Raw genomic sequence first — 57,671 nt, 5'->3', positions numbered from 1 at the left:
CCTGGTGGTCAAGGTGGCCCTCTGTGTCACGTAATTGCGGCTAAAGCAGTGGCGTTCAAAGAAGCACTTGAGCCAGAGTTCAAAGCATACCAAACCCAAGTGGTAAAAAATGCCCAGGCAATGGTAGAAGTACTGCAACAGCGCGGCTACAAAGTGGTTTCTGGCAAAACAGATAACCACTTATTCCTGCTTGACCTGATTGACAAAGACATCACGGGTAAAGACGCAGATGCGGCACTGGGTAATGCCAATATCACGGTAAATAAAAACTCAGTACCGAATGACCCGCGTTCACCGTTTGTTACTTCTGGTCTGCGTATTGGCTCGCCGGCTATCACCCGTCGCGGCTTTAAAGAAGCGGAATCGAAAGAGCTTGCAGGTTGGATCTGTGACGTCTTAGATAACATCAACGACCCAGCGGTTCAGGCCCAAGTGAAAGAAAAAGTAAAAGCAATTTGTGCTAAATTACCGGTTTACGCATAAAATCGCACACAAAAAAGCAGTTTTTTTGTTATGATTAAGGCCGCATTTAAGCGGCCTTTTTTGTTTGCCCGGTTCTCATTAAGGTCGCTCTAGCCAATTGCCTGTGTATTCGTGATAACAGTCGGCAAAGCTGGTCAAGGCGAGTGATGGCTAAACTCAGTCAAACACTCACTGGTATTCCAGCCTCGTTTGGTTAGCGATGAAGCCGTTACGCATTAACATGCGATGACGGCATAAACATCCTATTTAGTTTTGTAGAGCTGGGGTTAGTTAACGAGAACGCTTATGCATTGCCCATTTTGTACAGCCAAAGACACCAAAGTGATCGATTCCAGATTGATCGCATCCGGTCATCAAGTTCGCCGCCGCCGTGAGTGCATTTTATGCCATGAGCGCTTTACCACCTTTGAAGGCGCTGAACTGCTTATGCCCAGAGTGATAAAACAAGATGGTTCGCGTGAGCCTTTTAATGAAGACAAACTCCTCAATGGTATGCATCGGGCGCTAGAAAAGCGTCCCGTTAGCACCGAACAAATAGAAGAAGTGGTACATAAAATTAAGTCGCAAATTCGTGGCACTGGCGAGCGCGAAGTGTCCAGTGACTTGATTGGCGAATGCATCATGGAGTCATTAAAAAAACTCGATAAAGTGGCGTATGTGCGCTTTGCTTCTGTGTATCGCTCGTTTGAAGATATTCGTGAATTTGGCGAAGAAATTGCGAGGCTAGGAGATTGAGCCAGTCGTTTAGCCCACAAGACCAAGCCTATATGCAGCGCGCCATTGCGCTGGCAAAGCGTGGTCAGTTTACCACCAGTCCTAATCCCAATGTTGGCTGCGTGATTGTTAAAAACGATGAAATTGTTGGTGAAGGCGCGCACCTAAAGGCAGGTGAGCCACATGCCGAAGTGCATGCACTGCGAATGGCAGGCGCTCGTGCCCAAGGGGCCACCGCTTATGTAACTTTAGAGCCGTGTAGCCACTATGGTCGCACGCCACCCTGTGCTGAGGGGCTGATCAAAGCCAAAGTCGCCAAAGTCATTGCCGCGATGGTGGACCCCAACCCCGAAGTCGCTGGGCGCGGTCTGGCGATGTTACAAGACGCTGGCATTGACACCGCATCAGGGCTGTTAGAGCAGCAAGCGGTAGAGCTTAATCGTGGTTTTTTAAAGCGCATGGCAACGTCTATGCCGTTTGTGAGCTGTAAATTAGCCGCCTCCTTGGACGGTAAAACAGCGCTGAATAATGGCCAAAGTAAATGGATCACCTCTGAGCCCGCTCGCCTGGACGTACAACAACATCGCGCCCAAAGCTGCGCCATTCTCAGCGGCGCCGATACCGTGCTTGCAGACAATGCCCGATTAAACGTGCGCAGTGAATTTGCCGCGCAAGTAGAGTATCCATTAACGCAAATTCGCCAACCGCTGCGTGCCGTGATTGATTCTGATAATCGATTGACTCCGGACTTGGCTTTTTTTCAAATTGCTGCACCGATAGTTATTTTTCGCCGTACTATTGATAATTCACACGATTGGCCTCACTACGTAGAACAAATAGTTATACCTGAAGTGGCAGGAAAGCTGGATTTACAGGCGATTTTGCAAACGCTCGGTAACAAACAGTGTAATGCCTTGTGGTTAGAGGCTGGGGCCACCTTATGTGGTGCCATGCATGAGCAAAACCTGATTGATGAATACATTGTTTATTTGGCACCTAAAATCATAGGTCCAGGGCGGGGGTTGTTTAATACACCGGAACTGACTCAGATGAGTGACATCGCTGAGCTGCAATTTAATGCCGTGAGCCAAATTGGCCCAGATATAAAAATCATCGCAAGTAAAGAGAAGTAATATGTTTACAGGTATTGTTGAAGCAACAGGTAAAATTAGCGAGCTACAGTTACAAGGCGGTGATTTAATTGTCAGAATTTCTAGCTCGTCACTGGATATGCAGGATGTGCAATTAGGCGATAGCATTGCCACCAATGGTGTGTGCTTGACCGTGACAGCAAAGTTTAACGACGGTTTCCGTGCCGATGTCTCTAATGAAACACGGGCGCTAACGCTGTTTTCTGAATACCAAAAAGGTCAACTGGTGAACCTTGAAAAGGCGCTGCAGCCGACTTCGCGTTTAGGTGGTCACTTGGTCTCCGGGCACATCGATGGCGTTGCTGAAGTGGTGGCGATTAACCCTAATGCCAGAGCCACGGAGTATTGGTTACAAACCAAACCTGAGCTAATGAAATACATCCCCTATAAGGGATCTGTTGCTATCGATGGTATCAGTTTAACGGTGAATGCCGTAGAAGAGAATAAATTTAAATTGACCATAGTGCCACATACGGCACAAGAAACCACCGTAGCGGGGTTTCAGGTTGGGTCAATGGTCAACCTTGAAGTTGACCAAATTGCGCGCTACCTCGAAAGATTAATTCATGCCGAGCAAGGCGCAGCCAGCGGTTCTACTCTCACAACAAGTTTATTGGCGAAAGCTGGCTTTATAAAGTAGCCAAAGACAAAGTACAAAATGGGAAAACTATGAGTTTAAACACTGCTGAGGAAATCATTGCTGACATTAAAGCCGGTAAAATGGTAATTTTAATGGATGATGAAGACCGAGAAAATGAAGGTGATCTGATCATTGCGGCAGAACACATTACACCAGACGCAATCAATTTCATGGCGACCTACGGCCGCGGTTTAATCTGTTTGACTATGACCCAGGAGCGTTGTGAGCAATTAAACTTACCGCTAATGGTAAAGTCGAATGGCGCGCAATTTTCCACTAACTTTACTTTGTCTATCGAAGCGGCAAAGGGAGTCACTACCGGGATCTCAGCCGCTGACCGAGCGCGCACCGTTCAGGCTGCCGTTGCCAAAGGCGCAGTACCAGAAGACATTGTGCAACCAGGGCACATTTTCCCTATTATGGCGCAGCCAGGTGGAGTATTAACACGTGCAGGGCACACTGAAGCAGGCTGTGACTTAGCCAGACTTGCCGGTCTTGAACCGTCATCGGTGATCGTCGAAATTCTCAACCCCGATGGTACCATGGCACGTCGCCCGCAATTGGAAGTGTTTGCTAACGAACATGGCATTAAAATTGGCACCATTGCCGATTTAATTGAGTACCGCAACCTTAATGAAACCACCATTGAAAAAGTGGCACAGTGTAAACTGCCGACTGAATATGGTGAGTTTAATCTAGTGACTTACAAAGACACCATCGACAATCAACTGCACTACGCCATGATTAAAGGCGAAGTGAAAAGCGATGCGGCCAACCTAGTTCGAGTGCACTTGCAAAGCACCTTTAATGATATTTTGCATTCAGACCGCAGTGCTGACAGAAGTTGGACTTTGCCAAGTGCCATGCAATACATCGCCGAGCACGATGGCGTGTTGGTGATTTTAGGTAAACAAGAGCACAGCGAAGACATCGAAGCTTTGGTTAAAGCCTTTGCCGCAGAAGATGCCGGTGAAAAAGTGAATTACCGCAAGTTTCAAGGCACCTCGCGTACCGTAGGGGTGGGCTCACAAATTTTGGCGGATTTGGGGATCCAAAAAATGCGCCTAATGAGCTTACCGAAAAAGTATCACGCGCTGTCGGGCTTCCACCTCGAAGTGGTTGAATACGTAGAACCGCAATAAAAAATCACAGCCAAATTGATTGTTATTGTCTACGCTGAGATAGTAGGCGAATGTCATAATACTGTGTTATTATGCGCCTCAATTTGGCAATTGCTCAGACTGATTAGGAACATCTGATGAAAGTAATCGAAGGTAATAAATACGCACCAGGCAAAAAATTTGCCATTGTCATTTCACGCTTTAATGATTTTATTGGCAGCAGCTTGTTAGAAGGCGCCGTTGATGAATTAAAACGCACCGGCGGTGTGAGTGAAGATGATATTACGGTTGTATATGTACCTGGCGCTGTAGAGCTACCACTGGCGGCAAAACGCATTGCAATGAAAAAAGAGCATGATGCTATCATTGCCCTAGGCGTGATTATTCGCGGCGGTACACCTCACTTTGATTTAGTCGCTAACGAGTCAAACAAAGGCTTAGCCAGTGTTTCACTCGACTACGATGTTCCAGTGGCTTTTGGCGTACTGACTACTGAAAGCATTGAGCAAGCCATAGAGCGCGCGGGCACCAAAATGGGCAACAAAGGCGGCGAAGCTGCTCTTGGTGCACTGGAAATGGTGAACGTGCTTGAGCAAATTTAAGAGGAATCTCAGTGAAACCAGCAGCTAGACGCAAAGCACGTGTACTCGCTTTACAAGCTATTTATTCATGGCAGCTAAGTGGCAATCCAATTGCCGATATTGAACAGCAAATGCTTATCGAGAACGACGTCAGCAAAGTTGATGTCGAATACTTTAAAGACTTGGCTCGTGGTGTGGTCGTAAACCAAAAGCAATTGGATGAAGTCATTGCACCACACCTAGCACGCCCACTTGCTGAGCTCGATATGGTCGAGCTGGCGGTGTTACGAGTAAGCGCTTATGAGCTTAAGTTCCGCGAAGATGTACCATACAAAGTGGCCATTAACGAGGGCATTGAGCTGGCGAAGATGTTTGGTGCTGAAGAAAGTCACAAGTTCGTTAATGGCGTACTAGATAAAGCCGTTAAGTTTATACGCAGGTAAGTGTGATTAAAGGAACAGCCGGCCTAGGCCGGCTTTTTTGTGTATGAAAGAATTTGAGCTAATCAATCATTACTTTAAAGGTCGTGGCATCGTTCGTCGCGATGTTGAACTGGGGATCGGTGATGACTGTGCATTAGTCAGTGTTCCCGATGGTTATCAATTAGCGATCACCACAGACACCTTGGTGAGCGGAGTGCACTTCTTCTCCGATATCCCAGCAAAAGCCTTAGGCCACCGTGTTATTGCGGTTAACCTCAGTGACTTAGCAGCCATGGGCGCGGAGCCTGCGTGGATTTCGCTAGGCTTGACCCTGCCGAATGCGGATATGGATTGGCTCGAGGCGTTTACCGCTGGCATGCATGAAATTGCTCAGTATTATAATGTCCAAATCATTGGCGGAGATACCACCCAAGGACCACTGACCGTCACTGTGTGTGCCAAAGGTATTTTACCCGCAGGCAAAGGGCTAAAACGCAGCGGTGCTAAGGTGGGTGACTGGATTTATGTCACTGGGCCTTTAGGAGATGCAGGTTTGGCCATTGAAGCGCGCAAGCAAGGCTGGTCGCTAGCCGCTGAACACTTGGCGGCAGCACAGCACAAGTTTCACTTCCCTGCGCCACAGGTGGCTGCCGGGCAAGTACTCCGAGGCTTAGCCACTGCAGCGATTGATATCTCTGATGGTTTACTGGCCGACCTACAACACATTCTTCGCAGTTCCGATGTTGGTGCTAAAGTAGACGCCGATAAGGTTCCCATGTCTACGGCGTTAACTGAGAGCTTGGCAGAGGATCAAAGATTAGCACTGGCGCTTGGCTTTGGTGATGATTATGAGCTGCTGTTTACCGTCAATGACAATAACAAAAGTGCTGTTGAAAGTCGCTTACAACAGTATGGTGTAGAGCCGGTTTGTGTCGGCCAAATTACAGCCCAAAGTGGTGAAATTCAATTGCTCAACCAAGGCCAGCCGTACCAATTACGTGGTATGGGATTTGAGCACTTCAGCTAGGAGTCGGTTTGATTACGCAGTACAAATTTGATTTAACTAAACCCCATCAGTTTTTTGCCTTAGGGTTTGGTTTAGGGCTTGCTAGGAAGGCGCCTGGAACCGTGGGCACCATAGGCGCACTGCCATTTATTTTTCTTACTTATGGCATGCCAATTTGGTTTCAAGGCATTGTTGCTATCATCATGACATTGTTTGGTATTTGGGTTTGTGGCAAAACCGCAGATGATGTTAATGTACATGACCACCCCGCTATTGTGTGGGACGAGGTGGCTGGATTTTATATAACCATGATTGGTGCTGCCTTGAGTTGGCAGGCATTGTTAGTGGGGTTTATTTTATTCCGCTTTTTTGACATTCTAAAACCCGGTCCCATCCGCTTTTTGGATAAGCGCCTTCATGGCGGCTCGGGGATTATGCTAGATGACGTATTGGCTGGTCTTTTTTCATTGGTTTGCGTGCAAGCTTTGTTTAAAACTGGCATTTTAACTTAACTGTGCTTATGTGATGGAATCCCAATGACACGGCTCTTGTTTTTGCTTTTTGGTTTGCTGCTTTCAAGCTCGAGCTTGGCGGCCATTGACGACTATGTTGTCAAACAGTGGAATATACAAAGCGGATTACCATCGCAAAGTGTTAAAAGTGTGGTACAAGACGAGCAGGGCTACATTTGGTTAGGCACCCAGTTTGGCTTAAGTCGTTTCGACGGTCATCAATTTCAAAACTTCAACACCCAAAATACCGACTTTCTCAATAGTAACGCCATCAATAAGTTGCTGGTGGACCGCTTTGGGATGTTATGGATTGGCACCCGCCGCGGCTTATTGCGCCTAGACCCACAAACCATGGTGGCGCAGCGGTTTGACTTACAAGGTCCGGTGCGTGACATTTTGGCTGATGAAGACGGTGGTATTTGGGTTGCCGCCAATGGTCTTTATTATGTCTCTGCGAAAAAGTTAACCCTTGCTGCAAATAACATCGAGCAATCCAACCTCAGCGTCACTCAGATTAATCAAATCGTCGGCTCCGTCACCAAAATGGCACTGGTGCCTGATGGCATTTGGCTGGTCAATGAGCGGCACTTGCTGAAAATCAGCGAGTCCAGCAACCGTAGTGGTGATGGCGTTAGACTGGAATTGGCCAGCAAAGTCTCTCTTCCTGAACAGCTGGCCCAAACCATAGTGCATGACTTGGCTTGGGTGGATGGGAAGTTATTTCTAGCTTCTGAGTTAGGTGCCTACTTTCTCGACTTTGACGAGGTGCTAAGGCGCTATCAAGAAGTAGGCAATAATGCCGTGTATAAGTTCCTCAATGACAAAGAGGGTGGACTCTGGGTATCCACCTATGGCCGTTTATTATATCGTCAGAGTAATGGTATTTGGCAGTCCGTTGAGCCCATACAGCTGGATCAAAGTATTTGGTTTGCTGATATCTTTATGGACGATGACAGCAATATATGGCTAGCAAGTTTGAACGAAGGGCTATGGTTAGCCCATGCCGGTAAAGTGGAACGCCATCATATTGGCCAGCGCAGCAGTCAAGCCATTTCAGCCATTACGCAAAGCCCAGATGGCGACATTTGGGTTGCCAGCCGAGAAGGGCTTGGGATCATCGGCCCCAGAGAGGGCTATAAGCCAGTGCTCAGCAGTTTACAGCTCAACCGCTCGGTGATCCACGATTTAGAATTTGTTGATGAGCGCTTAATTATCGGCACAGATCGCGGCGCTTTGTTGTATGAAGAGGGATCGCTGCAACCGATTAGCGATCGTGAGCTACGACAAAACCCGGTGTTCTCGTTAAGCCCATCAAACCGTGGCGGCATGTGGTTTGGTACTGGACGAGGACTGTATCGTCTTGATTATAATGGCATCACGCCGTTTGCTTACAATGCCTTTTTAGGCAGTCAATTTGTCACCTTTGTGCAAGATTTTCCCCGTTACGGCTTTATTGGCACCAATAAAGGGGCGTATCGCTATAACGACAAAGGCATTGAAAAAATTGGTGCGCAGATTTCTTTAGACTCGGCTTACGTCACCAGTATTTTGCATCTAGATACCGTGACCACCTTAGTAGGATCGCTTAATGACGGCTTATTCTACCGTACCAAGGCCGGCGACTGGTATCAGCTCGATGCTTCCAACGGCTTACCTTATGGCTCCATTTTTTCTCTGCATTTTGATAAAAATAACCAACTGATCTGGGTCAGTACAATGAAAGGTGTGTATCGCATGCCAGTGAAGCAGTTCAGCAATAAGATAGAAAGCCTCAAAGTTGAGCAAGTGATCAGTCCATTTGATCGCCAGCTCGACGGTCGACCCAGTCAATGCTGTTCAGGCCTTGGCCATGATGCGGTGGTAGAAACCGATGAAGCGATTTTTTATCCCAGCTTACAAGGGGTGGTGGAAATCCCTAAAAACGTACAGCTGTTCGGCGGCGGGGATTTACAGCCGCGCTTTGAGTCTTTGGTCACAGACGAGCGCACATTAAGCTCAAACGCGCTCACTTCTGAGGTTGAACTCGATACCTCAGAGCGTGACTTAACCATTAATTATACCGCGATTGATTTTTACGCCCCTCACAGCATTGAGTTTCGCTATCGCTTAGAAGGGCATGACAGTCAATGGCGCGATGCCCAGTCTCGTCGCGAGGCGATTTATACCAACTTGCCGCCGGGCAACTTTCGCTTTCTGCTAGAAGTAAAGCGTCAAGGGCAAGACTGGGAGCAAGCGAAAACCTTGGCTCTGGATATTCTGATGCCGCGGCGCTTTGACGAAACCGTGTACTTCAGGCTGTTTATTACCTGTGCTTTTGTGTTTATGTTCTACCTGATCTTCTGGGTCTTCAGAGCGCAAGAAAGACGCAAGCAGGCCGCCTTAGAAGACTTAGTTGCTGAACGTACCACCGAGTTACGTAAGGCCAATGAAAAGCTTAACCAGGTCAATACCCAGCTAAAACTGGTGAGCCACTCTGATGAGCTCACTGGGCTGCGGAGCCGCCGTTTCTTATTCGACCAATTGCCCAAAGACGTTGAGCACTATCAGCGCAACGCGCAATCCTTACAGGCACAAAACAAGAGCCTAGTATTGATGATCATGAATATCGACAATTTCAGTAAGATCAATGATTCTTACGGGCCCATTGGCGGCGATAGCTGCTTGCAACAGCTTGCCACGTTACTGAATACTCGCACCCAAGGCTCGGATTACGTGGTGCGCTGGAGTGGCGATGAGTTCTTATTGTTGCTCAGGGATTTCAGTCGCGATCACATTGAAGAATACGTAAGCGACTTGTGTAAGGCCATTGCAGAGACAGATTATTTATTGCCCAATGGTAAGTCCACCAAACTTACAGTATCCATGGGCTGGTCTTATTATCCGCTGCCGCTATTAGGTGGCAAGGTAATTGGCTGGGAGTCATCGGTGAATTTAGCGGATATTGCTTTGCACCAAGTGAAACAGCGCGGAGGCGATGGCGCCGCCACCATCATTTTTGATGATCAACTGGATGCCTTTGAATTTGAACAAAGTGCCAATATTGAGGAACAACTGGAGTTGCTCCAGAGTAATGGCTTAGCCGACGTTAAAGTCTGGATGCGCTAGTAGTATTAATACCACTGCGGTTTACTTAAGCGAATGAATAAAAAAGGCTTCTCAGTAGAAGCCTTTTTAGTATTTGGAGCTAGCGACAACAACCGCCTTATTATTGCATCCAGCGGTTGATCTGCTCGCGGATCCCGTCGCTGTTTAAGCCGAGCTCGGCATGAATTTCACCTTGAGTGCCATGCTTAATAAACTCATCTGGTAATCCCAGTAGCTTCACAGGCTTGCTATAGCCTTGGGCGGCAAAGTATTCAATCACCGCCGAGCCAGCGCCGCCAGCAATGGCATTATCTTCTATGGTAACAAAACGCTCATGACTGCCCACAAGCTCATCGAGCAATGCGGTATCAAGTGGTTTAACAAAGCGCATATCGACCAAGGTGGCGTTCAGTTCAGTTGCCACTTCAGTGGCATTGTCCAGTAAGGTACCAAAGTTTAGAATGGCTAGTTTTTCACCTTCGCGGACTACTTTGGCTTTGCCTATTTCTAGCGCCGTCATGGTCTGACTGACTTCGGCACTGCCTGCGCTACCACGAGGATAACGTACAGCAGCTGGTTGCTGTAATAAATGACCAGTGTAAAGCATCTGACGACACTCATTTAAATCACTCGGGGCCATTATCACCAAATTAGGAATACAGCGTAGGAAGCTTAAATCGTAAGCACCTTGGTGAGTTTCACCATCAGCACCCACCACACCGGCGCGGTCAATAGCAAACAATACCGGTAAGTTCTGTAATGCCACGTCATGAATAAGCTGGTCGTATGCCCGTTGTAAAAACGTCGAGTAAATGGCCACAACGGCATTCAGGCCTTCACAGGCAAAGCCTGCACCCAGGGTCACGGCATGTTGCTCGGCAATGGCAACATCAAAATATTGCTGTGGATACTCTTTTGAGAAGCGCACTAGTCCCGAGCCTTCGCGCATGGCCGGGGTTATGGCCATCAGCTTGCTGTCTTCGGCGGCCATGTCACAGAGCCAGTCGCCAAACACTTTTGAGAAGGTCGGGGCACTAGGCTTGGATTTCGGTAGGCTGTGCACGCTAGGATCAAACTTAGGCACGCCGTGATAGCCAATAGGATCGGCCTCAGCAGGTTTGTAACCTTTGCCTTTTTGCGTCTTGATGTGCAGCAGTTGCGGGCCTTTCAAGCTGCGCATGTTACGCAGCGTGTCGACCAACATGCCAACATCATGGCCGTCGATTGGGCCAATATAGTTAAAGCCCAGCTCTTCGAAGAAAGTCCCCGGTATGATCATACCTTTCAGGTGTTCTTCCATTCTTCCAGCCAGCTCTTTCACCGGCGGTACCCCTGAAAGAAGCTTTTTGCTGCCTTCACGAATATTGGTGTAAAAGCTACCAGAAAGAATTTTTGCAAACTGGTTATTCAACGCCCCGACGTTTTCAGAAATTGACATTTCATTGTCGTTGAGGATCACCAGCATATCTGGATTGACGTCGCCAGCGTGATTCATGGCTTCAAATGCCATGCCCGCGGTCATGGCACCATCGCCAATCACCGCCACCGTTTTTCTGCCTAGGCCTTCTTTTTCAGCGGCAATGGCCATAGCCAATGCGGCAGAAATAGACGTACTTGAGTGACCGACACTAAAGGTATCGTATTCACTTTCGCCACGATAAGGGAACGGGTGGAGGCCATCTTTTTGGCGAATGCTGTGCATTTGGTCACGGCGACCCGTGAGTATTTTGTGGGGGTAGGCTTGATGGCCAACGTCCCAAACTAACCTGTCGGTTGGGGTCGAGTAGACGTAGTGCAATGCCACTGTAAGCTCAACGGTGCCTAAACCCGAAGCAAGATGGCCACTGCTTTGTGACACTGAATCGAGTAAGTAGGCACGTAACTCATCACTAAGCGCCATTAACTTGTGTTGTGGTAGTTGACGAAGCTGACTCGGTTCGTCAATTAACGCCAATAAAGGATACTTGCTGCTATCAAGTTTCATGGTAATTATCAGAGTCCTAAGCGAGCCTGTGCAAGCAAAATGGTATAAATTGGCACGACTCACTGCAAAGTTATTAAAATTCTTCAGCAACTGGTCATATTATTACGTTCACCAGTTTTTACAAAGCAATTGTGTCTTTTTTCTTACGCCTGAGTGCTTAATGATCTCTGGCAATAATATAATTGGCTAACGCCGCCAGGGTTTGCGTATTTCCTGGTACATCCTCTAAGGCTTGCAAGGCGGTATCTATCAACTGCTCTGCTTTCAGTTGTGCTTGTGGTAGTCCAAGTAATGCTGGGTAGGTCGCTTTGTTGTGACCTAGGTCCGAGCCTTGTGGTTTGCCCAGTGTAGCCGTATCGCCCTCAACATCAAGAATGTCATCTCTAACCTGAAAGGCCAGACCAATGGCGTTACCATAGGTACGCATGGCGCTACGCACTTGATCAGTGATGGTATCGCTGCGGCCGCACAGCAAGCCCAGTTCAATAGCGCTGTTCAGTAAGGCACCGGTTTTTAAGCGGTGAATACGCTCAAGTTCGTTGATGGTGATGGCTTTATCTGTGGCGGCGATATCAAGCGCTTGCCCACCCACCATACCTTGCAACCCTGAGGCTTTAGCCAACACTTGGATCATCTGCAGCTGCTGTTGCTGGCTGACTGCAAAGCAGTGATTGCTTAGCAACTCAAACGCTAAGGTTTGTAAGGCGTCGCCTGCTAAAATGGCCGTTGCTTCATCATACATAACATGACAAGTCGGGCGCCCGCGCCTGAGATCGTCGTCGTCCATGGCTGGCAAGTCATCGTGAACCAAAGAGTAACTGTGAATACATTCAATGGCTGCCGCAGCACAGTTAAGGTCTTCAGCATCAGCGCCAAACAGCTCACCAGTACTGAATACTAAAAATGGCCGTAAGCGTTTGCCGCCATTTTCGATGCTGTATCGAGTTGCTGCCTTGATGGTGTCATCGGTGTCGAGCTGTTGTGCAAAGTAATCGACAATGGTGCTTTCTACTCGAGATTTGGCACGTTCTAATTGTGTGTGTAGTTCGTTGGACATTATGCTTCGTTATCAAATGGCTTTAACTGCGCTTGTTCGCCTTCGCCCATTAAAATGGCAACCTGTTGTTCAGCTTGTTGGAGCTTTTGATTGGAGGCGTTGGCCAGCTTAATGCCGCGCTCAAACTGTTTTAATGCTTGGTCAAGCGCTAAACTGCCATTTTCCATATCTGCAACAATTTGCTCAAGTTCTTGCATGGCTTCTTCAAAGCTTAAGTTTTCTGGTTTTTTAACCGCCATAAGTAACATTGACCTGTAATATGAAAGTGCAGCAATTTTAGGGGGATTGGGCGCAGAGGTCAAAAAAACCCGCGACTTTTTGATCCCAGTGCGTATCGTCATCACAAGATCTGCTATAAACTCGCATTTTAAACACTTTTTAATATAATAGTGTTAAGTTGTAGCAAAACTTGCCGATAAACCGAATAATAATAACTGCGTGATTTATCACAAATAACTTCCCTCGGAGGACATGTGGATTTAGCAACGGTAATAGGGATCCTGGGTGCCATAGGTTTGATTATTATGTCTATGGTACTAAGTAGTGATGGCCAGGTCGCGATGTTCTATAACACGCCTTCCGTCGTTATCGTATTTGGTGGCTCGATCTTCATCGTGTTATCCAACTTTACCTTAGGTCAGTTCTTTGGCATCGGTAAAGTGGCCGCAAAGGCCTTTATGTTCAAAATTGAAACCCCAGAAGAATTGATCGAAAAAGCCGTTGAACTTGCTGACTCTGCTCGTAAAGGGGGCTTTTTGGCGCTGGAAGAAGCGGAAATTCCCAACCAGTTTATGCGTAAGGGCGTAGACATGCTGGTGGATGGTCACGATGCCGACGTGGTACGTGCTACCTTACAAAAAGACATTGCATTAACGACCAATCGCCATGAAATGGGGGCGGGATTATTTAAATCACTGGCAGATATTGCTCCGGCAATGGGGATGATTGGTACCCTTATCGGGTTAGTGGCAATGCTATCCAACATGGATGACCCTAAAGCCATTGGTCCGGCGATGGCCGTGGCACTATTAACCACTTTGTATGGTGCCTTCTTAGCCAACGTGGTTGCCATCCCAATTCAAACCAAGTTGGAATTGCGTAAAGACGAAGAAGAGCGCAACCAACGTCTCATTCTGGATGCGGTTTTAGGCATTCAAGATGGTCAAAACCCGAAAGTCATTGAAGGTATTCTGAAAAATTATTTACCTGAGTCTAAGCGTGGTGTCGAGGCCGAGGAGTAACTATGTCAGATGAAAAAGAATGTAAATGTCCACCGCCTGGGCTGCCGGCCTGGATGGGGACGTTTGCCGATCTGATGTCGTTGTTAATGTGCTTTTTCGTATTGCTATTGGCTTTTTCAGAAATGGACGTGCTTAAGTTTAAGCAGATTGCAGGATCCATGAAGTTTGCCTTCGGGGTACAAAACAAAATTGAAGTAAAAGACATTCCCAAGGGCACCAGTGTCATTGCGATGGAATTCACGCCGGGTAAACCTGAACCCACTCCCATTGAAACCATTCAACAGCAAACCGTGGAGATGACCCAGCAAATGCTCGAGTTTCAAGCGGGCGATGAGTCATCAGCTGGCGGTCGTCAAGAGCAGCGTGGTAATAAACGCGGCGGCGAGTCCTCCAGTACTGCCCAGCAACAGGCCTCTACACAGGCTGTTGCTTCTGCCGATCAAGAGCAAGTTAACGAGTTGGTGAAAAAGATAGCGCAGCAGTTAGAAAAGCAAATTATGGACGGCGCTATTGAACTGGAGTCACTGGGGCAACAAATCATTATCCGCATTCAAGAGAACGGCTCTTTTCCCGCCGGTAGCGCGTTTTTACAGCCCAAATTTGAGCCTGTGATTGAAGATATTGCCGAGTTACTTAAAGACGTACCTGGCGAAATCACCGTATCAGGCCACACCGATGATTTTCGCGTTACCAATGAGCTTTATTCCAATAACTGGGACTTATCTGCCACTCGAGCGGTGGCGGTAGCCAGCGTAATGGAGGGAGTTCCGGGTTTTGATAAAAACCGCATGGTGGTAGTAGGGCACGCCGACACTCGGCCGTTGGTTCCTAATGAAACCAACGCTGACAGGCGCCGCAACCGCCGTGTAGAGATTTCTATTCTGCAAGGCAAGCCGAAAGAGTCTGATCCCATTGAAGTAAGAGAAAATTAATTACATTTTATTGCCAAATGAAAGCGGATTAGCTATTGTTTTGCTTAGTGAAATTTTAAGGAGAAAACCCAGTGATTTTAACTCAAAAGCCGCAGAACTTCCGCTTACCAGGTGGCAATGGTCAAGGCGGCGACGATGACAAAGAAAATAACTAATCACACTTCAGCAATATGTTAGATTATTGGGAGCCGATACGGCTCTTTTTTGTGCAATATAGCATTCCTATTTCACTGCTGGCAGTGGTGTGTTGTGCGCTGCTTGGTGATATAAAAGCTTTGCGCTATGCTGCATTGATTGCAATATTCTATATTGTGGGCAACTTTACCGATGGTATCATTAGAGACTTTGATGATGATAAAGTCTACCGCTACTTCTTTTGGGCATTAAACGACATCATCTTTATGGCGATTATTGCTTATTGGGCAGTAAAAGATAAAGTCTATATGTGGCAAAGTGTGTTGGCACAAATCATCATTATTCCTGCGCCTTTGCTGCAGTTCTTTCGGCTAGTAGACCGACATTTGATGGACATGTCCTATTCTACTTACCTGTATCCAACTATTATTCCCATCGTCAATGTTGCCACCTTGTGCCTGGCGTTTGTGCCGGTAATAAGCTTTTGGCAGCTAAGAAAGCAGCGCTTGGCGACGCAAGACCTAAAGCAAGAAGGGGAGACTAGCTGCTAAGCAGCTAGTCCTGAGTGGCGTTTAGCCAAGACTTGGGATCAATCCCGCCATTTGCATAAATTGCGAAGAGATAATCATTACCCCAAACAGAGCGGCTAACCCCAGCCCCAGGTTACCCCCTTTCACTCGATAGCCTTCAGCGCCTCGTATTTTTCGTTGCTTCCAGACCATGGCAACGGGCAGAAAAACCGCTAACACAACCAGTGCAATGGCGGCGTAACCCAGTGCCATAATAAACCCTTTAGGATAAAACAAGGCAAAGCCCAGCGGTGGCAAAAAGGTAATTAGCGCGGTTTTAATGCGATCTTTACTGGTGTTTTGCTTTTTCAAAGTATCGGCAAAAAAGTCGAACAGTCCTAAACTCACACCTAAGAACGAAGTCGCCAGCGCTAAGTCAGCAAACACCGTCACAAACACTTGAACATTGTCGTTGTGAGCAATGGCAGAAATACTGCTTACGAAACCAGGTAACCCTTTGCTGGCCATTAGGCTTTCTTGACCCATTACGCCTTGGCTTAATAATTGCCAAAAGACATAAATGATGAGTGGCAGCGAGGCGCCAAACATCATCACTCTGCGCAATTGACGAATATCGACGCCCACGTATTTTACGATAGACGGGATTGAACCATGAAAGCCAAACGAAGTAAAAATGACAGGAATGGCGGCGATCACTAAACCTTGCTCTACCGGCATGTCGACTAAGTGCTGACCATGGACGTAGGGCGTTAAGATAAAAAATAAACTGGCTAATACCACTACTTTAATGGTGAATAGCAACTGATTCAGCTTATCGACCGTGCTGGTGCCTAAGGTGACAATGGTGGCAATCACTAAGGCCAATAGAATTGAGCCGGCTTGAGGTGAGACCTCACTGCCAACTAAATTGATCAGTTTGGTTTGTAGCTGAGAGCCACCGCCAGCGATATAGGCGGCACACAGGGCATAAAATAAAAAGATCATGGAGAAGTTAGCAATATACTGTCCTGGTTTACCCAATAAGTTTTTTGCCAGTGTATTTAAGGTGGCGTTCTGATCGGCATACTGATGCACTTCCAACATGAGTAATGCAGTATAGGTCATTAGTAGCCAAGTGGCGGCCAGTAAAATGATGGCAGTAGAAAACCCCAGCCCTGCAGATGCGATGGGCAGAGCTAGCATGCCCGCACCGATGGTCGTCCCTGCGACAATCAGCATGCTGCCCAGCGTTTTATTTTTAAGCACGTTTTGCCCCTGATTATTATTTTCTGGAGTGGCAAGATATAACGAATGACGCACAATTGAAATAGTTTTGCCATGACAGGCAAGTTTACAGCGGGGCAAATTAAGTAAATGAAAGATGACAGCTGCCCAGATTTAAGGGCTGTGGCTGCATAGCTAAGTTTACGCCAACGAATGGCCACAAAAAAGCCGCGATGAGCGGCTTTTTTAACACCACGGTTGTGGTAGTGGTTATTTTACTTCTTTGCCTGCGGCTTGTTGGTCAGCGTGGTAGCTTGAGCGCACAAATGGACCGCAAGCGGCATGGGTGAAACCAATGTCATCGGCATAGTCTTTCAATGCGTCAAATTCTGCCGGTGGCACGTAGCGCTTTACTGGCAGGTGGTGTTTTGAAGGCTGGAGATATTGACCCACAGTCAACATATCAACCTTGTACTCACGAAGGTCACGCAGCACTTCTTCAATTTCACTCATTTCTTCACCGAGTCCCACCATCAAGCCAGACTTGGTTTTCACTTCTGGGTGCATCTCCTTAAAGCGGCGTAGTAACTCTAACGACCACTTATAATCCGCTCCCGGGCGCGCCAGTTTATACAAGCGTGGTGCGGTTTCGAGATTGTGGTTAAAGACATCGGGTGGTGTTTCGCTAAGAATTTCCAGCGCCCGGTCCATGCGGCCACGAAAATCTGGTACCAGAATTTCAATGGTGATCCCAGGGTTGTGTTTACGGATCTCGCGAATACAATCGGCAAAGTGCTGGGCTCCGCCATCACGCAAGTCGTCGCGGTCAACTGAAGTGATAACCACGTAGTTAAGTTTCATGTCTTTAATGGTCAGTGCCAGCTTTTCCGGCTCTGCAGCATCCGGTTTTAGCGGACGACCATGAGCAACATCACAGAACGGGCAACGGCGGGTACAAATGGCCCCTAAAATCATAAAGGTAGCCGTACCGTGATTAAAGCATTCTGAGAGGTTAGGGCAAGACGCCTCTTCACAAACAGAGTGCAAGCCGTGTTTACGCATTGCTTGTTTGATGCCATCGATGCGCTCGCTCGACTTTGGTAAGCGGATCTTAAGCCAATCTGGCTTTCTGAGCATTTCATCGCGTTCTGTTGGCATCACTTTTACTGGGATCAATGCCATTTTTTCAGCATCGCGGAGCTTTACCCCAGGCTCCATTTTGACTGCTTTACTCATTCGTTTTCAAACCCTTCAGTGTATTCAACATGCTCGGCGTTTATACGTTCTAGCATGTGTTTGACCAAGCCAGCGCCGGCCTCTGTGACGCTCGGTGGTCCATTTAAGTCGCTGCATTGCACCATGTTCATTCCGGCATAACCACAGGGGTTAATACGCAGAAATGGGCTCAAATCCATATTGACGTTAAGCGCCAAGCCATGGAAAGAACATCCCCTGCGCACTCGCAGGCCAAGCGACGCTATTTTGCTATCATCAACATATACCCCAGGGGCATCGGCCTTGGCGTACGCGTTAATGCCATACTCGCCAAGGGCACCGATAATACATTCTTCAAGCCAAGTCACTAACTCACGTACGCCAATTTTGAGACGTCGTAAATTGAATAACACATACATCATTTGCTGACCAGGACCATGATAGGTGACTTGGCCGCCGCGATCGACTTTGACTACAGGGATATCCCCAGGAGCCAAAATATGCTCGGCCTTGCCGGCTTGTCCCTGAGTGAATACTGGCTGGTGTTCAACTAGCCATATTTCATCCGCCGTGTTGTCATCACGGTTGTCAGTGAAATGCTGCATTTTTTGCCAAATGGGCTCGTAACTACGAAGTCCTAATTGGCGTACAATCAACTTACCCGATGCCATCGCAACCTCTCGCAATTATAGGACGTAGCGTACGTCGTCTAGGCTGCCGATCTCAGTGTATATTTGTTCAATATGCTCTTTGCTAGTGACGGTAGCAACTAGCGTGACTGACTCATAATTGCCCTTACTGCTTGGCTTTACTTTAGGGGCATAATCGCCAGGTGCTAATTCTTGAAACTTGGCGACAAGTTGATCCGTTAAATTGACGTTTGCCAGGCCCATAATTTTGAACGTAAATGGGCAAGGAAACTCTAAGTACTCATCAAACTTAGTATTTTTAACCGGTTTTACCACAGTGGTGTCCTCAAAACTGACTACTTGCTGATACGAGTCATAGCACGCTTTGGCTCAATACCAGATAATTGCTGCATTCTATCATTTTTGACGCAAAAAAAAACGCCCGTACTGGGCGTTCCATCCTTACCTAAAGTAAGGTTATTGCGCTATCTGTAAACGAAGATAGTCGTAGATCTTAGAGAAGAAGCCGCCTTCTTGAATTTCTTCCAGCGTAACCAGCGGATATTGTGCAATGTCTTCGCCTTCTAGCTGTAAAAACAGGGTGCCCACTTTGGTGCCTTTCGCCAGTGGCGCTTGCAGCGTTTTATCCAGTTCAAAGTTGGCCTTTAGGTTTTTACTTTGCCCACGCGGGATAGTGATCGGGGTGTCTTCCATAATTCCCAATGAAACCGTTTCTTTGTTGCCCATCCAAACGCGTTGATCTGCAAAGGCATCGCCAGCTTGATAAGGTGTGATGGTTTCAAAAAAGCGGAAGCCATAGTTCAGTAGCTTTTTGCTTTCTACCTTACGGGCACGCTCACTGTCTGTGCCCATTACCACTGCAATCAGACGCATGTCGTTTTTAACTGCAGAAGTCACTAGGCTGTAGCCGGCTTCTGAGGTGTGGCCAGTTTTAATGCCGTCGACGTCGAGGCTAGCATCCCACAGTAGCGAGTTACGGTTATATTGCTTAATGCCGTTAAAGGTAAACGATTTTTCTTTGTAAATCGCGTACTCTTCAGGCACGTCACGGATAAGCGCAGCACCAAGGGTGGCCATATCTCGTGGTGTCGTGTAGTGCTCATTGGTATCTAGACCATGGCTGTTAACAAAGTGGCTGTTGGTCATGCCCAGTTTTTCTGCGTGGGCGTTCATCAGATCGGCAAACGCGCCTTCGCTGCCGGCAATGTGCTCGGCCATGGCAACACAGGCATCATTACCAGACTGAATGATAATGCCACGGTTCAAGTCTTCAACACTGACTTGCTTACCGACCTCGATAAACATTTTTGAAGACTCAGGGAAGTTTTTCGCCCAAGCATTTTCACTGATGGTCACTTGATCGCTGGGACTGATATTACCCGCTTCTATCTCCACACCAATCACATAACTGGTCATCATCTTGGTTAAGCTGGCTGGAGCAAGCTTAGTGTCTGGATTACCTTCGGCAATGACTTTCCCAGTGGTGTAGTCGACTAGAAAGTAGCCTTTGGCGCTCACTTGTGGCGGTGAAGGAATAATCTGTGCGCTGGCACTCATGATTGAGAAAGTGCACACCAGTCCGAGGACTTTTTTTACGATTTTTGGTTTGATAGAAGTCATCATGCTCGCTTTTTAGTTTATCGGCAATTCTTGCCTGCTTGTCATTGCAACCTTCGTTGCCCCTAGGCAGTTAATCCATCGGGAGTTCAGGCTAATAGGTTTATTCTAAAGTTCCTGCTCACTGTAAAGCAAGAAAGCACGTTTAAATTGACCTTTTTTTAAGGTGTTGAGTAATTTTTGTGCTTGATTATCGTCTGCAATCGGGCCTACGCGCAACTTATACAGGTTATCTTCGTAGGCGATTGGGGTGGCAAGACCGAGCTCTTGCTGTAATTGGTTTGCCACCAGCTTTATGTTCTCGAGTTTGCTTGCGGCTGCCACTTGCACGTAGGTCAAGCGCGGCGTTTCGCGCGATAGCGTAATGGCTTCTACCTTAACCCGAGCTGTACCTTGGTGGTGGTAGCCAAGGCGGTAGGCCGCGGCGTAAGACAAATCAATCAGACGGTCATCATGGAACGGACCACGGTCATTAACGCGGACAATGGCACTGCGGCCGTTGTCTAAATTCGTCACTTTGACAAAACTCGGCAGCGGCAGGGTCTTATGGGCTGCGGTCATGTCAAACATATTAAAAATTTCACCATTAGAAGTGTGATAGCCGTGGAATTTACGGCCATACCACGAGGCAATCCCTTCTTGGACATAACCATGTTCATCGGAAATGGGGGTGTAGCGCTTGCCAAGCACGACGTAGGGACGGTTAGCACTGGCGCTTTTTTTCTCGTTAGTGACCACGGCATCTTGCATCTCTAACTCGGTTGGTGTGCGCAGCGGCGCTTTGTCATGGCGCATATGATAACGGCTGGAGCAAGCCGACAATAACGTCATGGTCAGTAACGCTAGCAATAGCGGCATGCTGTGTGGTGTTAAGCTTTTCATTATTTTAACAACATCCTCTTATCTGTTGCGATGGCCATAATAATGCCAAAACCCGCCATTAAGGTCACCATGGATGTGCCACCATAGCTAATTAATGGTAAGGGCACGCCAACCACAGGAAGTAACCCTGATACCATACCGATGTTAACAAAAACATAGACAAAAAAGGTAAGGGTTAATGCCCCCGCCAACAGTTTACTGAAGGCATCCTGCGCTTGTACGGCAATATACAGGCCGCGACCAATGATAAACAAATATAAACTCAATAAGATGGTCACCCCTAATAAGCCAAACTCTTCGCTTAACACCGAGAAGATAAAATCGGTATGACGCTCAGGTAAAAACTCCAATTGTGATTGCGTGCCATGGAGCCAGCCTTTGCCTTCAACCCCACCTGAGCCAATGGCGATTTTGGACTGAATAATATGATAGCCGGAGCCCAGCGGGTCACTTTCTGGGTCTAGGAAGGTTAATACCCGCTGCTTTTGGTAGGCATGCATGCCATAGTGCCAAAAAGCATAGCCGCCAGGAATAGCCAGTAATAACCCTGAACCAATCAGTCGCCAACTGAGCCCTGCCAGAAACAGCACAAAAATTCCCGAGCTGGCAATCAGGATAGAAGTACCTAAGTCGGGCTGCTCTTTAATTAAAATGGTGGGCACTAACACAATGGCAAAGCCCACGATTAAGTTCCAAATACTGGGAGGTAAGTGAGAGCGGCCAATAAACCAAGCCACCGTCATCGGCACCGCCAGCTTCATTATCTCTGATGGTTGAAAGCGGGTGATGCCTAAATCTAACCAGCGCTGAGCGCCTTTACTGCTGACACCCACAAATAATACCGCCACCAGCATGCCGAGGCCCACTAAATAAACGGGAATGGCAACACGCTTTAAGGTGCTGGGGGAGAACTGCGCCATAAATAGCATGGCGAGCAAGGCGCCGAACATGCGCGTAGCATGACGCATCATCATACCCATGTCTTGGCCACTGGCACTGTAAACGACCGCTAAGCTTCCCATCATCATGGCTAACAGCGCAGCGAACAAAGGTAAGTCGATATGCACCTTTTCAAACCAAGAGCGGGGTTTAGTCAGTGGCGTCATTGGCTTCCTCCTGGCTAAGTGGGTTCATGGCAAAGTAATAGTCCATGACCTTTCTGGCAATGGGGGCTGCAACGGTACTGCCACCACCTTGGTTTTCCACCACCACGGCCACCACAATTTGCGGATCGTCAAACGGCGCATAGCCCACGTAGATGGCGTTATCCCGCAGTCGTTCATCCAGCTTCTCGGCATCGTACTCTTCACCTTGGGCAATGCTGACCACCTGCGCAGTACCGGTTTTACCGGCCGGGAAATAGTCGGCGCCTTTGAAAGCGGTTTTAGCGGTACCTATCTTGGCGGTATTGCGCATGGCTTTCAGTGCAATGTCCCAATTATGAGGATCTTTTAGTGTCACCGGAGGTTTTTCTTCAGTGAAAAGTTGCTCTACTTCGCTATCTTGCTTAGATACTTGCACTAGGTGAGGCTGTTTATGAGCACCACGATTAACCAAAATACTCACCGAGTTGGCAATTTGCATTGGCGTTGCCGTCCAGTAACCTTGGCCAATGCCCACAGAGATAGTATCTCCAGGATACCAGGCTTCTTTATAGCGGCCGCGCTTCCAGTCAACCGACGGCATAATAGCGGAGGTTTCTTCATGAATATCAATGCCGGAAAGATCGCCAAAGCCAAATTGCTGCATAAAGTTACTAATTTTGGTAATACCGAGCTTATAAGCGGTTTCATAAAAGAAGGTATCGCATGATTGCTCTATTGCCTTGTACACGTCAACATGGCCATGACCCCATGAGCGCCAATCACGCCATTTGTGCTTCACGTTAGGGATTTGAAAAAAGCCAGGATCCCAAATTTCGGTGTCTTCTTGGACGATGTCTTCTTCCAATGCCAGAATGGCCAAGTGCGGTTTGACCGTTGACGCTGGGGCGTAGCGGCCTTGTGTGGCACGGTTGATAAGTGGCCTGTCGGGGTTGAGTAGGGCGCGGTAATCTTTACCACTGATGCCATGAACAAATAAATTGGGGTCGTAGCTGGGATTGGAGTAGAGGGCTAGAATGCCGCCGTCTTTGGGATCCATGGCGATGATGGCGCCACGCATATCTTGCAAGGCATCTTGGGCTATTTGTTGTAAGCCGATGTCTAAGGTCAGCACCAAGTCTTTTCCTGGTTGCGGCGCTTCCATACTGAGAGTGCGAATGATGCGGCCGCGGTTATTCACTTCAACCCGACGTGAACCGACTTGGCCATGGAGCTGTTGCTCGTAAAACTTTTCGATCCCCAGTTTACCAATATCATGGGTGGCACGGTAATTGGTAGCGCGGCCTTCCATTTCCAACTCAAACAACTCTTTTTTGTTGAGCTTAGCCACGTAACCCAGTGCATGAGTTAGGGTATCGCCGTAAGGGTAATAGCGCGATAGTCGGGCTTCGACACTGAAGCCTGGCAAACGATGTTGGTTAACAGAAAGAATGGCGACTTCTTGTTCGTTAAGCCGACCTTTTAATACCTGACTTTTAAAGCGTCGTTGTTGTTTTATCTCTTTTTTAAACTCTTGTATGCGCTCATCAGGTAAATCAATCAGGGCTTTCACTTGTTGTAAAGACGTCGCTAAGTCATCGACCTCTTCGGGTACCACCTCAAGGTTGTAAACTGGGCGGTTTTCAGCCAGCAAAATACCATTGCGATCATAGATTAGCCCGCGGTTAGGGGCCACAGGAATAACTTTAATGCGATTGTCATTGGAGCGTGTGCGGTAGGTTTCGTGCTCTACCACCTGAAGGTTATAGACATTATGAAACAGGATACCGATCACGATAACCACAAAAACAAAGCCGACAAATGCCCTTCTTGCAAACAGGTTTGCCTCAGCTGAATGATCCCTTATCGTCGGCCTTTTTTTGAGCATTATTATTCCCTATGATACGGGTGATTGTTATTCAGACTCCAGCCGCGATACAGGCTTTCGGCAACGATAATACGAACTAACGGGTGGGGGAGTGTCAAGGTTGACAGTGACCACTTTTGCTCTGCAGCAGCAATGCACTCAGGTGCTAAGCCTTCAGGCCCACCGATCAGCAAACTGACATCACGGCCATCGAGCTGCCACTTTTCCATATTACGCGCTAACTGGTGGGTGTCCCATGGCTTACCGGTGACTTCTAAAGTCACAATACGATTACCTTTCGGGATGGCGGCAAGGGTTTTCTCACCTTCTTGTTGCAAAATACGCTTTATATCGGCGTTTTTACCGCGTTTCCCTGCGGGTATTTCCAGCAGTTCAAGCGGCATATCTTTGGGAAAGCGGCGTTGGTATTCGCTAAAACCGGTTTCAACCCACTTTGGCATTTTGGTGCCAACGGCGATGAGTTGTATTTTCACACTAGCCCCAAAGCTTTTCTAGGTCATAAAAGTCACGGGTTTGGTCTTGCATCACATGGACAACCACGTCGCCTAGGTCTACTAATACCCACTCACCAATGTCTTGGCCTTCTTGACCAATAGGCGGCTCACCAGCATCACGGGCTTCTTTGGCAACGTGATCGGCAATGGATTGCACGTGGCGTTTAGAATTACCACTGCAAATAACTAAATAATCGGTTATTGATGACACATCACGAACGTCAAGTTTGACAATATCACGCGCTTTCATGTCGTCGACTTTGTCTAGCGCGAAATCTAATAATTGTTGTGAATCCAAGTTGCTATCTCTTTATTACAAATAATCGGTGATTTTAACATGGTTTTGCCGTATTTGTAGCGCCAAAACCGAGCTTGCCCATTTATAGAGCGTTGCTATTGTTCGCTATAAAGCTGTTGTTGAACAATATATTCTATGACTGAGTGATGCAGCCATGGTTCCAAAGCGGTGGTATTTTGCTGTTTAATCGCGGCGCGAATATCACTTGAGGCCACGTCTTTTTGCGCACCCGATAAGAAATAACAGCCGCCAGCGAGTTGCTGATGGAGTTGGCTTTTATCTTTCATCTGAGCCTGTTGTAGGTATTGTTGCACCTCAGTATCTGGCTGCAAGGTTTCCCCTGGGCGTTGATAGACCAGAATATGGCAAAGCTGTACGATTTCCTGCCACTGATACCACTTATGCAAACTGTTAAACGAGTCCATGCCCATTAAAAATACTATCCCAGAGTTGGGGTTTTCCTGCCGCAGCTCCTGCAAAGTCAAGAGTGTGTAAGAGGGCCCGTGGCGCTCTAGTTCACGGGTATCAATACAGAGCTTTGGCTCATTTTGCAGCAGCTTTTCAAGCATGATGAGGCGGTCTTCGTCAGTAACACTGGGGCGTTGCTTATGCACTGGAATGGCGCAAGGCAAGAAACGCAGCTCAGTAAGACCAAGCTCTGCTACACAATGCTTGGCCATATTCAGGTGACCTAAATGCGGGGGATCAAAAGTACCGCCAAACAGTGCAATCATACGACCTCTTTGCAACTGATGGGTAAGTCAATGGCTAATGGCTTGGCAAAGCACAGCGCAATATGCGTCAATGCTTGGTAAGGAGCGGTGACACGGGCTTCTTTGTAAGCACTGTCAAAATCCGCCATCAGTGATAACAGCTGTTTTAATTGCTCTGTGGTCAAGCGGTCTAATGCCTGTTGCGTGGGCCCTTGTTGGTTTTTCCAGACATTGTGTTTTTTAAAGGCTTCTGGCAGCGGCGTACCTGATTGCCACAGTGATTTTACCCCTAACAACACTCGCGCTTGGTTTTGTAAAGTCCAAAGAATACTGGCAGGCTCAACATTGTCGTGGGCAAGTTTGTTCATCACCTTAACAATGTGCTTGATATTGCCACTGAGTAAACCACTGTTGAGGTCGAAAATATCGAACTTCGCTTGGTTCAACAGGCCGCTTACCAGCTGCTGTTCATCGATGGCTTGTTTGCCAAACAACAAAGAGAGCTTTTCTAGCTCTTGATAACAGGCCAGCAAGTTTCCTTCCGTTGCTTGCAATAAAGCGCGTTTCGCCGTGGCACTCAATGATAGCGTTAAGCGTTTACATTGCTCATCAAGCCAGCGCTCTAAATGACGGCCACTGAGGGCATAGCAAGGTACAAATAAGCCTGGTTTCTCGAGTGCCTTAAACCAAGCGGTTCGTTGCACATCTTGGCCCGCTCCTAGCCCTTTAAAAATAATCACCACATCTGGATTGATTTGCTGTGCCAATGACTTCAAGACATTGACCCCAGCGCTGGGGACCTTTTGCTCATTGAAGTCAAACTCGATTAAGGTGCGAGCGCTGAACAGTGACATACTATTGTATTGGGCACTCAGTTCTTGCCAATCGAAGCCTGGCAGCTGAGCAAACTTGATGACCTCATCAAACCCTTGTTGCCTAGCCGTTTGACGGATGGCACTGACACACTGACCTTGCTGAAAGGGTTCTTCGCCAAACACCAAATAAAATGGCGCTAAGCCCTTTTGTAGTTGAAGTGGTAATTGATTGGCATAACAGCGCATTACAGTTGTGATAACTCCCTGATGATGCGTTGACTGGCGCGATGGCGCATTTCCGAGAGGATCAGCTCCAACTCTTTGGCTTTGGCCAAGGCGTTATCTGGGTCATCTTGGTAGTTTCGATACAGTTCAAACATTTGCTCAACCGGTGCTTGGTCGGGGCGAGTGAGGCGATATCTTACCCGGTAAGCCAACTCGTATTGCGCCACTTGGCCGTTTTTAAACAAGCTCAAGGTTTGTCGCTCTAATGAGTCATTGTACAGGTATAACTCGGCTGCCGACTGCGGGTTGGCAGGTTGCAACGAGACTTGAGCGCGTTTTAAATCCGCCTGCAGTTGCTCAAACAAAGCCGAGCGGCGATCGTCGCCACTGAGGGTCAATTGCTTTAAATCGGCGGGCAAATATGACGCTTGCTTAAGGTGAAAGCCACAGCTTGCCACTAACAAGCAAGCTAGCACAATGGCTAGCTTGCTGATGCCAAATAGGCCGCGCATCTTAGTTTGCAACCACATTAAGCAGCTTACCTGGAACATAAATGATCTTACGAATGGTCTTGTCATCGGTAAACTTAGTGACGTTCTCTTCGCTAAAGGCAATGGCTTCTACTTGCTCTTGGCTGGCGTCTGCAGCCACTGTGATTTTTGCACGCAGCTTGCTGTTAACCTGAACCACAATGAGCTTTTCGTCTTCAACCAATGCGCTTTCATCTACTTTTGGCCAAGCAGCATCGAGCACATCACCTGAGTTACCCAGCTCAGTCCACAATTCGTGTGACAGGTGTGGCGTGATAGGAGCCAGCATAATGATCATGGCTTCCAGCGCTTCGTTGGCTAGAGCAACATCTTGCTCGTCGGCGATCTGCGCTTTAATGAGCTTATTCGAGAGCTCCATGATAGCCGCAATCGCGGTATTGAAAGTTTGGCGGCGTTCAATATCGTCGCTTACTTTGGCGATGGTCTTGTGAATTTCGCGGCGCAATGCTTTTTGCGTTGAGTTAAGTTTGGCAACATTAAGCTCAGCTTTGCCTACGGCTTTAACGTCAACGGCGTATTTCCAAATACGGCGTAGGAAGCGATGTGCACCTTCTACTCCAGAATCTGACCACTCTAGGGTTTGCTCTGGCGGAGCGGTGAACATCATAAATAAACGCACGGTGTCGGCACCGTATTGCTTGATCACCGTTTGCGGGTCGATACCGTTGTTTTTCGACTTCGACATTTTACTCATGCCAGCCGAGAACACCGGTTCGCCATCGTCTTTATGCCAAGCTTTGATAATGCGACCTTTGTCGTCGGTTTCGGTTTCGACATCGGTAGGGGCAATCCAAACGTCGCCACCTTTTTCGTCTTTGCGGTAGTAGGTGTCGGCTAACACCATACCTTGACACAATAAACGTTCAAACGGCTCATCGGAGTTAACCAAGCCAAAGTCACGTAACAGCTTATGGAAGAAGCGTGCATACAGTAGGTGCAGGATGGCGTGTTCAATGCCACCAATGTATTGGTTTACCGGTAGCCAGTAGTTTGCCGCACCTGGCTCAAGCATGCCTTCGTCGTAGCGAGGGCTACAGTAACGGGCATAATACCAAGAGGATTCCATAAAGGTGTCGAAGGTATCGGTTTCGTGGAATACGGTCTCACCATTGACGCTGGCTTTGGCCCATTCAGGGTCGGCTTTAATCGGCGAGGTAACCCCATCCATTACCACATCTTCTGGCAAGCGCACCGGCAGCATCTCTGGTGTTGCAGCCAGCTCCGAGCCGTCTTCTTTGTTGAGCATTGGAATAGGCGAGCCCCAATAACGCTGACGGCTAACACCCCAGTCGCGAAGACGGAAGTTCACTGTGCGTTTACCAACGCCCATCTGCTCTAGCTTGCTTGCAATGGCTTCAAATGCAGCGGCAAAATCAAGACCGTCAAACTCACCCGAGTTGATTAAGGTGCCTTTTTCGGTAAAGGCTTCTTTTGATAAATCGGCTTCCACCTCAGCACCACTGCTAGGTTGAATAACTTGCTTGATTTCTAGACCGTAAGCAGTAGCAAATTCATAGTCACGTTGGTCGTGACCCGGAACGGCCATTACCGCACCTGAGCCATAATCCATTAGGACGAAATTCGCGACCCAAATAGGTACTTCTTCACCGGTAAGTGGGTGAATCGCAGAAAAACCAGTGGCGATGCCTTTTTTGTCCATGGTGGCCATGTCGGCTTCGGCTACTTTGGTGTTTTTACACTCTTCCACAAAGCGCGATACCGCTTCGCTATTTTGAGCGGCTTCTTGGGCAATAGGGTGGCCTGCAGCAACGGCAACATAAGTCACGCCCATAAAGGTATCTGGACGAGTGGTATACACGGTGAAGCTGTCGTTGTTGTCGGCACGCTTAAAGTCAATTTCTACGCCTTCTGAGCGGCCAATCCAGTTGCGCTGCATGGTTTTAACTTGCTCAGGCCAGTGCTCAAGCTTATCTAAATCATCTAATAGCTCTTGAGCGTAATCGGTGATTTTGATGAACCACTGAGGAATTTCTTTTTGCTCGACAATGGCACCTGAGCGCCAGCCGCGGCCGTCGATAACCTGCTCGTTCGCCAACACGGTTTGATCCACTGGATCCCAGTTCACCGTTGACATCTTTTTATACACTAAGCCTTTTTCATAAAGCTTAGTGAAGAACCACTGTTCCCACTTGTAATACTCTGGGTGACAGGTGGCGATTTCACGGTCCCAGTCATAACCAAAACCCAGTTGCTTGAGTTGGTCTCGCATGTAGTCAATGTTTTCGTAGGTCCACTTCGCCGGTGCGGTGTTGTTTTTAATCGCGGCATTTTCTGCTGGTAGACCAAAAGCATCCCAGCCCATTGGCTGCATCACATTTTTGCCCTGCAGGCGCTGGAAACGAGAAACCACATCACCAATGGTGTAGTTACGCACGTGACCCATGTGAAGACGTCCACTTGGGTATGGGAACATTGAGAGGCAGTAGTACTTCTCTTTACTCTCGTCTTCAACAACTTTGAAGGTGTTATTTTCTTCCCAGTACGACTGTACTTTGGCTTCGATATCTTGCGGGTTATATTGCTCTTGCATTTAAGTGTCCAAACATCTGGCAAAATTAGTAGAAAATTGTCCGATAGCATACCCGAAATACGGCGCTAATCACAGCACCTAAGCGCCATATTTTTTCAGCTGTGAACCTCATACCAAGGTATTTATCTAGGCCGACTCTTTTTATATGGTTTGAGTCAAAATTTTTACATATTTTAAAACTAGACTAGCATTTAATTAGGAACGCTTTTTATGGTTATGTTGGTAGTACGCAGGGTACACCGCGACGGTCCATGCTGACATTGGTTTTGCTCAACTCAAAATCATGGCGTTGAAATGAGCAACGTTGATTGTTTATAGCATGTAGCCTGACTAAACCTGTTTCACACCCCTTATTTTTGAGGAAAGGCTTTATGAAGACACTATTTGCATTGCTGGCAATCACCTTATCTTGGATAGCAAGTGCTGACACCGTTCATCTAACCTCGTTATCTTGGCCACCGTATTCTGACAAAACCCTGAATGAACAAGGTGCGTCAGTGGCCGTTGCTAAAGCGGCATTTGCTGCTGAAGGTCACACCTTAGAAGTTGATTTTTTTCCTTGGTCAAGGGCGGTAAAATCCGCTTCTTCAGCAGGGTCTAAATACGTTGGTTATTTCCCCGAATACTTTTATGACACTCAAGAATTCATCTTCTCAGATCCGATGGGCTCTGGTCCTTTGGGTTTAGTGCAAAACAAGGCTGCTCCAGTGAGCTTTAATTCGGTAAGTGATTTGCAAGGGATGAAAATTGGGGTGGTGCAAGATTACGTCAACACCGAGGAGCTAGATGCCATGATAGCCAGTGGTGCAATTAAAGGCGAGGCGGTGCCTTCGGATGTACTTAATGTCAAAAAAGTAGGGGCTAAGCGGATCCCAGCTGCGGTTATCGATGCCAATGTGTTGAATTACTTATTGCAAACCGATGCTTCTTTAGGGCGCTTTAAAGATCAAGTTGAGATGAATGCGAAGTTGTTACAAGAAAAAAAGTTATACATTGCTTTTCGTAACGATGCAGAAGGCAAAAAATGGCAGCAAATTTACAACTCAGGGCTGAAGAAAATCGATGTTCAGAGCATTATGAACCAATATTTAAATTAAGGAGTATTCGCCTTGACCCAATCGATACTTTTTCGGCTTGTATTGATGACCCTGATTGCCATGGGGTCTGTGTTGTTGATGTTTGGTGCGTATGATTACGTTACGCAAAGTTCGGTACTCAAACAAAAGCTTGATACAGAGGTGCGGTTAGCGCAGGAGCGAATGTCTCTTGCATTACCTACGGCAGTTTGGAATTTTCAGGAGCAGCAAGCTAAAAAATTCATCGAAGCGGAGGCCAAGTCTGAAAACATTGCCAAAATTATGGTAACGGATTTAGAAGGTGGCACTTTTGCTCAGACCAAAGGTGAAGAAACGCAAAGCGTTTTCAAAAGTAAGTTGGTGTTTGACGATGGTAGCAGTCAAAGCGAGGTCGGTTGGCTGGTCATTCACGTTGACGCCAATCCTATAGACAGTGCGTTACTCGAACTTGCCTTTGGTTCGATAATAAAAGTGGTGTTGCTAGGTGGGATCCTCGTGGCGGTTTTATCATTTATTTTCCAGCGTTTAGTGGCATCGCCACTGAACGAAGTGGCAGATAAGATGGCTACTATTGCTGGTGGTGAGGGAGATCTCACGCAAAAAATAACAGTAAAAAGAGACGACGAAATTGGCCGGCTTGCTTCTTCATTTAATGAGTTTGAGAATAAAATTGCCGAGTTAATAAACCACGTCAAAAAGTCGGTTGATGACTCGTTTGTGGTGTCGGAAAACATTAATCATGTTAGCTCTGAAGGGGTTGTGTTTTTGACCTCGCAGCAGACGGAGACAGATCAAATTGCTACCGCGATCACCGAAATGGCCTCTTCCGCGGTTGAAATAGAAAACAACTCTAAACACACCTTAGAGTCTGCCGAAACCGCTAACACAGAAGCTGACAAAGTGAGTCAGGCATTTCAGCAATCTATACATGCGATTGAAGAATTAGTTGAACAACTCGATGACGCGGCAACAGTGATAAGTTCGCTGGAAACCAGTGTGCAGGGGATTGTATCGGTGCTCGATGTGATCCAATCGATTGCAGAGCAAACCAACTTACTTGCGCTTAATGCTGCAATTGAGGCGGCCAGAGCAGGTGAGCAAGGGCGAGGTTTTGCTGTGGTAGCAGACGAAGTGCGTTCTCTTGCCAGTAGGACTCAAGCCAGCACCGCGGAGATCCATGACACCATTAATCAGCTGCAACAAGGTTCAGAATCAGCGGTTGCGGTGATGGAAAAAAGTAAAGATAAAGGAGCGGAAAGCATGTCTGCTGCTAATCTTGCCAGTGAATCTTTGGCAAGCATTACCGGCTCAATTGAATCTATTACTCATATGTCTAGCCATATTTCTTCAGCCGTTTCGGAGCAGAGCACCGTAGCAGAAGCGCTGAGTAAAAACATTAATGAAGCTGTCACCGCTGGGCAGGGTGGTATGGCGAAAATTCAGCAAGTACAAACTCACTCTGATGAAATGAAAGCCTTGGCTTCAAAGTTGCAGGCGTTAGTGAAAGTCTTTAAAACCTAATGGCTTTTGCACCAAGTCAGTGAGGGGGAAACTCGTTTTATTATCTGCTGTGGTACTTTTTAACCACGTTCAGCTTCACCTGTAATGATGAAAAATAACTGATTTGTTCTACACTTACAGAGTGTGCCAAGTGTTAGGAGTGGCAAGATGTCAAGTTATCAAAAGTGGTTAAATCAATTTAGTGACTGGCTAAAAGATGTCAAAGAACATGAGCTCGATGAGCTGTCGAAGCGACTTTGGCAGGCGCAAAGTGAGTTTAAGGAGTACACCAAGCAAACCTATGAAGACTACAGTTACTACTTAAAACGCGATCTTGAACACCTATTGGAAAATAAAAGCTTTTACGATGAGGTGGCATGGGCTGAGTTAAAGGCCAACATTTTATTCGAAATTTCGCAGTTGGAAGACCGCACTCAGCTGGAATGGTCAGCCTTATTAAAAGACTTTGAGCATCAGGGCATATACAAACAAGGGGAATGGATAGCCTTAGGGCAATTAGTGTGTAAGAATTGTGGCCATAAAGTAGATGTTTATTACGCCATTGAGATCCCTGCTTGCGCTGAATGCGGGCATGGGGAGTACACCAGAAAAGCGCTGGCGCCTTAATTATTGTTAGCTGCCTAAGGGGCAGCTAAGCACTGGGCTGGCGTTCGTCACATTACAAGAAGTTAGAATGACCAAATCCAAACTGTTGTCTGAAAAATCATTAGCAGCTGAGCAACTTGCGCCATCTGTTTCTTTGAGTCATATTGAAACCTGTATTAAAAACCCCTATCCAGAGCCGTTACCTTTTATTGGTCAGCAACGCGCTCAAACCGCATTAGACTTTGCTTTGGGAATGGACTTACCGGGTTACAACGTCTACGTCATGGGTGAGGCGGCGTTAGGCCGTTTTACCATGGTAAAAGATAAGCTAGAGGCACACAGCAAAACCAAGCCAACACCGCGAGAGTGGCTTTACGTTAACAATTATGATGACCACCGCGAGCCCATTGCTCTGTTTATGCAAGCCGGTGAGAGCAAACAGCTGGAAGAAGATATTGACGCTTTTATCGATGAAATCATCGATACTTTTCCGGCGGCGTTTGACAACCCAGGTTACCAACGCAAGAAGAAGTCGTTAGACAAAGAGTTTGAGCAAAAATACGATGCCGCCATCACCGCCGTTGAGCAACAAGCCAATAATTTAAGTGTGGCTTTAATTGAAGATACTGGAACGGTGGGCTTTGCGCCTGTGGTGGATGGTAACCAGCTAAGCGATGCCGAGTTTTCGGCATTGGATGAGCATGTGCAAGCGCACTTTCTCAGTGCTATAGACTCTTTAGAAGATGCCTTGATTGAATCGCTAATTGAGCTGCCACGATGGAAACGAGAATCCTCAGAAAAACTGAGAAACCTGAAAAAAACCACCATTGAAATGGCCACGAAACCGCTGCTGAAGGCTTTAGAGCATAAGTATGCCGCGCACATTGGGGTGTTGCGTTACTTAAAAGATCTGAAAGTAGAGATTGTTGATGCGGTGTTAGACTGGCTAGACGATGACAGCAATAGCGAAGATGGCAAAGACGATTTTGATGCCAAAGCCATGCTGACTGATTTCTTTGCACCCAACATACTGGTTGAGTTTAAAGAAGACGATCCTGCTCCTGTGGTGTATGAGCCCAACCCCACCTTTGGAAATATTTTTGGCACCGTTGAGTACGCTACTTCCCAAGGTAACCTAATCACCAGTTACCGTTCCATTCAGGCCGGGGCACTACATCGTGCCAATGGCGGATACCTGATCATGGATGCAGAAAAAATGATGGCAAGCCCACAGGTTTGGGATGGCTTAAAACTGTCACTGAAGACCCATCAAATCAAAAACGACTTGCCTTATCAAGACAGCTCGGTGGGCAGCAGCTTCACGTTAAAGCCGCAATTGATCCCGCTGGATGTTAAAATCATTTTGCTCGGCTCACGGGACTTGTATTACACCATCGGTGAATACGATGAAGAGTTTGCGGAGTTATTCCGAGTGCTGGCTGACTTCGATTACTTCTTACCCAGCTCCGACAAAATGCAGTACCAGTTTATTACTAAGGTGATGGAGTACTGTCAGCAGACCCTCAAAATTGAGCTGTCGGCACAAGCCTTAGCGCGACTGTTGAAGTTTAGCTATCGCCAAGCGGAGCATCATAGCAAGCTATCGGCTCGTTTTGCCGACGCCTTAGAGCTGGTGGCCGAAGCCAGTTTTTATGCCAAACAAGACAATGAAAGTAAAATTACCGACAGTCATATTGATGAGGCCATTGCCGGTAAAGAGTATCGTACCGGGCAGCTCAGTGAAAACATGCTCAGTGACATTAAAGAAGGTCACACACTGATTGCAACGTCTGGCACCGCCATTGGTAAGGTGAATGGCCTAACCGTGCTGCATATTGGCGACACAGCGTTTGGTACCCCTGCACGGATCACCTCCACAGTTTACGCTGGTGCCGATGGGGTCATTGATGTCGAGCGGGAAGTCGAGCTGGGTAAGTCGATCCACTCTAAAGGCGTGATGTTGTTAACCGGCTACTTAGGCAATAAGTATGCGCAACACTTTAGCCTAACCTTAAGCGCCAATATTGCCATTGAACAAAACTATGGCTTTATTGATGGTGACAGTGCGTCTTTGGCGGAGTTGTGTGCTTTGCTGTCTGCGGTGACTCAGTTACCGGTGGATCAGTCCATTGCCTTGACCGGTTCGATAAACCAGCATGGTGAAGTACAAGCCATTGGTGGGGTAAACGAAAAAATAGAAGGCTTTTTCAAGCTATGTAAAATGCGCGGCTTAACCGGCTCGCAAGGGGTGATCATTCCCGAATCCAACCGGGTTAATCTAGTCTTGGCTGATGAAGTCATTGCCGCGGTGGAAAAAGGCATGTTCCATGTGTATGCCGTCGCCAGTGTTGATGAAGCGCTGAGTATTTTAATGCAAAAACCCGCCGGTGAACTCAGTGATGACGGCTACCCAGAGGGCAGTATTAATGCCGTGGCCATGGCCAAATTAGAACGTATCGCTAAGGTGGTGAATGGCGATGACGAAAAAGGAGAAGAATAACATGACCACAACCAATATTATTTTAATCGTGGTGGCATTAGTGCTTGCGCTGGTGTTTTTCCGCGGTGGCCAAAAACAAAAGCAAGTGGCGCAATACAATCGTGTGCAAGCGGCCGACTTCTTAAAAGAAAACGAAAAGCGCGAAGAAGTACATAAAACCGACTCGGGCTTACAATATGAAGTGATCACTGAAACCGAGGAGGGCGCCTCGCCAAAGCCCAACAGTCGAGTCAAAGTACATTATCATGGCACCTTATTAGACGGTACCGTATTCGACAGCTCGGTAAACCGCGGTGAACCCATCAGCTTTGGTCTAAATCAAGTTATTCCGGGATGGACCGAAGGGCTACAACTGATGACAGAAGGCGATAAATATCGTTTTTGGATCGGCCCAGATTTGGGCTATGGCGACCGTGGCGCAGGGCAAATTGAGCCCGGTTCGTTGTTAGTTTTCGAGGTTGAGCTGCTCAATGTAGAGTAGCGCTGCTGCTCTTGGTTATATCTGCGGCTCATACTCGGTGAGCCGCTAGCTTCCCCTTTTAATCCTATGATGTTTTTCTCTTAAAGCGCTAAGTAACCGCTGACATTGCCATCAGGCGTGATAAAATGATCGACTTTTTACTGGTTTAGGGTGATCCATGAAAGTAGGTTTTGATTACGGCAGCTCGAATTGTGCGGTGGGTGTCATCGATAATATCATCGATAATAACACCACGACCATGCTGGAGTTGGAGCAAGGCAAACCCTATCTGCCTTCAACCATGTATGCCATGCATAATAGTCTGATCCCCGCGTTTGTTAGTCAATCGGGCGCAGCAGACGCTGATTATAAGCAATCTCGCCATGGCTTACTTAATGTGGCACAACAAGCCAAGCGTGACTTAGACCTTGAGGCAGATGAAACGGGATTGTTTTTTGGCCAAGCGGCCATTGCAGAATACATTGAGTTTCCCGAGGAAGGTTTTTACGTAAAGTCGCCTAAGTCTTTTTTTGGTGCGGTAGGGTTAAAGCCGCAGCAAATCGCCTTTTTTGAAGACATTGCCGCGGCGATGATGATTGAGATTAAGCGCCGAGCCGAAGCACAATTACAGCACACCATCACCGATACGGTGATTGGCCGTCCAGTGAACTTTCAAGCCATCGGCGGCGAAGAGAGCAACCGTCAAGCGCTGGCTATTTTAACCAATGCAGCAAAACGCGCCGGGTTTAACGGTGTGGAGTTTTTATACGAGCCACTGGCGGCAGGCATCGAGTATGAAAGTCACTTACAGCAAGACAAATTGGTGTTGGTGGTGGACATTGGCGGCGGTACCAGTGATTGCTCAATGGTTAGAATGGGCCCCAGCTATCGCACTAAGGTTGACCGTGGCGCAGACTTTCTTGCCCACACCGGAAAGCGTGTGGGTGGTAATGATTTGGATATTGCCTTGGCATATCAGCAGCTGATGCCATTGTGCGGCCGCGGTAGCCTAATGAGCTCAGGCCTGCCTATGCCGGATCAACTGTATTGGCAGGCATGTCGTATCAATGATATCCAATCGCAAACGGACTTTTACAACTTTAAAGTTGAGCGTGAATTACACAGCCTGCTGCGCGATGTGGCAGAGCCGGATAAGTTGCGGCGATTACTCACCATCCAACAACACAGACTGACCCATCAAGTGGTACGTCAAGGTGAGCAGGCCAAAATAGCGTTATCGGAGCAAGAAGACTTTACCGCAAAGCTAGACTTTATTGAGTCACAGCTAGCGCAACCTATTAATCAGCGCGACCTGAGCGAGGCCGTTATGGCAAATTTAACGCAAATGAGTGAGTTGGCCCAGCAAGCCATCAAGGACGCCGGCTGCAAACCAGATGTGATTTACCTCACCGGTGGCAGTGCTCAGTCACCGCTATTAAAAGCGACGCTGGCAAGTCAAATAGGTGACATAGCCATGGTCAATGGCGATAACTTTGGCAGTGTTACCGCTGGGCTGACAAAGTGGGCTGAGAAAATCTTCGCCTAGTCGAGGCGGTCTGCTAAATAGCCTTCATAATCCGGCAAATGGCGTTCAATAGGCTGGTGTATTTTGTCACATGCCATTAGTAGATCGGCGGTTGCTTCGTTACAGGCTACGGGGATATTCCACACTGCGGCCAAGCGCAGTAACGCTTTTACATCGGGGTCGTGAGGCTGAGAAGCCAAAGGGTCCCAAAAGAAGATCAACACATGGATATCTTGCTCTGCTATCTTGGCACCAATTTGTTGATCTCCTCCCATCGGGCCACTGTAAAGCTTAGTGACCTCAAGACCGCTGTGTTTTTCGATTAAACTGCCAGTGGTGCCTGTGGCATAGAGAGTATGTTGCTTGAGGCTCGCCAAATGCGTTTGGCACCACTCCAGTAGTGCAGGTTTCATGCCGTCATGGGCAACCAGAGCGATGTGCTTTTTAGCCGGCAAAGGCTGGGAACGTTTTTTCATATTGATTCCTCAGAGAATGAGTGGGTGTCTAATAAACGCTAAACCCAACAGTAAATAGGTGGGTGTCTGGTAAGTTCAACACCACGGCAATAATTAAAAAAAGCCCAGCAGCAAATTCACCGCCAAGGCAATAAAAATGACACCCGAAAACCTATCCATCCACACTGGCGCGGCGGGGTGAGTGCGAAAGTAGCTGGCAATTTTATCACCGCCATAGATGTACATGCAGTCAATGGGAAAAGCCAAAATGGGATACAGTAAACCAAACAAAGCCAGTTGCACCGTGGTTGAAGTACTGAGGCTGCTGTCAACGAACTGTGGAATAAAGGCAATAAAAAACAGCGCCACCTTGGGGTTCAGCACTTCCGTCATCATGCCCTGTAGCAAAACACTTTTGGGCTTTTTAGTACTGAGGTGGGGTTTTTCTTCTGAACTAAGTTGGCTGCGGTGTAAAGTTTCCTTAATGGTACTGACACCCAAATAAGCAAGGTAGGCTGCGCCTAAATACTGCACTGTGGTGTAAGCCGTTTCCGATGCCTTTAATAACGCCGACAACCCCACCACAGCAAAAATGGTGTGGATCACGCCTCCTAAGGCGAACCCTAGAGCACTTTGCATGCCTGCAGCGCGGCCGTTAGCAAAGGTTTGTGCCATTAAAAACGCATTGGAAGGTCCCGGTGCAACGGCAATGACGGCGCTGGCAATGAGAAAGGAGATTAGGTACTCGGGGTTAAGCATACTCAATTAGGCTGTGATTATTATATTTTATACCAGCCTACCGAAAAGCACTGAGCTTGGAAACCAGTTATATCAACTTGTGTTGGTGTGATGGTATCTGCGAATATCACTTCGCTGACATTGAAGCAACAAAAGCCAGCATTTGAGCTGGCTTTTGTTGCTTTTGCTTTAGTATCACAAGGGGGTTATTCGTCGTCTTCCACTAGGGTCATCAACGAGGTATTACCACCCGATGCTGTGGTGTCGATACTGATGGTTTTTTCCGTAATTAAACGGTTGATCAAGGTATCGTAGTACTCAGCACTGATCACCGGCAGAATAGCGCCTTTGCGTTCAGCCAACTGCTGTGAGAAGTAGCCAAGACGTGAAGAGCGCGCCGCGACCACAGCACCTGCTAGGTGAGGGTGTGCCAAAATAGCTTGCAGCTGGTTTTGCTTAGCAACTTGGAATACCCCTTCGGCAACGCCAGTTGAGATAAATTTATCTCTAAACGCCAACGCTTCTTCGTAGAACAAGTCCGACGCTACGGTGATAACCGTATTACCAGCCGCCAGAGCGGTGATGATTGAAATCGCCCAGAAATTGAATGATGTACTCTTATCGGCATACACCACCACACAACCACGTGGCTCAATGTGCAAGGTGTTAGACTCGCCCGTAGGACCCGGCAGGGTAGTGTAGGTGCGCATGCGCTTTTCGAGACGGTTCAGCTGAGCACGGGCATCGGACAAGGTTAAGGCCAAGTCATCTGCCAGCTCATCGATAATATCTACGGTTGCCACTTTAGCCAGTAGCTGACGCACTGCAGACACTCTGTCGTTCAGTGCGGTGCGACGCCAAATTTTCTCATCGCGCATGGAGTTTTGCATCAATTGCTCAACCTGCTCAACAGCGCCTGGGAAATGGTGTATTTGCAGCTCATCAGGCGTTAGGTCGGTCATTTGCACGTTATCTGGCGACGCCTTTTCTTTCACTAAGCGTACCAGGTAGTTCGGGCCACCGGCTTTTGGACCAGTACCAGATAGACCACGGCCACCAAAAGGTTGCACGCCCACAATCGCGCCAATCATATTGCGGTTAACGTAGACGTTACCAGCACGAGACATTTGCGCGACATACTCACAGCGCTCTTCAATACGTGAGTGGATCCCCATGGTGAGGCCGTAGCCAGTGCCATTAATTTGGTCAATCACGTTGTCGAGGTCTTCAGCTTTATAGCGCACGATGTGAACGATTGGGCCGAATACTTCGCGCTTAAGTACCGATAAATCTGCAATCTCATACAAGCGCGGGGCAAAGAAATAGGCGCCGTTTTCGTTGTTATCTGGGATCTTAGATTCAAATAACAATTTACCGTTACTCTTCATGTAATCAACGTGCTTGGTCAAGGTATTTAATGCTTTTTCATCAATAACAGGGCCAATATCTGTTGACAGTAATGCCGGATCGCCAACATGCAGCTCTTTTAATGCGCCTTGTAGCATCTCAATAATGCCATCGGCGACATCATCTTGAATGAACAACACGCGCAAAGCAGAGCAGCGCTGACCAGCACTTTGGAAACCAGATGAAATGACGTCGTCTACCACTTGCTCTGGCAATGCCGTAGAGTCGACAATCATACAGTTTTGACCACCGGTTTCGGCAATCAATGGTACTTGGATATCATTACGCTGAGCCAGAATTTGCGAAATCAGTGTGCCGGTTTCGGTCGAGCCGGTGAACATAACGGCTTGAATACGTTCATCAGGTACTACGTGCTTACCAACGTCGCTGCCGCGGGCAATAATCGGCTGTACTACGTCTTCTGGTAGTCCTACCGTACGCATTAACTCGATGCAACGCAGCGCAATCATGCTGGTTTGTTCAGCGGGTTTGGCAACTACAGTGTTACCGGTAACAATGGCCGCAGCCACCTGACCTAAGAATATCGCCAGTGGGAAGTTCCAAGGGCTAATACATAGGACAACACCGCGTGGTTCAAAGCGCTCATCTTTGGAAAGCTCTTCGGCGCGGGCAGCATAGTAACGACAAAAATCAACTGCTTCACGTACTTCATCAATACTGTCTTGCGTGACTTTACCGGCTTCTTTAATACAGATAGCCACCAGTTCGTCGTGATGACGCTCTAAGATATCGGCAATACGACGCAGTAAGTGCGCGCGTTCTTCAACCGGCGTTTGTGACCATTCAGTGAAGGCTTCATCGGCTTTGGTTAAGGCGCTTTTCATGTAGTCTTCGCCATGCAAAGGAACGGCACCGACAATTTCTTTATGATTGGCTGGGTTACGCACTGCAAGGTGACCGTCTGGTACTTTTGACTCATCAATTAAATGGTCGTTGAACCAGTTATCGAGGTTTTCTTTAAACGGCGTTAGTTCATTGATGTCGGTGAGGTCTTTACCTTTGGAGTTGGGACGCTCATCGCCATAAAGCTCGATAGGCAGCTTAATTTGCGTGTTATAACGATTGCGCAGCCCTTGCAAAGTCTCTACCGGATCCGGTAAGAGTGCTTCAACTGGCTTGCTGGTATCGACAATGGCGTTAACAAAAGAAGAGTTGGCGCCGTTTTCCAGTAGACGTCGTACTAAGTAGGCCAGTAAGTCTTCGTGCTCACCCACAGGGGCATACACGCGGCACTGGATCCCTTCTTTTTCAACGATCTGGTCGAAGAGGGACTCACCCATACCGTGTAAGCGTTGGAATTCAAAGCCTTTGTTGTCGCCTTTAGCGACTTCTAAAATGGTTGCGGCGGTGTAAGCGTTGTGCGTTGCAAATTGCGGGAAAAGCACATCGCGCGCTTCTAATAATTTGATGGCACAGGCTTTGTAAGAAACGTCAGTGGTTGCTTTACGGGTAAATACTGGGAAGTGATCTAAACCGCCTTGTTGCGTGGTTTTGATCTCGGTGTCCCAATAAGCGCCTTTTACTAAGCGCACCATTAGCTTACGGCCAACGCGACGGGCCAATTCAGCAACCCACTCAACAACAAAGATAGCGCGTTTTTGGTAGGCTTGAACTGCCAGACCAAAACCATTCCAGCCATCAAGCTCTGGGTCTGAGAACACTTGTTCTATTACGTCTAAAGAAATGTCTAGACGGTCTGCCTCTTCGGCATCAACGGTAAAACCGATATCGTACTCTTTTGCCACTAAGGCCAGTGATTTTAGCTTAGGTGCCAGCTCATTGAGTACGCGATCGCGATGAGTGAATTCAAAGCGTGGGTGGATAGCAGAAAGCTTTACTGAGATCCCTGGGCTTTTCAGTGGACCGCGACCATTAGCGGCTTTACCGATGGCGTGGATGGCTTCAAGGTAACTGTCGTAATAGCCTTCGGCATCACGCATGGTGCGAGCGGCTTCGCCTAGCATATCGTAAGAATAGACATAGCCTTTTTGTTCTTTCTCGGCAGCACGCTCGATGGCTTCTTGAATGGTTTCACCCATTACAAACTGCTTACCCATGATTTTCATCGCGTAGTTCACCGACTTACGGATCACAGGTTCACCTAAGCGTCCGATGGTGCGTTTTAGCACACCGAACTGTTGTTCTTTATTTCTATCAGAATAGTTGACCATTTTACCGGTAACTAGCAGGCCCCAACTAGACGCGTTTACGAACAATGAGTCGCTACTTCCTAAGTGCGAACTCCAGTCGCCGTTGGCTAGTTTGTCTCTGATAAGACTTTCTTGCGTTTTTTTGTCTGGCACGCGCAGTAGCGCTTCGGCCAAACACATAAGCACAACACCTTCTTCAGTCGAAAGTGAAAATTCATTTAATAACGCGTCAACTCCGTTTTGACCATCTTGGTCTTTACGGATATTCAACACCATTTGACGTGCACGTTCCCATGCTCGGCTTCGAGCTGTAACGCCTACCTCAGCCAAAGGTAAAATATGATCAATTACTGCATTCTCATCAATACGGTAAAAATCACGGATCTTTTGTCGGATAGGACAGTCAGTTGTCAAATCGCCGTTATAAAGCATAAGCAACCCTCAAAAAATTAGAGTCAAAAATACATGTAATTCGCGCCTGTTTGTAACGCCATCAACATCAATTTGGCTGTATAACCACATCTAAACTGATGCAAAATCAAGTGATTCCATAACCACCACAAACAGGGAGCCTCAATTACGACAAAATGATGCAGTCACATTGCTAACCATAACACACCTCAGGGCGCGTTCAACTTTTAGCCAGAATGCACAAATTAGAGCCTAGGTGTTAAACCATAAAAAGTGCTGAAAATACGGTTTAACCCTTTTTGTTAATTTCCGTGGCATTCTAGCGAAAAGACAGCAGAATATGCTGTTTTATTTTTTCGGAATACGGTAAATTTGCGGGTAATTAAAAACCCTCACAGAATTTTATGCTGATATGACAACCTCCATTAAAACGCGAGTATTAGACCGCATAGATATGGCCATTTTAGACGCTTTACAGCGCAATGCGCGGATCTCTAATGTTAACCTTGCAAAGGCGGTGAACTTGAGTCCGAGCCCTTGTTTGGACCGGGTTAAGAAGTTGGAAGCGGATGGGTATATTGAAGGCTATACGGCACGATTAAATGCTGCAAAGCTGGGCCAGCATTTGGTGGCGCATGTGGAAATCACGCTAAAAAGCTCCACCGAGGAAGTGTTCGATATATTCAAGCAGCATATCTTGGAAATTCCCAATATTGTTTCGTGCGATATGGTTGCCGGTGGTTTTGACTATTTAGTTAAAATCCGGGTACAAGATATGCGGCAATACCGTGAAGTGTTGGGGAGCATTATTGAGATCCCTGGGGTGGCGACCAACCACACTTATATGGTGATTGAGCATGTTAAAGAGGACATGGGGGTTGAAGTATTAAATTATCAGTAATCCAACAAGGAAGAAAAAATGCAAAAAGTGGCATTAATCACCGGCGCTAGCCGTGGAATTGGCGCCGCTACGGCTAAGCTGTTGGGTCGTCGCGGTTTTGTTGTTGCGGTTAATTACAAACAAAATGCTGTGGCGGCAAACAAAGTTGTCGATGATATTCAAGCTGCAGGCGGTAATGCCCTAGCAATTCAAACCGACATTACTGACGAAGCAGCCGTAGTGACAATGTTTCGCACAATAGAGGAAAAGTTAGGATGTGTGACCCACTTGGTTAATAACGCCGGTGTGTTAGACACCCAATCACGGGTGGAGCAGATGAGCGCCGAGCGAATTAATAAAATGCTGTGTAACAATGTTACGCCATACTTTATTTGTGCACGAGAAGCACTGAAACATATGCGACGCAGCGGCAATACCGCACAATGTGCTGTGGTTAATGTGTCATCTGCAGCATCATACCTAGGCGGTGCCAACGAGTATGTTGACTATGCCGCAGCAAAAGGCGCAATTGATAGTTTTACTAAAGGTCTTGCGCTTGAGTTAGCGCCAGAGCAAATCAGGGTGAATGGTGTTAGGCCTGGCTGCATTTACACCGATATTCATGCTGATGGTGGTGAAGCTGATAGGGTGGATAGAGTTGCCCATTTACTGCCATTGCAGCGCGGCGGTCAGCCTGACGAGGTTGCTACAGCCATTGCTTGGTTACTCAGCGGTGAAGCGAGCTTCGCCACAGGGAGTTTTATTGATTTGGCTGGGGGCAAGTAACTTATAAAAGTAGCTGGTGGCGTGAAAACAGCCTGAATTATCAATACTATAATCTGGGATTTGACCTACCAGACGATAACCTATTTGATTATAAAATACTTCGGCGCTTGAACCTGTTTGGGTGTCGAGTACTAATAAAGATACCTGCCGCTTGCGACATTCATCCTCGAGCTTTTGCATTAACATGGTTGCGATGCCATGACGTTGAAAGCAAGGAGAGATCAGTAGTTTTTCCACTTCTGCCCGATGCAGGCCGTTGTGTTTATGGTTCATTGATAACTGCACACACCCAATAATTGCCTCAGCCAACTTAGCTAATAGTAATATTTTATGTGACTGTGATACTTGTTCGATAACATGCTGCCAATAGCTGGTTATTTCTCGCCGGCTTGTGGTGTTAAGAAAGCCAATCGATGCTCCTTGCTCTAGCACTTCCTCAGTAAGTGTACAAAGCTGATTAGACAAAGCGATACAATCAACTTGCTGTAAAGTGAGATCAGGAGATCGAATGGCTTGGTAGCAGACCTCTGAACTAAGCATAGTACTGTGTTAACTCCTTGTTTATTTGCGCTAGGCTCTGCTCAAGCTTTACTTTTTCATGCATTAAGCGCTGCCATCGGTTTTGCTGCCCTTTAGCTGACTGCCTTAATGCCTCGTACAAGCTGCGTTTAGAAACATGGTAAGTGTTTGCGGCTTGCGAGGGAGTTAACATGCCATTATTAACCGCGTGCAATGCGGTGTCGATTTTTGATAAAGCCATTATGCTTGCTCCTTAGCGCTATTGCGTTTAGTTGAAGTGTCATGAACCGGCCAAACACTGACATCTAAATGCCACAATAAATACATGGTTTGATAGAGCGTATACATGGTGCGTCTCCATTGCTGTGAATAATATCGAGGAGGTATAAGGAAAAACTGTGCCAAGAATTTAAGTCTATAAATTTCAATCGCTTATAAAAATTAAGTCTGTTCTAATGCTTTAGCATGCACAGTTTTAGGGAGATGCACCGAGAAATTGCACCGATATGATCAGGTAATACAGTTAATACAGTTGACACCCACCTATGCAAAAACAGATCACCCATGTTGAGTGAAAGGTAAAATTCAAATGACACCCACCGTAAAAAACTACTTTTTTAAGAAGAGGTGTCACGAGACTGTTACTTTTTAGAGGGTTACAGAGGTGGCATAAAGCCAATAGTAAATGATTAACGTAACTGCCAATCAATAAGTATCAGCTATCTAAACCTACATGCGAGGTTGTGTGCATAGGCTTGTTACTATTTTAAATGCTTTTAGGCCGAGCAAGCTAACATAAGCTGAGAGTTACTTATGTTGGGTCGCCGCTTCTTATTTAGTGTTACGCAGTAGTTAGTAATTGCTTGAGGCCGCCCAACAGCTCCATGAAAAGCTCTAGAAAACTGTGTAGTGAGTTTTATCCAGTTTGCTGGTTCGATATCTAACCTAGCCAGAATTGGTTGAGATTCATTAATAAAGCCTGGCTTGTCTTGGCGTAGGCTCTTACCAGTAAATTCAACAAGCTCAATATAATAATTAAGTGTAAATGGTAGACCTTTAAGAATGTGGTTGCTTTGACTCCCTGTAAATCGCAGCAAGCTTCTGGGTTGCTTGCCTAATCTCGCATGGTCAATACGATTTTTTATACTTGTATAGTCTGAAGTTTCGGGTGATTCAGCTTGCTTTGCCCGAATAGGGTTTAAATCAACATAAGCTAAACAGGCAACAAGGGCGGCTTCATCTAATAACGCCTGAGACTTAAACCTGCCCTCCCAAAATCGCCCGGTACAGTCATCTTCTTTATTCGCTCGCCGGGCAATATCTTCATTTAAAGAGCGCATAAACCAACTGATGCTCGCAAGTCGGTTTCTATACTCGTTAATTGTCCTATCAAGTATCAATTGCTCAGATTCATTTAGTGCTTCGTTATTAATGTATTTCTGGGTGAGCCAATTACCTTTAAAAAGCTTATGCCAACGAATTACGATTGCTCTGGCCGCTAGACGTTTTGCTCTTTTATCATCAACATGTAATACGAGGTGAGTGTGGTTGCTCATCACTGCATAACCACAAATGTCGATACAAAAAACTTTGGCAAGTGTAGCTAGCTTTTGCTCAACCCAGTCTCGGCGGTGCTCATAGGATTTACCTGTTAGGGAGTCTTTGCCACATAAAAAAGCTCGTCTTACGCAGCGGGAAACGCAGTGATAATACTTGGTATCGGCTAAACTAATTTGTCTTTTTCGGGCAGTAGCCATAATTACTATCCTCAGTCCTTGAGTACAACCTTAATGTAGACAAGGATTGTTCAAATAGCAAACTATTAAAACTTTACATTGGGTGTCAGTTAAAGCTTGGTGTGGTGGGTGTCATCCGAAGCTGATCATCCGAAGTTGGTTATATGGTATGTGATTGCCTGAATATAAATGAGCTACATCTTGGTTGTCGCAAAACTAAACGTTTAATAAAACACTCTAAAGTTGAAGTGTTACTCTTCTGAACCATTTTTAACTTTCCGTGATAGAGCTCATTGAAATTCAACTTTGAGCAGTAAATATTGAATGTCTAGGCTTGATGTGCTGTGTTATTTTTTATAAATCACCAATGTGTCTTTTATAGGTAAAAGCTGAGCAGTGAAGAGGTTTTCGTAGGTATTTAGCATTGCGTTTTTTGTGGTTTTTAACCACTCTACTTACAGGGCTAATCTCAGTCGGTTTATTTTGGTTGATCCACTTATCATCTTTAAAGAGTAAAGCGCCTTATTCACTAAAAAGCCAACCCTAAGAGTTGGCTTTTATTAGTCGAAGCGGTTACTTCTTCTTTTTCGCTTTTTTCTTAGCTTTGATTTTTGCCGGATCTTTTTTCTTTTTCGGCGCTTTAGCTTCTTTATGTTTTGGCTCTAAGCCTTTAATAACTCGGCGCTTTAACTTTTGATCTGTATAACGCTCGACTTTACCTAAAATTTCGGCATCGTGGGCTTCAACTAGCGATATCGCAGTACCTTTTTTACCAGCACGCCCTGTACGGCCAATACGGTGGACATAAATATCTGCTGTACGAGGCATATCGAAGTTTACAACATGACTGATATCAGCGACGTCGATACCTCGAGCAGCAACATCTGTAGCAACTAAAATTTTAGTTTTACCACTGTGGAAGCTGGCCATTGCTGTCATTCTTTTGTCTTGTGGCATTTCCCCACGCAGCCAAGTTGTTTTTATACCTTTAGCAAAAAGTTCTCCAACCAGAGTTTCTAGGCGTTCGCGAGTCTTCACAAACACCACGGCTTTGGTGACTTCTTCGTCATCAAGAATATTAGCTAGTAAATTAACTTTGTGCTGATAGTCGTCAGCCAAATGAATCCATTGATGGATTTTGCCTTTTTCTTTGCGAGATGGGGTTGCCTCGATTAATGCCGGGTCTTGCAAAATGCGCTCTGCAAATCTCTCAACACTTTCTCCTTCAAGTGTGGCAGAAAACAGAAAGCATTGACGTCGATTTACCGCTTCAGAGCAGATACGGAGCATCTCTTTTCTAAAGCCCATGTCTAGCATGCGGTCGGCCTCGTCTAAAATGAGTAGCTCAACGTTTTCAGCGTGGAAGTTTTCGGTTTCTAGGTATTCCATTAACCGGCCTGGGGTAGCAATCAAGATGTCATTGTTTTTTTCAAATATCTCTTTGTGGCTACCGTAGTTAATCCCGCCAGTCACTACGCCAATTTTTAAATTCACTCCCGCAGCCAGTGCTTGGCATTGTTCATGAACTTGATAGGCTAATTCGCGAGTGGGTGTCATTATTAATACTCGGGCAAAACCAGGATCCTTGCGCGGAAAGTCAAGCAAATACTGAATCGCGGGGATCAAAAATGCAGCGGTTTTACCTGTTCCGGTAGGGGCGCTGGCGAGAATATCTCTTCCTATCAACGCTTCTGGAATGGCCATCTGTTGAATGCTTGTTGGGGTTTCAAAGCCCATTTTTTTAATCGCATTAATCAGCTTGCCGTCTAAATCAAATTCAGTAAATTGCATAGTGCATCACAAATAAAGGACAATAGCGGAATTATACGTTGCAATTGCATTTTCTCAAAGGTGTTGAATGTCTCAGTTTGCATTTAAGCAATTTATTATTGGTCAAAACCATGCTGCCATGAAAGTATCTACCGACGGTATTTTATTGGGTGCGTGGGCACCATTGGATGGCACTGGCAAAATTATTGATGTTGGCAGTGGCACAGGGTTATTAGCTTTAATGCTAAAACAGCGGGCTCCTCAAAGTGAAGTGCACGCTGTTGAGTTAGACAATGATGCTATTTTCGATGCTAAGCAGAACATAGCTCAGAGCCCATGGCCTGATATTCAACTTCATCACTGTGCTATTCAAAAGTTTGATTCGCACGGTAATTTTGATTTAATGATTTCAAACCCTCCTTATTTCAATGACAGTTTAAAAGCTCAAACGCCGCAACGTAGCCGTGCAAGACATACCGATTCACTAAGCTTTTTGGAGCTTTTACAGGCATTTAAGCGTTTAACTAATCCAAATGGTCACTTAGCTATCATTTTACCTTTATACGAAAGTGAACACATATGCGAAGTAGCAAGTAAAGTGGGTGTCTTTGTTATCAAGCGCTGCGAAGTAAAAGCCACGCCTAAGAAAGCGGTATCGCGGTGCCTCCTATATTTCTCAAAAGTACGAGGAGAGTGTGAAAGCACTGACCTGACTATTTACGATCAGCAAAATCAATATAGTGATGATTACGTGGCGCTTTGTCGTGAGTTTTACTTAAAAATGTAGCTTCAGCTTAAAGTCTTATTGGTATCCGCATAAGGTATGGTTTGGTTTTTCATATGGGTGTCTTTTATGTAAAGACAGCTTATTTTACTTTTACTAAAGGTAGGCTTTGTAAAAAAGTGGGTGTCTTTGCTAATATTTTTTAGGTGGGTGTCTTCGCTAATTGGAGGGCATACTGGTCATAAAAGCAGGGCAGCAGCAAAGTGCTGCCTGTTTTGAATACAAGGAATCAGTCTAGTTCACTGTACTCGGTCATCACTTGTTCTATCCAGGTGGCAATCCGTTCATCGCTCATGTCGTACTGACTGTCTTCATCCAGTGCCAGTCCCACAAACTGAGACTTATCTTCAGTGAGTGCTTTAGACGCTTCAAATTCATAGTCGTCGGAGTTTGGCCAGTAGCCCAAAAACTGCACGCCTTGTGGGGCTATTTTATCGTGTAACATGCCTAATGCATCTTGAAACCATTCGCCATAACCTTGCTGGTCGCCCATGCCATAAAGGGCAATTACCTTACCACTGAGGTTAACTTGGTCAATATCGTCCCAATGCGACTCCCAATCTTCTTGCAACTCACCAAAGTCCCAAGTCGAAATACCAAAGATCAAAAAATCAAACTGCTCAGCCTTGGCGAGCGGTTCGTCTTTGATATTGAATAAGGTGACGCTGTCTTTACCGATGATTTCTTGAATCTTTTCTGCGGCCATCTCGGTGTAGCACGTTGTGGAGCCGTAAAATAAGCCAATTTGCATTGTATTTATCACTTTCAATTTGACTGGTATTATATAAAGCGCAAGTCTACAACATGACGCCATTAAATTATACAGGTACCGCGGTGAGCGAACAGCATCAAACTTCTACCCCTCAAAACAGCAGCGAGTGCATCGAAATCTTTTTAGATGCTTTATTTTTAGAGCAGGGGCTTAGCGAAAACACCATTGCTGCGTATCGTAACGATCTTGAAAAGTTTCGCCGCTTTATGCAAGAGGTGCAAAAAACGGATGATTTGCTCGCTGTAAGTAGCCAAGATATCGAGTTCTATTTGGCGTTTCGTATCGACTCCGGTTTAAAATCACGTAGCAATGCCCGAGCGATCAGTGCCTTAAAGCGATTTTATTTATATTGGCAGCGGGCGCAGCAAATTCCCTATAGCCCCCTCGAAACTATTGCGCAGCCTAAAACAACGCAGTCATTACCAAAAACCTTATCGGAGCAAGAAGTCGAGGCTTTGCTAAACGCGCCTGATTGCGACGACCCTATGGGGTTAAGAGACAAAGCCATGCTTGAGTTACTGTACGCCACCGGACTTCGTGTTACAGAGCTGGTGGGGTTAAGAATGGAACAAATCAATCTGCGTCAAGCGGTGGTGCTGGTGCGCGGTAAAGGTGGTAAAGAGCGCATGGTTCCCATGGGAGAAGAAGCGTTGTACTGGATTGAACAATTCCTTAAAAAAGGACGTAGTTTAATGGTTAAACACGCCACAGATTTTGTCTTTCCATCCAAACGCGGTGTGGGCATGACACGACAAACCTTTTGGCATCGGATAAAACACTATGCTATTTTGGCAGACGTAAAGTCGCCATTATCGCCACATACAATGCGTCATGCTTTTGCAACACATTTATTGAATCATGGCGCTGATCTTAGGGTCGTGCAAATGATGCTTGGCCACAGCGATTTGTCGACCACTCAGATTTATACGCATGTTGCCAGCGAGCGCCTTAAAAGCTTGCACCAGCAGCATCACCCAAGAGCATAAAATATTGTGCTGGGAATTATTTATGGTTACTCCGGTCTTAGTGAGTAATCGAGAGTAAAAGATTTAAAGAGAGCAGAATGAAGAAATTGATCCTTGCCGCGTCAATGGCACTTAGCTTTGGCGCTTTCGCTGAGTCATCAGAGGCCCCAGTGACACCGATGACACAACCTGATCCAATCACAACTCAGTTCCAAGGCTTAGGGCTAAAAGTCAAAGAGCTTTCAGACAGCCCGCTTGCGGGATTAAAAACGGTGATTACCGATAAAGGCGTTTTTTATGCCAGCAGCGATGGCAAATACTTAATTCAGGGTACTATGATCGACCTTGATAACCGTCGTAATATCACCGAAGAAGCGCTGGGCAAGGTTCGAAAACAAGGCATTGCTGAGTACCAAGACTCTATGATTGTGTATAAAGCCGAAAATGAAAAGCACCAGATCACGGTATTTACCGATATTACCTGCGGCTATTGCCGTAAATTACACCGCGAACTGGAAGATTACTTGGCTGCTGGGATAACAGTAAACTATCTTGCTTTCCCACGCGGAGGTTTACGTGGCAACGGCTATGAAGATCTAAGAAATGTGTGGTGCGCTGATGACGCGCAAACCGCATTAACAGAGGCTAAAGCCGGCGCTGAAGTGAAAGAAGTAGAAAACTGCAGTGCGCCAATTGCTGAGCATTATGAGCTTGGTCAAAGCTTTGGTATTTCAGGTACACCAGCCATTATCCTAGAAGACGGTGCGATGATACCAGGTTACCAACCTGCGGCTGCCATTGTCCAAATGCTGGACTCAAAAAACAATCAGTCTTAGTGCTTAACCGTTGTTGCTTGGTGGCGTTTATTGTTTAAAGCCATTAAGATAGCAACAATGAGAATTAGCATATCCACGTCGTTATCGTGGATTGAAAAAAAGGCCTGTATGGCCTTTTTTGTTTGTGAAGAGCCCATGCATACTGAAATTAAACCCAGAGTTCGAGTCGACGATAGTCATTTACCCGATTCACTTCACCCTGTTATCAAGCAGCTTTACGCCGCCAGAGGGGTCAAATCGGCTACTGAGCTAGACAACAGTGCTGCGACTTTACATGATTTTAAGCTGTTTAAAGACATTGAACTAGCAGCTGAAATTCTCGCAGCGGCCCTTGACCAACAACAGCAAATATTAATTGTTGGCGACTTTGATGCCGATGGCGCCACAAGCACCGCAGTGTTAATGGAAGGGTTGCCACAATTTGGTTTCCAGCAAGTTGATTACTTAGTTCCCGACCGCTTTAGCCTAGGCTATGGCTTGAGTCCTGCACTTGCCCAGCACATTGTGTCACTGGCACCCGATTTAGTGATTACGGTCGACAATGGTATATCTTGTATTGCGGGCATTGACATTGTGAAGCAAGCTGGAATTAAAGTTATTGTTACCGATCACCATTTGCAAGGAGAGCAGCTGCCAAACGCCGATGCCATTGTGAACCCTAATCGCTTTGACTGCCGTTTTCCCTCTAAAGCCATTGCCGGTGTCGGCGTTGCCTTTTATTTGCTCATTGCGCTGCGCCACCATCTACGCGGCCTTGACTACTTTGCTAAGCAACAAGTAGCAATGCCTAATTTAGCGTCATTACTGGATATTGTAGCCTTAGGGACAGTTGCAGATGTGGTTGCCTTAGATGCCAATAATCGCACCTTAGTGCACCAAGGGTTAGCGCGGATCCGCAGCGGCAAGACTCGCCCTGGCATACAAGCATTGATTGAAGTGGCTAACCGCAATAATGTTCGTCTTAATGCCAGTGATTTTGGTTTTGCATTGGCCCCTAGGCTTAATGCTGCCGGCCGTTTAGATGATATGAGTTTAGGCATTGCTTGCTTGTTAGCAAAAGACACCCACCAAGCCAGGCGCATTGCTGCAGAGCTCGACAGCTTGAACGTGGAGCGGCGTGAGATTGAGCAAAGCATGCAGCAAGAAGCACAAGCTGTGCTTGAGCGGATCGTGCTGCAAAATCAAGAAGTGCCCGATGCGTTATGCCTTTATCAAGATGATTGGCACCAAGGCGTAATTGGCATACTGGCAGGGCGGCTGAAAGAAAAGTATCACCGACCTACCATTATTTTTGCGCAAGGTGATAATGGCGAAATTAAAGGCTCATGTCGCTCAATTGAAGGGCTACATATGCGTGATTTATTAGAGCAAATTAACACCCTACACCCAGACCTAATTATCAAATTTGGCGGTCACGCTATGGCTGCAGGGCTTACCATTCCAGAGTCAGAGTTTAGCCGCTTTAAACAGATCTTTTCCGAGCAGGTGAGCAGTACACTGTCGGAAGAAGCCAAACAAAGTATTTTGCTCACCGATGGTGAGTTGCCTTCAGAGTGTTTTTCAATGGATTTTGCCTATGAATTACAGCAAGCCGGCCCTTGGGGACAGCATTTTAGCGAGCCGGTATTTCAAGGTGTTTTCGAATTGGTGCAGCAGCGTATTGTTGGTGAAAAACATTTAAAGTTGGTGCTAAAGCATTCTTCTGGTCGTTTGGTCGATGCTATTGCTTTTAATGTCGATGTCAGGGCTTGGCCTAATCACCAAGCAAACCATGCGCTTGTCGCTTATCAGCTCGATATTAATGAATTTCGCGGCAAATATACCTTACAACTTATTGTTCGTGAGCTTCAGGCGCAAACGTAAATTTAGACTGGCATAGGGGCTAAAAAAGCCAGAAAATTCCGCCTTAAAGGGATGCTATACGCGGCGATTATTTGATACTATTGTGCGCTTATATTAAAGCTGTGGCGCTGACAATTAGGTCAACACAAGCCATATCCTCGCATACGGGGAGTGGTAAATGCACAGTAATCAATTTTAGTTCTGGAGTAATGGTACATGTTTGAAGTGAATCCTGTGATTAACCAAATCAAGGAAATTCGCGAGCGCACAGAGCTGCTTAGGGGGTATCTTTGACTATGCTCTAAAGCAAGAGCGTTTAGAAGAAGTCAATGCCGAGTTAGAAGACCCCGCGGTTTGGAATGAGCCAGAAAAAGCACAAGCTTTAGGTAAAGAAAAGTCCAACCTAGAAGTCATTGTGGAAACCATCGACAACCTTGTAGCCGGTGCCGATGATGTTGAAGGGTTAGTTGAGCTTGCGGTTGAGGCCGAAGACGAAGAAACCTTTCAAGAAGCAGAGGCTGAGGTGGATGGCCTAGTTGCGCAACTAGAGAAGCTTGAATTCCGCCGCATGTTCTCAGGCGATCAAGACGCCAATGATGCCTATATTGACCTGCAGTCTGGCTCCGGCGGAACGGAAGCTCAAGACTGGTGTAATATGCTGCTGCGCATGTATTTACGTTGGGCTGAAGCTAAAGGCTTCAAAGCCGAGATTGTTGAAGCGACCGACGGAGACGTGGCTGGCATTAAAGGGGCTACCGTAAAAATTAGCGGTGAATACGCCTACGGCTGGCTGCGCACTGAAACTGGCGTACACCGCTTAGTACGAAAGAGTCCATTTGATTCTGGCGGCCGTCGTCATACTTCATTTGCTTCTGTATTCGTTTACCCAGAAATAGACGATAATATTGAAATTGACATTAACCCAGCTGATTTACGCATAGACGTATACCGTGCATCAGGGGCTGGTGGTCAGCACGTAAACCGGACTGAGTCAGCGGTGCGTATTACCCACTTGCCAACTAATACCGTGGTGCAGTGTCAAAACGATCGTTCGCAGCACAAAAACAAAGATCAAGCAATGAAGCAGTTAAAAGCAAAATTGTTTGAACTTGAGCTGCAAAAGCAAAATGCTGAAAAACAAGCACAAGAAGATGCCAAATCTGACATTGGCTGGGGCAGCCAAATTCGTTCATATGTACTGGATGACTCGCGTATTAAAGATTTACGCACCGGTGTTGAAAATCGAAATACCCAAGCCGTATTAGATGGCAACTTAGACAAATTTATCGAAGCAAGCCTGAAATCAGGCCTTTAATCCACAAGCTAAACTAAGAGCTAAACAATGACAGATCACAATCAAGACGAAAATAAACTTATTGCTGAGCGTCGTGGCAAGCTAGATGCGATCCGTGAGAATTGCCCTGCCAATGGCCACCCGAACTCATTCCGCCGTGAAGATTACACAGCCGATCTACAAGCTAAGTTTGGTGATAAATCGAAAGAAGAGTTGGTGGAGCTAGACCATCAAGTTTCTGTTGCTGGCCGTTTGCTTGCTAAGCGTGGTCCTTTCTTAGTATTGCAAGATATGAAAGGGCGCATTCAGGCCTATGCTTCGAAAGACGTACAAAAAGACCTTAAAGCGAAATACGGCCAGTTAGACATTGGCGATATTATTGGTGTTAAAGGACCATTACATAAATCAGGTAAAGGTGATTTGTATGTTCACATGAATGAATACGAGTTACTGACCAAAGCTTTGCGTCCGTTACCTGAGAAGTTCCATGGCCTGACTGACCAAGAAGCTAAGTACCGTCAGCGCTATGTTGATTTAATTACCAACATGGACACCCGTGAAACCTTCCGTATTCGCTCTCAAGTCATTAATGGTATTCGTAACTTCTTGGCTGAGCGTGACTTTATGGAAGTAGAAACGCCAATGCTACAGGTAATTCCTGGTGGTGCTACGGCACGTCCTTTCGTTACTCACCACAATGCCCTAGACATCGATATGTATCTGCGTATCGCTCCTGAGCTTTACTTAAAGCGTTTAGTGGTTGGTGGCTTTGATCGCGTGTTTGAAATTAACCGTAACTTCCGTAACGAAGGCCTTTCAACTCGTCATAATCCTGAATTCACTATGATTGAATTCTACCAAGCGTACGCGGATTACAATGACTTGATGAACCTAACCGAAGACATGTTACGTACCGTTGCACAAGATGTGCTTGGTACCACTACGGTTGTTAATACCGTTAAAGATGCCGAAGGTGAAGTACTAGAAGCCATCGAGTACGATTTTGGTAGCCCGTTCCAGCGCTTATCAATGGCGGATGCTATTTTAAAATATGGCCCAGACGCCGAAGCACAAGCTGAAATCTTCAAAGATCCAGAAAACCACTTTGAAGCACTAAAAGCTTACGCCAAGAAAGTACACGTTAAGACGCCAGAAAACTGTGTTTGGGGCCCTGGTAAGTTCCTATGCGAAATCTTCGAGGAAGTGGCTGAGCACAAGCTTATCCAGCCAACCTTTATTACCGAGTATCCTTGGGAAGTGTCGCCACTGGCACGTCGTAATGATGAAAACCCATTTATTACTGACCGCTTTGAATTCTTCGTTGGTGGCCGTGAATTAGCGAACGGTTTCTCAGAGCTCAACGATGCCGAAGACCAAGCTGCACGTTTTGCTCGTCAGGTAGAAGAAAAAGACGCCGGTGATGACGAAGCAATGCATTACGACGCTGATTATATTCGCGCATTGGAGCATGGTTTACCACCGACAGCAGGCGAGGGGATTGGTATTGATCGTTTGGTGATGTTATTCACTGACTCTCCAACAATTAAAGACGTGATCCTGTTCCCACATATGCGTCCAGAGTTACAATCTGAGCAGTAACCCTGTTAGCAAATAAAGACAAAAAAAGCGCCTTTAAGGCGCTTTTTTTGTCTTTTGTGACCCATCCTAGAGAGCGATGACACTTTTCCAGCTTGATTAAGAAAAACTTACCTAGACACCAGAAAACTTACCTAGACACTCACTACAAAGGTTTAAGAACTAAGTTTACCGCAGTCGAGCACCGAATAAATTTTACATGACACCCACTCTAAGAATACAACTTAGTGAACTTAGTAAGACACCCACGCCAAGGTTTCAGAACTGAGTCTATCTAGATAGGTCTCTTAGTCAGCTTTAAGTGACACCCACTCTAAGAATACAACTTAGTGAACTTAGTAAGACACCCTCGATAAGGCTTCAGAACTGAGTCTATCTAGTTAGGTCTCTTAATCAGCTTTAAAAGACACCCATTCTTAGCGTGAGCATGGTTAAAACCAAAACACCATGCAAAGCATAGAGTCAGCTTTAAGTGACACCCACTCTAAGAATACAACTTAGTGAACTTAGTAAGACACCCTCGATAAGGCTTCAGAACTGAGTCTATCTAGTTAGGTCTCTTAATCAGCTTTAAAAGACACCCATTCTTAGCGTGAGCATGGTTAAAACCAAAACACCATGCAAAGCATAGTAAGCTCTCTTGCTTTGAAGCGGTTTTCACATGCGGCAGGTTTATCATTATGGGGTTATTTGAGTGGCGCTCAAAAGCCAAAAGTAGTGGGGGAGTTAATGATATTTTTCCGCTAAGCTGTTACAAAATAGCTATAAATTATGGGGAATGTTGAGATTCTAGGCAGACTGCACAATCTATCACCATTCGGTGCGTTTTAACAAGAAAAGTGTTTGACATATTTTTTATAGGCTATATTATACGCCCCACAAGACGGAGAGGTGGCCGAGTGGCTGAAGGCGCTCCCCTGCTAAGGGAGTATAGGGTTTGTAGCCCTATCGAGGGTTCGAATCCCTCCCCCTCCGCCATTTTATTATGGTTATCTTGTAACGGACGCATAGCTCAGCTGGATAGAGTACCTGGCTACGAACCAGGCGGTCGGAGGTTCGAATCCTCCTGCGTCCGCCACTTTTCCCCAAGTGGTAAAACAAGGGTAACGGATACAGGCGGTAAGAGGTTCACTCTTTACAATTCATGTCCTGCATCCACCACTTTACTTCAAGTGTAAAAAGAAGCAGTTGAAAAACTGAAAATTTATACCGGACGCATAGCTCAGCTGGATAGAGTACCTGGCTACGAACCAGGCGGTCGGAGG

52 protein-coding genes and 2 tRNA genes (1 of these 54 running past the window's edge) are annotated in these 57,671 nt (G+C 46.6%); 29 read left to right on the top strand and 25 right to left on the bottom strand.

What is annotated here, in order from left to right:
- The 10 genes from glyA to ACNKW2_RS03760 form a co-directional block, all read left to right on the top strand.
- On the top strand, nt 1-483 hold the 3' portion of the coding sequence (gene glyA / locus ACNKW2_RS03805; protein WP_336569114.1) for a serine hydroxymethyltransferase. 774 nt of this gene lie to the left of the window's left edge; only the last 483 of its 1,257 coding nucleotides appear in the window; its start codon lies beyond the left edge, outside the window; it ends in the stop codon at nt 481-483.
- 285 nt (nt 484-768) lie between these two features.
- On the top strand, nt 769-1,218 hold the full coding sequence (gene nrdR, locus ACNKW2_RS03800) for a transcriptional regulator NrdR (protein ID WP_336569115.1): 450 nt from the start codon (nt 769-771) through the stop codon (nt 1,216-1,218).
- Nucleotides 1,215-2,330, top strand: coding sequence for a bifunctional diaminohydroxyphosphoribosylaminopyrimidine deaminase/5-amino-6-(5-phosphoribosylamino)uracil reductase RibD (gene ribD, locus ACNKW2_RS03795; protein ID WP_419147349.1), 1,116 nt, complete (start codon nt 1,215-1,217; stop codon nt 2,328-2,330). The genes nrdR and ribD overlap by 4 nt, the downstream gene beginning before the upstream one ends.
- A 1-nt stretch (nt 2,331) precedes the next feature.
- Nucleotides 2,332-2,988, top strand: coding sequence for a riboflavin synthase (locus ACNKW2_RS03790; protein ID WP_419147348.1), 657 nt, complete (start codon nt 2,332-2,334; stop codon nt 2,986-2,988).
- 29 nt (nt 2,989-3,017) lie between these two features.
- Nucleotides 3,018-4,130, top strand: coding sequence for a bifunctional 3,4-dihydroxy-2-butanone-4-phosphate synthase/GTP cyclohydrolase II (gene ribBA, locus ACNKW2_RS03785; RefSeq protein ID WP_336569118.1), 1,113 nt, complete (start codon nt 3,018-3,020; stop codon nt 4,128-4,130).
- Between the two features lie 116 nt (nt 4,131-4,246).
- On the top strand, nt 4,247-4,711 hold the full coding sequence (gene ribH / locus ACNKW2_RS03780) for a 6,7-dimethyl-8-ribityllumazine synthase (RefSeq protein WP_336569119.1): 465 nt from the start codon (nt 4,247-4,249) through the stop codon (nt 4,709-4,711).
- Nucleotides 4,712-4,722: 11 nt separating this feature from the next.
- Nucleotides 4,723-5,133: a transcription antitermination factor NusB gene (nusB, locus tag ACNKW2_RS03775; protein WP_336569120.1), complete on the top strand. Its 411-nt coding sequence runs from the start codon at nt 4,723-4,725 to the stop codon at nt 5,131-5,133.
- Between the two features lie 43 nt (nt 5,134-5,176).
- Nucleotides 5,177-6,139 (top strand): thiamine-phosphate kinase, encoded by a 963-nt coding sequence (gene thiL / locus ACNKW2_RS03770; RefSeq protein WP_419147347.1) that lies wholly within the window; start codon nt 5,177-5,179, stop codon nt 6,137-6,139.
- 8 nt (nt 6,140-6,147) lie between these two features.
- Nucleotides 6,148-6,630 carry a phosphatidylglycerophosphatase A family protein gene (locus ACNKW2_RS03765; protein ID WP_419147346.1) on the top strand — a complete coding sequence of 161 codons (483 nt, stop codon included), beginning with the start codon at nt 6,148-6,150 and terminating at the stop codon, nt 6,628-6,630.
- Nucleotides 6,631-6,654: 24 nt separating this feature from the next.
- The gene (locus tag ACNKW2_RS03760) at nt 6,655-9,735 is read left to right on the top strand and encodes a two-component regulator propeller domain-containing protein (RefSeq protein WP_419147345.1); all 3,081 of its coding nucleotides are present in this window, start codon (nt 6,655-6,657) and stop codon (nt 9,733-9,735) included.
- 100 nt (nt 9,736-9,835) lie between these two features.
- Here ACNKW2_RS03760 and dxs read toward each other — a convergent pair whose 3' ends face one another.
- The 3 genes from dxs to xseB form a co-directional block, all read right to left on the bottom strand.
- Complete coding sequence (dxs, locus tag ACNKW2_RS03755) at nt 9,836-11,698, bottom strand: 1-deoxy-D-xylulose-5-phosphate synthase (protein ID WP_419147344.1); 1,863 nt, start codon at nt 11,696-11,698, stop codon at nt 9,836-9,838.
- 157 nt (nt 11,699-11,855) lie between these two features.
- Nucleotides 11,856-12,755 carry a (2E,6E)-farnesyl diphosphate synthase gene (gene ispA, locus ACNKW2_RS03750; RefSeq protein WP_419147343.1) on the bottom strand — a complete coding sequence of 300 codons (900 nt, stop codon included), beginning with the start codon at nt 12,753-12,755 and terminating at the stop codon, nt 11,856-11,858.
- A complete protein-coding gene (xseB, locus tag ACNKW2_RS03745; protein WP_336569127.1) occupies nt 12,755-12,994 on the bottom strand; it encodes an exodeoxyribonuclease VII small subunit in 240 nt (79 codons plus the stop codon). Before xseB ends, ispA begins: the two co-directional genes overlap by 1 nt.
- A 234-nt stretch (nt 12,995-13,228) precedes the next feature.
- On the opposite strand from xseB, the gene pomA reads away from it, so the two are divergent.
- From pomA to ACNKW2_RS03730, 3 genes are all read left to right on the top strand, one after another.
- Nucleotides 13,229-13,996: a flagellar motor protein PomA gene (pomA, locus tag ACNKW2_RS03740; protein ID WP_336569128.1), complete on the top strand. Its 768-nt coding sequence runs from the start codon at nt 13,229-13,231 to the stop codon at nt 13,994-13,996.
- Nucleotides 13,997-13,998: 2 nt separating this feature from the next.
- Nucleotides 13,999-14,928, top strand: coding sequence for a flagellar motor protein MotB (locus ACNKW2_RS03735; protein WP_336569129.1), 930 nt, complete (start codon nt 13,999-14,001; stop codon nt 14,926-14,928).
- 206 nt (nt 14,929-15,134) lie between these two features.
- Nucleotides 15,135-15,614 carry a hypothetical protein gene (locus ACNKW2_RS03730; protein WP_419147342.1) on the top strand — a complete coding sequence of 160 codons (480 nt, stop codon included), beginning with the start codon at nt 15,135-15,137 and terminating at the stop codon, nt 15,612-15,614.
- A gap of 21 nt (nt 15,615-15,635) precedes the next feature.
- Here the strand turns inward: ACNKW2_RS03730 and ACNKW2_RS03725 are convergent, their stop codons facing one another.
- The 14 genes from ACNKW2_RS03725 to leuS all read right to left on the bottom strand — a co-directional run bounded on the left by ACNKW2_RS03725 (nt 15,636) and on the right by leuS (nt 29,777).
- Complete coding sequence (locus tag ACNKW2_RS03725; RefSeq protein ID WP_419147341.1) at nt 15,636-16,838, bottom strand: aromatic amino acid transport family protein; 1,203 nt, start codon at nt 16,836-16,838, stop codon at nt 15,636-15,638.
- A 228-nt stretch (nt 16,839-17,066) separates the two neighbouring features.
- The gene (lipA, locus tag ACNKW2_RS03720) at nt 17,067-18,032 is read right to left on the bottom strand and encodes a lipoyl synthase (protein ID WP_336569132.1); all 966 of its coding nucleotides are present in this window, start codon (nt 18,030-18,032) and stop codon (nt 17,067-17,069) included.
- On the bottom strand, nt 18,029-18,682 hold the full coding sequence (lipB, locus tag ACNKW2_RS03715) for a lipoyl(octanoyl) transferase LipB (RefSeq protein ID WP_419147340.1): 654 nt from the start codon (nt 18,680-18,682) through the stop codon (nt 18,029-18,031). Before lipB ends, lipA begins: the two co-directional genes overlap by 4 nt.
- Before the next feature lie 15 nt (nt 18,683-18,697).
- Complete coding sequence (gene ybeD, locus ACNKW2_RS03710) at nt 18,698-18,976, bottom strand: DUF493 family protein YbeD (RefSeq protein ID WP_336569134.1); 279 nt, start codon at nt 18,974-18,976, stop codon at nt 18,698-18,700.
- Between the two features lie 141 nt (nt 18,977-19,117).
- Complete coding sequence (locus ACNKW2_RS03705) at nt 19,118-20,281, bottom strand: serine hydrolase (protein ID WP_419147407.1); 1,164 nt, start codon at nt 20,279-20,281, stop codon at nt 19,118-19,120.
- A 105-nt stretch (nt 20,282-20,386) separates the two neighbouring features.
- On the bottom strand, nt 20,387-21,160 hold the full coding sequence (locus tag ACNKW2_RS03700; protein WP_419147339.1) for a septal ring lytic transglycosylase RlpA family protein: 774 nt from the start codon (nt 21,158-21,160) through the stop codon (nt 20,387-20,389).
- Nucleotides 21,160-22,266 (bottom strand): rod shape-determining protein RodA, encoded by a 1,107-nt coding sequence (gene rodA / locus ACNKW2_RS03695; protein ID WP_419147338.1) that lies wholly within the window; start codon nt 22,264-22,266, stop codon nt 21,160-21,162. The genes ACNKW2_RS03700 and rodA overlap by 1 nt, the downstream gene beginning before the upstream one ends.
- Nucleotides 22,250-24,130, bottom strand: coding sequence for a penicillin-binding protein 2 (gene mrdA, locus ACNKW2_RS03690; protein ID WP_419147337.1), 1,881 nt, complete (start codon nt 24,128-24,130; stop codon nt 22,250-22,252). The genes rodA and mrdA overlap by 17 nt, the downstream gene beginning before the upstream one ends.
- Nucleotides 24,131-24,132: 2 nt before the next feature.
- The gene (rlmH, locus tag ACNKW2_RS03685; protein WP_336569139.1) at nt 24,133-24,603 is read right to left on the bottom strand and encodes a 23S rRNA (pseudouridine(1915)-N(3))-methyltransferase RlmH; all 471 of its coding nucleotides are present in this window, start codon (nt 24,601-24,603) and stop codon (nt 24,133-24,135) included.
- 1 nt (nt 24,604) lies between these two features.
- On the bottom strand, nt 24,605-24,922 hold the full coding sequence (gene rsfS / locus ACNKW2_RS03680) for a ribosome silencing factor (protein ID WP_336569140.1): 318 nt from the start codon (nt 24,920-24,922) through the stop codon (nt 24,605-24,607).
- Nucleotides 24,923-25,017: 95 nt separating this feature from the next.
- Nucleotides 25,018-25,656, bottom strand: coding sequence for a nicotinate-nucleotide adenylyltransferase (nadD, locus tag ACNKW2_RS03675; RefSeq protein ID WP_419147336.1), 639 nt, complete (start codon nt 25,654-25,656; stop codon nt 25,018-25,020).
- Entirely contained in the window at nt 25,653-26,696 is a 1,044-nt protein-coding gene (holA, locus tag ACNKW2_RS03670; RefSeq protein ID WP_419147335.1) for a DNA polymerase III subunit delta, read from the bottom strand. The genes nadD and holA overlap by 4 nt, the downstream gene beginning before the upstream one ends.
- Nucleotides 26,696-27,205 (bottom strand): LPS-assembly lipoprotein LptE, encoded by a 510-nt coding sequence (locus ACNKW2_RS03665; protein ID WP_419147406.1) that lies wholly within the window; start codon nt 27,203-27,205, stop codon nt 26,696-26,698. The genes holA and ACNKW2_RS03665 overlap by 1 nt, the downstream gene beginning before the upstream one ends.
- Complete coding sequence (gene leuS, locus ACNKW2_RS03660; protein WP_419147334.1) at nt 27,189-29,777, bottom strand: leucine--tRNA ligase; 2,589 nt, start codon at nt 29,775-29,777, stop codon at nt 27,189-27,191. Before leuS ends, ACNKW2_RS03665 begins: the two co-directional genes overlap by 17 nt.
- Nucleotides 29,778-30,148: 371 nt before the next feature.
- Between leuS and ACNKW2_RS03655 the strand changes: the two genes are divergently transcribed.
- The 6 genes from ACNKW2_RS03655 to yegD all read left to right on the top strand — a co-directional run bounded on the left by ACNKW2_RS03655 (nt 30,149) and on the right by yegD (nt 37,465).
- Entirely contained in the window at nt 30,149-30,874 is a 726-nt protein-coding gene (locus ACNKW2_RS03655) for a substrate-binding periplasmic protein (RefSeq protein ID WP_419147333.1), read from the top strand.
- A 12-nt stretch (nt 30,875-30,886) separates the two neighbouring features.
- Entirely contained in the window at nt 30,887-32,374 is a 1,488-nt protein-coding gene (locus ACNKW2_RS03650) for a methyl-accepting chemotaxis protein (protein WP_419147332.1), read from the top strand.
- A gap of 147 nt (nt 32,375-32,521) precedes the next feature.
- On the top strand, nt 32,522-32,980 hold the full coding sequence (locus ACNKW2_RS03645) for a zinc ribbon-containing protein (RefSeq protein ID WP_419147331.1): 459 nt from the start codon (nt 32,522-32,524) through the stop codon (nt 32,978-32,980).
- 67 nt (nt 32,981-33,047) lie between these two features.
- Nucleotides 33,048-35,459, top strand: coding sequence for a Lon protease family protein (locus tag ACNKW2_RS03640; RefSeq protein WP_419147330.1), 2,412 nt, complete (start codon nt 33,048-33,050; stop codon nt 35,457-35,459).
- Nucleotide 35,460: 1 nt separating this feature from the next.
- Entirely contained in the window at nt 35,461-35,940 is a 480-nt protein-coding gene (locus ACNKW2_RS03635; RefSeq protein ID WP_419147329.1) for an FKBP-type peptidyl-prolyl cis-trans isomerase, read from the top strand.
- Between the two features lie 157 nt (nt 35,941-36,097).
- Entirely contained in the window at nt 36,098-37,465 is a 1,368-nt protein-coding gene (gene yegD, locus ACNKW2_RS03630) for a molecular chaperone (RefSeq protein WP_419147328.1), read from the top strand.
- Here yegD and ACNKW2_RS03625 read toward each other — a convergent pair.
- The 3 genes from ACNKW2_RS03625 to putA form a co-directional block, all read right to left on the bottom strand.
- Nucleotides 37,462-37,920, bottom strand: coding sequence for a methylglyoxal synthase (locus ACNKW2_RS03625; protein ID WP_419147327.1), 459 nt, complete (start codon nt 37,918-37,920; stop codon nt 37,462-37,464). The genes yegD and ACNKW2_RS03625 overlap by 4 nt on opposite strands.
- A gap of 93 nt (nt 37,921-38,013) precedes the next feature.
- The gene (locus ACNKW2_RS03620; protein ID WP_419147326.1) at nt 38,014-38,658 is read right to left on the bottom strand and encodes a LysE family translocator; all 645 of its coding nucleotides are present in this window, start codon (nt 38,656-38,658) and stop codon (nt 38,014-38,016) included.
- 185 nt (nt 38,659-38,843) lie between these two features.
- A complete protein-coding gene (gene putA, locus ACNKW2_RS03615; RefSeq protein ID WP_419147325.1) occupies nt 38,844-42,647 on the bottom strand; it encodes a bifunctional proline dehydrogenase/L-glutamate gamma-semialdehyde dehydrogenase PutA in 3,804 nt (1,267 codons plus the stop codon).
- A 391-nt stretch (nt 42,648-43,038) separates the two neighbouring features.
- On the opposite strand from putA, the gene ACNKW2_RS03610 reads away from it, so the two are divergent.
- Together ACNKW2_RS03610 and ACNKW2_RS03605 are read left to right on the top strand one after the other, a co-directional pair.
- On the top strand, nt 43,039-43,527 hold the full coding sequence (locus ACNKW2_RS03610; RefSeq protein ID WP_419147324.1) for a winged helix-turn-helix transcriptional regulator: 489 nt from the start codon (nt 43,039-43,041) through the stop codon (nt 43,525-43,527).
- Between the two features lie 18 nt (nt 43,528-43,545).
- Nucleotides 43,546-44,292, top strand: coding sequence for an SDR family oxidoreductase (locus ACNKW2_RS03605; protein WP_336569157.1), 747 nt, complete (start codon nt 43,546-43,548; stop codon nt 44,290-44,292).
- Here the strand turns inward: ACNKW2_RS03605 and ACNKW2_RS03600 are convergent.
- The 4 genes from ACNKW2_RS03600 to srmB all read right to left on the bottom strand — a co-directional run bounded on the left by ACNKW2_RS03600 (nt 44,230) and on the right by srmB (nt 48,338).
- Complete coding sequence (locus tag ACNKW2_RS03600; protein WP_419147323.1) at nt 44,230-44,832, bottom strand: GNAT family N-acetyltransferase; 603 nt, start codon at nt 44,830-44,832, stop codon at nt 44,230-44,232. The genes ACNKW2_RS03605 and ACNKW2_RS03600 overlap by 63 nt on opposite strands.
- Nucleotides 44,825-45,052 (bottom strand): helix-turn-helix domain-containing protein, encoded by a 228-nt coding sequence (locus tag ACNKW2_RS03595; RefSeq protein WP_419147322.1) that lies wholly within the window; start codon nt 45,050-45,052, stop codon nt 44,825-44,827. Before ACNKW2_RS03595 ends, ACNKW2_RS03600 begins: the two co-directional genes overlap by 8 nt.
- A gap of 535 nt (nt 45,053-45,587) precedes the next feature.
- Nucleotides 45,588-46,568, bottom strand: a complete 981-nt coding sequence (locus tag ACNKW2_RS03590; RefSeq protein WP_419147321.1) for a transposase — start codon at nt 46,566-46,568, stop codon at nt 45,588-45,590.
- Between the two features lie 552 nt (nt 46,569-47,120).
- Nucleotides 47,121-48,338 (bottom strand): ATP-dependent RNA helicase SrmB, encoded by a 1,218-nt coding sequence (gene srmB / locus ACNKW2_RS03585; protein ID WP_419147320.1) that lies wholly within the window; start codon nt 48,336-48,338, stop codon nt 47,121-47,123.
- A 67-nt stretch (nt 48,339-48,405) separates the two neighbouring features.
- On the opposite strand from srmB, the gene ACNKW2_RS03580 reads away from it, so the two are divergent.
- Nucleotides 48,406-49,104: a tRNA1(Val) (adenine(37)-N6)-methyltransferase gene (locus tag ACNKW2_RS03580; protein ID WP_419147319.1), complete on the top strand. Its 699-nt coding sequence runs from the start codon at nt 48,406-48,408 to the stop codon at nt 49,102-49,104.
- Nucleotides 49,105-49,330: 226 nt separating this feature from the next.
- Here ACNKW2_RS03580 and fldB read toward each other — a convergent pair whose 3' ends face one another.
- Entirely contained in the window at nt 49,331-49,852 is a 522-nt protein-coding gene (gene fldB, locus ACNKW2_RS03575; RefSeq protein WP_336569166.1) for a flavodoxin FldB, read from the bottom strand.
- 53 nt (nt 49,853-49,905) lie between these two features.
- Here fldB and xerD point away from each other — a divergent pair, with 53 nt between their 5' ends.
- From xerD to ACNKW2_RS03540, 7 genes are all read left to right on the top strand, one after another.
- Nucleotides 49,906-50,859, top strand: coding sequence for a site-specific tyrosine recombinase XerD (gene xerD / locus ACNKW2_RS03570; RefSeq protein WP_419147318.1), 954 nt, complete (start codon nt 49,906-49,908; stop codon nt 50,857-50,859).
- A 77-nt stretch (nt 50,860-50,936) separates the two neighbouring features.
- Nucleotides 50,937-51,674, top strand: a complete 738-nt coding sequence (gene dsbC / locus ACNKW2_RS03565) for a bifunctional protein-disulfide isomerase/oxidoreductase DsbC (protein ID WP_419147317.1) — start codon at nt 50,937-50,939, stop codon at nt 51,672-51,674.
- 135 nt (nt 51,675-51,809) lie between these two features.
- The gene (gene recJ / locus ACNKW2_RS03560; RefSeq protein ID WP_419147405.1) at nt 51,810-53,537 is read left to right on the top strand and encodes a single-stranded-DNA-specific exonuclease RecJ; all 1,728 of its coding nucleotides are present in this window, start codon (nt 51,810-51,812) and stop codon (nt 53,535-53,537) included.
- A gap of 195 nt (nt 53,538-53,732) precedes the next feature.
- Nucleotides 53,733-54,831 (top strand): peptide chain release factor 2 gene (gene prfB, locus ACNKW2_RS03555; RefSeq protein WP_419147316.1). Its coding sequence is split into 2 segments (ribosomal slippage): nt 53,733-53,807 and nt 53,809-54,831, totalling 1,098 coding nucleotides; the frame shifts between segments, so codons are not numbered across the junction.
- A gap of 27 nt (nt 54,832-54,858) precedes the next feature.
- Nucleotides 54,859-56,409 carry a lysine--tRNA ligase gene (gene lysS / locus ACNKW2_RS03550; protein WP_419147315.1) on the top strand — a complete coding sequence of 517 codons (1,551 nt, stop codon included), beginning with the start codon at nt 54,859-54,861 and terminating at the stop codon, nt 56,407-56,409.
- A gap of 882 nt (nt 56,410-57,291) precedes the next feature.
- A tRNA-Ser gene (locus ACNKW2_RS03545) sits at nt 57,292-57,384 on the top strand.
- Between the two features lie 23 nt (nt 57,385-57,407).
- A tRNA-Arg gene (locus tag ACNKW2_RS03540) sits at nt 57,408-57,484 on the top strand.
- Nucleotides 57,485-57,671: the final 187 nt, after the last annotated feature.

The organism is Pseudoalteromonas 'SMAR', from assembly GCF_048515945.1.
Lineage (GTDB): Bacteria > Pseudomonadota > Gammaproteobacteria > Enterobacterales > Alteromonadaceae > Pseudoalteromonas.
Note: the sequence above shows the minus strand (reverse complement) of the source record. Positions and strands in the feature narration are given on the sequence as shown.

What these genes read in the sequence shown, in the direction of transcription:
- nrdR (WP_336569115.1), top strand. Translation starts at nt 769, where the DNA reads ATGCATTGCCCATTTTGTACAGCCAAAGACACCAAAGTGATCGATTCC.
- ACNKW2_RS03790 (WP_419147348.1), top strand. Translation starts at nt 2,332, where the DNA reads ATGTTTACAGGTATTGTTGAAGCAACAGGTAAAATTAGCGAGCTACAG.
- ribBA (WP_336569118.1), top strand. Translation starts at nt 3,018, where the DNA reads ATGAGTTTAAACACTGCTGAGGAAATCATTGCTGACATTAAAGCCGGT.
- ribH (WP_336569119.1), top strand. Translation starts at nt 4,247, where the DNA reads ATGAAAGTAATCGAAGGTAATAAATACGCACCAGGCAAAAAATTTGCC.
- thiL (WP_419147347.1), top strand. Translation starts at nt 5,177, where the DNA reads ATGAAAGAATTTGAGCTAATCAATCATTACTTTAAAGGTCGTGGCATC.
- ACNKW2_RS03760 (WP_419147345.1), top strand. Translation starts at nt 6,655, where the DNA reads ATGACACGGCTCTTGTTTTTGCTTTTTGGTTTGCTGCTTTCAAGCTCG.
- dxs (WP_419147344.1), bottom strand. Translation starts at nt 11,698, where the DNA reads ATGAAACTTGATAGCAGCAAGTATCCTTTATTGGCGTTAATTGACGAA.
- ispA (WP_419147343.1), bottom strand. Translation starts at nt 12,755, where the DNA reads ATGTCCAACGAACTACACACACAATTAGAACGTGCCAAATCTCGAGTA.
- xseB (WP_336569127.1), bottom strand. Translation starts at nt 12,994, where the DNA reads ATGGCGGTTAAAAAACCAGAAAACTTAAGCTTTGAAGAAGCCATGCAA.
- ACNKW2_RS03735 (WP_336569129.1), top strand. Translation starts at nt 13,999, where the DNA reads ATGTCAGATGAAAAAGAATGTAAATGTCCACCGCCTGGGCTGCCGGCC.
- lipA (WP_336569132.1), bottom strand. Translation starts at nt 18,032, where the DNA reads ATGAGTAAAGCAGTCAAAATGGAGCCTGGGGTAAAGCTCCGCGATGCT.
- lipB (WP_419147340.1), bottom strand. Translation starts at nt 18,682, where the DNA reads ATGGCATCGGGTAAGTTGATTGTACGCCAATTAGGACTTCGTAGTTAC.
- ACNKW2_RS03705 (WP_419147407.1), bottom strand. Translation starts at nt 20,281, where the DNA reads ATGACTTCTATCAAACCAAAAATCGTAAAAAAAGTCCTCGGACTGGTG.
- ACNKW2_RS03700 (WP_419147339.1), bottom strand. Translation starts at nt 21,160, where the DNA reads ATGAAAAGCTTAACACCACACAGCATGCCGCTATTGCTAGCGTTACTG.
- rodA (WP_419147338.1), bottom strand. Translation starts at nt 22,266, where the DNA reads ATGACGCCACTGACTAAACCCCGCTCTTGGTTTGAAAAGGTGCATATC.
- mrdA (WP_419147337.1), bottom strand. Translation starts at nt 24,130, where the DNA reads ATGCTCAAAAAAAGGCCGACGATAAGGGATCATTCAGCTGAGGCAAAC.
- nadD (WP_419147336.1), bottom strand. Translation starts at nt 25,656, where the DNA reads ATGATTGCACTGTTTGGCGGTACTTTTGATCCCCCGCATTTAGGTCAC.
- holA (WP_419147335.1), bottom strand. Translation starts at nt 26,696, where the DNA reads ATGCGCTGTTATGCCAATCAATTACCACTTCAACTACAAAAGGGCTTA.
- ACNKW2_RS03665 (WP_419147406.1), bottom strand. Translation starts at nt 27,205, where the DNA reads ATGTGGTTGCAAACTAAGATGCGCGGCCTATTTGGCATCAGCAAGCTA.
- leuS (WP_419147334.1), bottom strand. Translation starts at nt 29,777, where the DNA reads ATGCAAGAGCAATATAACCCGCAAGATATCGAAGCCAAAGTACAGTCG.
- ACNKW2_RS03655 (WP_419147333.1), top strand. Translation starts at nt 30,149, where the DNA reads ATGAAGACACTATTTGCATTGCTGGCAATCACCTTATCTTGGATAGCA.
- ACNKW2_RS03645 (WP_419147331.1), top strand. Translation starts at nt 32,522, where the DNA reads ATGTCAAGTTATCAAAAGTGGTTAAATCAATTTAGTGACTGGCTAAAA.
- ACNKW2_RS03640 (WP_419147330.1), top strand. Translation starts at nt 33,048, where the DNA reads ATGACCAAATCCAAACTGTTGTCTGAAAAATCATTAGCAGCTGAGCAA.
- ACNKW2_RS03635 (WP_419147329.1), top strand. Translation starts at nt 35,461, where the DNA reads ATGACCACAACCAATATTATTTTAATCGTGGTGGCATTAGTGCTTGCG.
- yegD (WP_419147328.1), top strand. Translation starts at nt 36,098, where the DNA reads ATGAAAGTAGGTTTTGATTACGGCAGCTCGAATTGTGCGGTGGGTGTC.
- ACNKW2_RS03625 (WP_419147327.1), bottom strand. Translation starts at nt 37,920, where the DNA reads ATGAAAAAACGTTCCCAGCCTTTGCCGGCTAAAAAGCACATCGCTCTG.
- ACNKW2_RS03620 (WP_419147326.1), bottom strand. Translation starts at nt 38,658, where the DNA reads ATGCTTAACCCCGAGTACCTAATCTCCTTTCTCATTGCCAGCGCCGTC.
- putA (WP_419147325.1), bottom strand. Translation starts at nt 42,647, where the DNA reads ATGCTTTATAACGGCGATTTGACAACTGACTGTCCTATCCGACAAAAG.
- ACNKW2_RS03610 (WP_419147324.1), top strand. Translation starts at nt 43,039, where the DNA reads ATGACAACCTCCATTAAAACGCGAGTATTAGACCGCATAGATATGGCC.
- ACNKW2_RS03605 (WP_336569157.1), top strand. Translation starts at nt 43,546, where the DNA reads ATGCAAAAAGTGGCATTAATCACCGGCGCTAGCCGTGGAATTGGCGCC.
- ACNKW2_RS03600 (WP_419147323.1), bottom strand. Translation starts at nt 44,832, where the DNA reads ATGCTTAGTTCAGAGGTCTGCTACCAAGCCATTCGATCTCCTGATCTC.
- ACNKW2_RS03595 (WP_419147322.1), bottom strand. Translation starts at nt 45,052, where the DNA reads ATGGCTTTATCAAAAATCGACACCGCATTGCACGCGGTTAATAATGGC.
- ACNKW2_RS03590 (WP_419147321.1), bottom strand. Translation starts at nt 46,568, where the DNA reads ATGGCTACTGCCCGAAAAAGACAAATTAGTTTAGCCGATACCAAGTAT.
- srmB (WP_419147320.1), bottom strand. Translation starts at nt 48,338, where the DNA reads ATGCAATTTACTGAATTTGATTTAGACGGCAAGCTGATTAATGCGATT.
- ACNKW2_RS03580 (WP_419147319.1), top strand. Translation starts at nt 48,406, where the DNA reads ATGTCTCAGTTTGCATTTAAGCAATTTATTATTGGTCAAAACCATGCT.
- fldB (WP_336569166.1), bottom strand. Translation starts at nt 49,852, where the DNA reads ATGCAAATTGGCTTATTTTACGGCTCCACAACGTGCTACACCGAGATG.
- xerD (WP_419147318.1), top strand. Translation starts at nt 49,906, where the DNA reads ATGACGCCATTAAATTATACAGGTACCGCGGTGAGCGAACAGCATCAA.
- dsbC (WP_419147317.1), top strand. Translation starts at nt 50,937, where the DNA reads ATGAAGAAATTGATCCTTGCCGCGTCAATGGCACTTAGCTTTGGCGCT.
- recJ (WP_419147405.1), top strand. Translation starts at nt 51,810, where the DNA reads ATGCATACTGAAATTAAACCCAGAGTTCGAGTCGACGATAGTCATTTA.
- lysS (WP_419147315.1), top strand. Translation starts at nt 54,859, where the DNA reads ATGACAGATCACAATCAAGACGAAAATAAACTTATTGCTGAGCGTCGT.